The organism is Flintibacter sp. P01028 (genome assembly GCF_041925235.1).
Classification (GTDB): Bacteria; Bacillota; Clostridia; order Oscillospirales; family Oscillospiraceae; genus Lawsonibacter; species Lawsonibacter aceti.
This window is the reverse complement of sequence record NZ_JBHEVC010000002.1, coordinates 453,417-501,186: the sequence shown is the minus strand read 5'-3', so window position 1 is coordinate 501,186 and position 47,770 is coordinate 453,417. Positions and strand designations below refer to the sequence as shown.

The 47,770-nt window shown below is 52.7% G+C and carries 50 protein-coding genes and 6 pseudogenes (1 of these 56 running past the window's edge); 14 read left to right on the top strand and 42 right to left on the bottom strand.

Going from position 1 to position 47,770, the window contains the following annotated elements:
* Positions 1 to 109: 109 nt before the first annotated feature.
* From ACEVJK_RS06750 to mobC, 17 genes and pseudogenes are all read right to left on the bottom strand, one after another.
* Positions 110 to 1,528: pseudogene (locus tag ACEVJK_RS06750) on the bottom strand (DNA topoisomerase); the annotation flags it as partial.
* Entirely contained in the window at positions 1,525 to 2,661 is a 1,137-nt protein-coding gene (locus ACEVJK_RS06745; RefSeq protein WP_374740259.1) for a CD1107 family mobile element protein, read from the bottom strand. The gene ACEVJK_RS06745 and the pseudogene ACEVJK_RS06750, both read right to left, overlap by 4 nt.
* Complete coding sequence (locus ACEVJK_RS06740) at positions 2,651 to 2,932, bottom strand: DUF4315 family protein (RefSeq protein WP_374740258.1); 282 nt, start codon at positions 2,930 to 2,932, stop codon at positions 2,651 to 2,653. The genes ACEVJK_RS06745 and ACEVJK_RS06740 overlap by 11 nt, the downstream gene beginning before the upstream one ends.
* Positions 2,933 to 2,954: 22 nt before the next feature.
* Positions 2,955 to 4,925 (bottom strand): CD1108 family mobile element protein, encoded by a 1,971-nt coding sequence (locus ACEVJK_RS06735; RefSeq protein WP_374740257.1) that lies wholly within the window; start codon positions 4,923 to 4,925, stop codon positions 2,955 to 2,957.
* Complete coding sequence (locus tag ACEVJK_RS06730) at positions 4,922 to 5,947, bottom strand: DNA cytosine methyltransferase (RefSeq protein ID WP_374740266.1); 1,026 nt, start codon at positions 5,945 to 5,947, stop codon at positions 4,922 to 4,924. Before ACEVJK_RS06730 ends, ACEVJK_RS06735 begins: the two co-directional genes overlap by 4 nt.
* Positions 5,948 to 6,023: 76 nt before the next feature.
* Positions 6,024 to 6,581, bottom strand: a complete 558-nt coding sequence (locus ACEVJK_RS06725; RefSeq protein WP_374740256.1) for an NYN domain-containing protein — start codon at positions 6,579 to 6,581, stop codon at positions 6,024 to 6,026.
* 70 nt (positions 6,582 to 6,651) lie between these two features.
* Positions 6,652 to 9,063 (bottom strand): VirB4-like conjugal transfer ATPase, CD1110 family, encoded by a 2,412-nt coding sequence (locus ACEVJK_RS06720; protein ID WP_374740255.1) that lies wholly within the window; start codon positions 9,061 to 9,063, stop codon positions 6,652 to 6,654.
* Positions 8,993 to 9,415, bottom strand: a complete 423-nt coding sequence (locus tag ACEVJK_RS06715; RefSeq protein ID WP_374740254.1) for a PrgI family protein — start codon at positions 9,413 to 9,415, stop codon at positions 8,993 to 8,995. The genes ACEVJK_RS06720 and ACEVJK_RS06715 overlap by 71 nt, the downstream gene beginning before the upstream one ends.
* Positions 9,416 to 9,430: 15 nt before the next feature.
* Complete coding sequence (locus tag ACEVJK_RS06710) at positions 9,431 to 10,300, bottom strand: VirB6/TrbL-like conjugal transfer protein, CD1112 family (RefSeq protein WP_374740253.1); 870 nt, start codon at positions 10,298 to 10,300, stop codon at positions 9,431 to 9,433.
* 21 nt (positions 10,301 to 10,321) lie between these two features.
* A pseudogene (locus ACEVJK_RS06705) lies at positions 10,322 to 10,417 on the bottom strand (Maff2 family mobile element protein); the annotation flags it as partial.
* Positions 10,418 to 10,504: 87 nt separating this feature from the next.
* Positions 10,505 to 12,124 carry a recombinase family protein gene (locus tag ACEVJK_RS06700; RefSeq protein ID WP_074754402.1) on the bottom strand — a complete coding sequence of 540 codons (1,620 nt, stop codon included), beginning with the start codon at positions 12,122 to 12,124 and terminating at the stop codon, positions 10,505 to 10,507.
* A 111-nt stretch (positions 12,125 to 12,235) separates the two neighbouring features.
* Positions 12,236 to 12,424, bottom strand: coding sequence for a transposon-encoded TnpW family protein (locus tag ACEVJK_RS06695; RefSeq protein ID WP_020995296.1), 189 nt, complete (start codon positions 12,422 to 12,424; stop codon positions 12,236 to 12,238).
* A 14-nt stretch (positions 12,425 to 12,438) separates the two neighbouring features.
* Positions 12,439 to 13,281 carry an ATP-binding protein gene (locus tag ACEVJK_RS06690; protein ID WP_374740252.1) on the bottom strand — a complete coding sequence of 281 codons (843 nt, stop codon included), beginning with the start codon at positions 13,279 to 13,281 and terminating at the stop codon, positions 12,439 to 12,441.
* Complete coding sequence (locus ACEVJK_RS06685) at positions 13,278 to 14,030, bottom strand: phage replisome organizer N-terminal domain-containing protein (RefSeq protein WP_074754406.1); 753 nt, start codon at positions 14,028 to 14,030, stop codon at positions 13,278 to 13,280. The genes ACEVJK_RS06690 and ACEVJK_RS06685 overlap by 4 nt, the downstream gene beginning before the upstream one ends.
* Before the next feature lie 112 nt (positions 14,031 to 14,142).
* Positions 14,143 to 14,529 (bottom strand): cysteine-rich VLP domain-containing protein, encoded by a 387-nt coding sequence (locus ACEVJK_RS06680; RefSeq protein ID WP_004452819.1) that lies wholly within the window; start codon positions 14,527 to 14,529, stop codon positions 14,143 to 14,145.
* Positions 14,519 to 16,144 carry a relaxase/mobilization nuclease domain-containing protein gene (locus ACEVJK_RS06675; protein ID WP_075704893.1) on the bottom strand — a complete coding sequence of 542 codons (1,626 nt, stop codon included), beginning with the start codon at positions 16,142 to 16,144 and terminating at the stop codon, positions 14,519 to 14,521. The genes ACEVJK_RS06680 and ACEVJK_RS06675 overlap by 11 nt, the downstream gene beginning before the upstream one ends.
* A complete protein-coding gene (mobC, locus tag ACEVJK_RS06670; protein ID WP_002584975.1) occupies positions 16,116 to 16,514 on the bottom strand; it encodes a plasmid mobilization relaxosome protein MobC in 399 nt (132 codons plus the stop codon). Before mobC ends, ACEVJK_RS06675 begins: the two co-directional genes overlap by 29 nt.
* A gap of 396 nt (positions 16,515 to 16,910) precedes the next feature.
* Here mobC and ACEVJK_RS06665 point away from each other — a divergent pair, with 396 nt between their 5' ends.
* Positions 16,911 to 17,141: a hypothetical protein gene (locus ACEVJK_RS06665; RefSeq protein WP_158024444.1), complete on the top strand. Its 231-nt coding sequence runs from the start codon at positions 16,911 to 16,913 to the stop codon at positions 17,139 to 17,141.
* A gap of 44 nt (positions 17,142 to 17,185) precedes the next feature.
* Here ACEVJK_RS06665 and ACEVJK_RS06660 read toward each other — a convergent pair whose 3' ends face one another.
* From ACEVJK_RS06660 to erm(G), 3 genes are all read right to left on the bottom strand, one after another.
* The gene (locus ACEVJK_RS06660) at positions 17,186 to 17,665 is read right to left on the bottom strand and encodes an MGMT family protein (protein WP_075704894.1); all 480 of its coding nucleotides are present in this window, start codon (positions 17,663 to 17,665) and stop codon (positions 17,186 to 17,188) included.
* Positions 17,666 to 17,769: 104 nt separating this feature from the next.
* On the bottom strand, positions 17,770 to 17,967 hold the full coding sequence (locus ACEVJK_RS06655) for a helix-turn-helix domain-containing protein (protein ID WP_075704895.1): 198 nt from the start codon (positions 17,965 to 17,967) through the stop codon (positions 17,770 to 17,772).
* A 225-nt stretch (positions 17,968 to 18,192) separates the two neighbouring features.
* Positions 18,193 to 18,927 (bottom strand): 23S rRNA (adenine(2058)-N(6))-methyltransferase Erm(G), encoded by a 735-nt coding sequence (erm(G), locus tag ACEVJK_RS06650; RefSeq protein WP_014387027.1) that lies wholly within the window; start codon positions 18,925 to 18,927, stop codon positions 18,193 to 18,195.
* 166 nt (positions 18,928 to 19,093) lie between these two features.
* On the opposite strand from erm(G), the gene ACEVJK_RS06645 reads away from it, so the two are divergent.
* The 3 genes and pseudogenes from ACEVJK_RS06645 to ACEVJK_RS06635 all read left to right on the top strand — a co-directional run.
* The gene (locus ACEVJK_RS06645; protein ID WP_075704896.1) at positions 19,094 to 19,510 is read left to right on the top strand and encodes a hypothetical protein; all 417 of its coding nucleotides are present in this window, start codon (positions 19,094 to 19,096) and stop codon (positions 19,508 to 19,510) included.
* The gene (tnpB, locus tag ACEVJK_RS06640) at positions 19,504 to 19,851 is read left to right on the top strand and encodes an IS66 family insertion sequence element accessory protein TnpB (protein WP_075704897.1); all 348 of its coding nucleotides are present in this window, start codon (positions 19,504 to 19,506) and stop codon (positions 19,849 to 19,851) included. The genes ACEVJK_RS06645 and tnpB overlap by 7 nt, the downstream gene beginning before the upstream one ends.
* A 73-nt stretch (positions 19,852 to 19,924) precedes the next feature.
* Positions 19,925 to 20,242: pseudogene (locus ACEVJK_RS06635) on the top strand (IS66 family transposase); the annotation flags it as partial.
* 135 nt (positions 20,243 to 20,377) lie between these two features.
* On the opposite strand, the pseudogene ACEVJK_RS06630 reads toward ACEVJK_RS06635, so the two are convergent.
* The 15 genes and pseudogenes from ACEVJK_RS06630 to ACEVJK_RS06560 all read right to left on the bottom strand — a co-directional run.
* A pseudogene (locus ACEVJK_RS06630) lies at positions 20,378 to 20,506 on the bottom strand (Maff2 family mobile element protein); the annotation flags it as partial.
* A gap of 30 nt (positions 20,507 to 20,536) precedes the next feature.
* Positions 20,537 to 22,015 (bottom strand): annotated as a pseudogene (locus tag ACEVJK_RS06625) (VirD4-like conjugal transfer protein, CD1115 family); the annotation flags it as partial.
* Between the two features lie 85 nt (positions 22,016 to 22,100).
* Entirely contained in the window at positions 22,101 to 23,999 is a 1,899-nt protein-coding gene (locus ACEVJK_RS06620; RefSeq protein WP_117579762.1) for an AAA family ATPase, read from the bottom strand.
* Positions 24,000 to 24,015: 16 nt separating this feature from the next.
* Positions 24,016 to 25,530 carry a MobQ family relaxase gene (gene mobQ / locus ACEVJK_RS06615; RefSeq protein ID WP_117579807.1) on the bottom strand — a complete coding sequence of 505 codons (1,515 nt, stop codon included), beginning with the start codon at positions 25,528 to 25,530 and terminating at the stop codon, positions 24,016 to 24,018.
* A gap of 233 nt (positions 25,531 to 25,763) precedes the next feature.
* Positions 25,764 to 26,057: a DUF3847 domain-containing protein gene (locus tag ACEVJK_RS06610; protein WP_008982219.1), complete on the bottom strand. Its 294-nt coding sequence runs from the start codon at positions 26,055 to 26,057 to the stop codon at positions 25,764 to 25,766.
* 150 nt (positions 26,058 to 26,207) lie between these two features.
* Entirely contained in the window at positions 26,208 to 27,146 is a 939-nt protein-coding gene (locus tag ACEVJK_RS06605) for a serine hydrolase (protein WP_040219241.1), read from the bottom strand.
* A 79-nt stretch (positions 27,147 to 27,225) separates the two neighbouring features.
* Positions 27,226 to 27,522, bottom strand: a complete 297-nt coding sequence (locus tag ACEVJK_RS06600) for a hypothetical protein (RefSeq protein WP_008982217.1) — start codon at positions 27,520 to 27,522, stop codon at positions 27,226 to 27,228.
* Positions 27,523 to 27,655: 133 nt separating this feature from the next.
* Positions 27,656 to 27,847, bottom strand: a complete 192-nt coding sequence (locus ACEVJK_RS06595) for a transposon-encoded TnpW family protein (RefSeq protein WP_006060444.1) — start codon at positions 27,845 to 27,847, stop codon at positions 27,656 to 27,658.
* Positions 27,848 to 27,926: 79 nt separating this feature from the next.
* Positions 27,927 to 29,801, bottom strand: a complete 1,875-nt coding sequence (locus ACEVJK_RS06590) for a recombinase family protein (RefSeq protein ID WP_008982216.1) — start codon at positions 29,799 to 29,801, stop codon at positions 27,927 to 27,929.
* Positions 29,802 to 29,833: 32 nt separating this feature from the next.
* Positions 29,834 to 30,124 (bottom strand): annotated as a pseudogene (locus ACEVJK_RS06585) (type IV secretory system conjugative DNA transfer family protein); the annotation flags it as partial.
* Positions 30,121 to 30,612 (bottom strand): PcfB family protein, encoded by a 492-nt coding sequence (locus tag ACEVJK_RS06580; protein WP_374740251.1) that lies wholly within the window; start codon positions 30,610 to 30,612, stop codon positions 30,121 to 30,123. The pseudogene ACEVJK_RS06585 and the gene ACEVJK_RS06580, both read right to left, overlap by 4 nt.
* Complete coding sequence (locus ACEVJK_RS06575) at positions 30,613 to 31,515, bottom strand: DUF6017 domain-containing protein (protein ID WP_374740250.1); 903 nt, start codon at positions 31,513 to 31,515, stop codon at positions 30,613 to 30,615.
* Positions 31,516 to 32,035: 520 nt separating this feature from the next.
* Complete coding sequence (locus ACEVJK_RS06570; protein ID WP_374740249.1) at positions 32,036 to 32,422, bottom strand: hypothetical protein; 387 nt, start codon at positions 32,420 to 32,422, stop codon at positions 32,036 to 32,038.
* Positions 32,406 to 32,990: a hypothetical protein gene (locus tag ACEVJK_RS06565; protein ID WP_374740248.1), complete on the bottom strand. Its 585-nt coding sequence runs from the start codon at positions 32,988 to 32,990 to the stop codon at positions 32,406 to 32,408. Before ACEVJK_RS06565 ends, ACEVJK_RS06570 begins: the two co-directional genes overlap by 17 nt.
* Positions 32,990 to 33,403 carry a hypothetical protein gene (locus ACEVJK_RS06560; protein WP_374740247.1) on the bottom strand — a complete coding sequence of 138 codons (414 nt, stop codon included), beginning with the start codon at positions 33,401 to 33,403 and terminating at the stop codon, positions 32,990 to 32,992. Before ACEVJK_RS06560 ends, ACEVJK_RS06565 begins: the two co-directional genes overlap by 1 nt.
* A 780-nt stretch (positions 33,404 to 34,183) precedes the next feature.
* Here ACEVJK_RS06560 and ACEVJK_RS06555 point away from each other — a divergent pair.
* From ACEVJK_RS06555 to ACEVJK_RS06520, 8 genes are all read left to right on the top strand, one after another.
* The gene (locus ACEVJK_RS06555) at positions 34,184 to 34,549 is read left to right on the top strand and encodes a CD3324 family protein (RefSeq protein WP_374740246.1); all 366 of its coding nucleotides are present in this window, start codon (positions 34,184 to 34,186) and stop codon (positions 34,547 to 34,549) included.
* Positions 34,550 to 34,686: 137 nt separating this feature from the next.
* Positions 34,687 to 35,385: a conjugal transfer protein gene (locus ACEVJK_RS06550; protein WP_374740245.1), complete on the top strand. Its 699-nt coding sequence runs from the start codon at positions 34,687 to 34,689 to the stop codon at positions 35,383 to 35,385.
* Between the two features lie 20 nt (positions 35,386 to 35,405).
* Positions 35,406 to 36,062 carry a CatB-related O-acetyltransferase gene (locus tag ACEVJK_RS06545; protein WP_374740244.1) on the top strand — a complete coding sequence of 219 codons (657 nt, stop codon included), beginning with the start codon at positions 35,406 to 35,408 and terminating at the stop codon, positions 36,060 to 36,062.
* Positions 36,049 to 36,468, top strand: a complete 420-nt coding sequence (locus tag ACEVJK_RS06540; protein ID WP_374740243.1) for a sigma factor-like helix-turn-helix DNA-binding protein — start codon at positions 36,049 to 36,051, stop codon at positions 36,466 to 36,468. Before ACEVJK_RS06545 ends, ACEVJK_RS06540 begins: the two co-directional genes overlap by 14 nt.
* On the top strand, positions 36,465 to 36,698 hold the full coding sequence (locus ACEVJK_RS06535) for a helix-turn-helix domain-containing protein (RefSeq protein ID WP_374740242.1): 234 nt from the start codon (positions 36,465 to 36,467) through the stop codon (positions 36,696 to 36,698). The genes ACEVJK_RS06540 and ACEVJK_RS06535 overlap by 4 nt, the downstream gene beginning before the upstream one ends.
* A 264-nt stretch (positions 36,699 to 36,962) precedes the next feature.
* Positions 36,963 to 38,594, top strand: coding sequence for a recombinase family protein (locus ACEVJK_RS06530; RefSeq protein WP_374740241.1), 1,632 nt, complete (start codon positions 36,963 to 36,965; stop codon positions 38,592 to 38,594).
* Positions 38,595 to 38,957: 363 nt separating this feature from the next.
* Positions 38,958 to 39,287 carry a helix-turn-helix domain-containing protein gene (locus tag ACEVJK_RS06525; protein ID WP_147572003.1) on the top strand — a complete coding sequence of 110 codons (330 nt, stop codon included), beginning with the start codon at positions 38,958 to 38,960 and terminating at the stop codon, positions 39,285 to 39,287.
* A gap of 1 nt (position 39,288) precedes the next feature.
* Positions 39,289 to 39,657 carry a sporulation initiation factor Spo0A C-terminal domain-containing protein gene (locus ACEVJK_RS06520; protein WP_374740240.1) on the top strand — a complete coding sequence of 123 codons (369 nt, stop codon included), beginning with the start codon at positions 39,289 to 39,291 and terminating at the stop codon, positions 39,655 to 39,657.
* A 118-nt stretch (positions 39,658 to 39,775) separates the two neighbouring features.
* Here ACEVJK_RS06520 and ACEVJK_RS06515 read toward each other — a convergent pair whose 3' ends face one another.
* Positions 39,776 to 39,943, bottom strand: a complete 168-nt coding sequence (locus ACEVJK_RS06515; protein WP_186853235.1) for a hypothetical protein — start codon at positions 39,941 to 39,943, stop codon at positions 39,776 to 39,778.
* 176 nt (positions 39,944 to 40,119) lie between these two features.
* Between ACEVJK_RS06515 and ACEVJK_RS06510 the strand changes: the two genes are divergently transcribed.
* Entirely contained in the window at positions 40,120 to 40,893 is a 774-nt protein-coding gene (locus tag ACEVJK_RS06510; RefSeq protein WP_374740239.1) for a helix-turn-helix domain-containing protein, read from the top strand.
* A gap of 39 nt (positions 40,894 to 40,932) precedes the next feature.
* Here ACEVJK_RS06510 and ACEVJK_RS06505 read toward each other — a convergent pair whose 3' ends face one another.
* The 6 genes from ACEVJK_RS06505 to ylxM form a co-directional block, all read right to left on the bottom strand.
* Positions 40,933 to 42,081 (bottom strand): AI-2E family transporter, encoded by a 1,149-nt coding sequence (locus ACEVJK_RS06505; protein ID WP_186853236.1) that lies wholly within the window; start codon positions 42,079 to 42,081, stop codon positions 40,933 to 40,935.
* Positions 42,081 to 42,578, bottom strand: coding sequence for a ribosome maturation factor RimM (rimM, locus tag ACEVJK_RS06500; protein ID WP_374740238.1), 498 nt, complete (start codon positions 42,576 to 42,578; stop codon positions 42,081 to 42,083). The genes ACEVJK_RS06505 and rimM overlap by 1 nt, the downstream gene beginning before the upstream one ends.
* A gap of 101 nt (positions 42,579 to 42,679) precedes the next feature.
* On the bottom strand, positions 42,680 to 42,910 hold the full coding sequence (locus tag ACEVJK_RS06495) for a KH domain-containing protein (RefSeq protein ID WP_186853238.1): 231 nt from the start codon (positions 42,908 to 42,910) through the stop codon (positions 42,680 to 42,682).
* A 20-nt stretch (positions 42,911 to 42,930) separates the two neighbouring features.
* Positions 42,931 to 43,170 carry a 30S ribosomal protein S16 gene (gene rpsP / locus ACEVJK_RS06490; protein WP_147571998.1) on the bottom strand — a complete coding sequence of 80 codons (240 nt, stop codon included), beginning with the start codon at positions 43,168 to 43,170 and terminating at the stop codon, positions 42,931 to 42,933.
* 147 nt (positions 43,171 to 43,317) lie between these two features.
* Entirely contained in the window at positions 43,318 to 44,691 is a 1,374-nt protein-coding gene (ffh, locus tag ACEVJK_RS06485) for a signal recognition particle protein (RefSeq protein WP_374740237.1), read from the bottom strand.
* A 3-nt stretch (positions 44,692 to 44,694) separates the two neighbouring features.
* Complete coding sequence (ylxM, locus tag ACEVJK_RS06480) at positions 44,695 to 45,060, bottom strand: YlxM family DNA-binding protein (protein WP_147571996.1); 366 nt, start codon at positions 45,058 to 45,060, stop codon at positions 44,695 to 44,697.
* 225 nt (positions 45,061 to 45,285) lie between these two features.
* On the opposite strand from ylxM, the gene ACEVJK_RS06475 reads away from it, so the two are divergent.
* Positions 45,286 to 47,770, top strand: the 5' portion of a protein-coding gene (locus ACEVJK_RS06475) for a GH36-type glycosyl hydrolase domain-containing protein (RefSeq protein ID WP_374740236.1). The gene runs 4,688 nt beyond the window's last position; the window shows 2,485 of its 7,173 coding nt (coding positions 1-2,485); its start codon is at positions 45,286 to 45,288; the stop codon falls past the right edge of the window.

Here is a 47,770-nt window from a genome sequence, read left to right as displayed (position 1 = left end):
CGGCTCAATCTCTCATAAAGGGCGGTGATTTTACCGTTGCCTAATTTCTTGGGTTTCATGGGAACGCTCCTTTCTATAGGTGATTTCTTATCCCCCTTTCACAGCATATATCTTCCGTAAAGGCTTTGGGCGGGGAAGTGAAATGCTCCGTGATGACAGCCTCCGCACTCTCAAAGGTCTGTCCCTCGGCAAAGTCAGGCAGATCACTGCCGCTGTCCTCGTCCGTCTGCTTTTCCTTCAGGGAGGAACGGAAAACCCGGTCGATCTCCAGCCAGCCTTCGGAAAGGATATGTTTCCCCCTCGCCGTGAAGGAATGGCCGCCGCACTCAAATGTGGCCGTAACCGTTTCATACACATAGGGCTCCGCCGCCGCGCAAAGCAGCTTGCAGCAGACCAGCAAAAGAAGGTTCCTCTCACCCACAGGCAGCCCCTTGATATCCGCCTTTTCCATCTCCATTGTGGGGATGATGGCGTGATGGTCGGATACGTCCTTGTCTGGAATCATGGTCTCTACCAGCGGGAAGAAGGAACTGCACCCGTCAAAGGGCGGCACCTTCGCCGCCAGGTGGATCACACAGGAGGCCGTTTCCGCCATGTCGGAGGTGAGATACCGGCTGTCCGTCCGGGGATAGGTCAGCAGCTTCTTTTCATAGAGGCCCTGGGCATAATCAAGGGTCTGCTTCGCCGTGTAGCCAAACATCCGGTTCGCCTCCCGCTGCAAGGTGGTCAGGTCATAGAGCTTCGGGGGCTGCTCTTTTTTCTGCTCATGGGAAACGGAGGTGCAGATCACAGAAGCGCCGGCACAGGCGGCCTTGACCTGTTCCGCCTCCGCCGGATCAGCGATCTTCTCCGAAACCGCCTCGGCCCCGTCCACCTTCAGCCGCACATGATGGTATTTCTCCTTCTGGAAGCTGCTGATCTTCCAGTCACGGTCCGCCAGCATTGCAAGGGTGGGTGTCTGGACGCGTCCCACGTTCAGGGTGCGGTGGTAGAGGACGGAGAAAAGCCGGGTGGCATTGATCCCCACCAGCCAGTCCGCTTTCTGCCTGCAAAGGGCAGACTGATACAGGGTCTCGTACTCCACGCCGGGCCGGAGGCCGGAAAAGCCCTCCCGGATCGCCGTATCCTCCATAGAGGAAATCCAAAGACGGTAGATGGGCTTATGGCAGCCCGCCATTTCATACACCAGCCGGAGGATCAGCTCCCCTTCACGGCCTGCGTCACAGGCGTTCACCACCGCCTCCACATCCGGGCGGCCCATCAGGGAGCGGAGGTTTTCAAAGGCATCCTCCTTGCCGGGGGCGATCACATACCGGAAGGGCTCCGGCAGGATCGGGAGGTCGTCATAGCGCCATTTCTTAAACGCCTCGTCATAACCCGCCGCATCCAGCGGGGATACCAGGTGGCCTACACACCAGGAAACGATCAAACCGTTTCCCTCATAAAAGCCATCGGCCCTGGATTTCGCACCCAGGGCCGACGCGATACTTTTTGCTACACTCGGTTTTTCCGCGATAATCAGCTTCATTCCGTTTCCTCCGTTTCATCTTCATTCAGATATTCTTCTTCATCCTCCAGGTCGAGATCATCCAAATCAGACGGTACTTTCTTTCCCTGCTTCGGTTTCAGCACCAGGAAATAGGCCGCCGCACCGCCACCAGCCGCCAGGATCAGCAGCACCGCCAGAAGCGCACCGGCCCCGCCCTTCTTTTCGTCCACAGGTTCTTCCGGCACGTCAGGCTCCGGTTCGGTGTCGGTGACAGCCTCTTTCCCGGTACACTCGCTCATATTGTTTTTGCACACCGGGCAGGAGGTATCCACGGCCCCGGTCACACATTTATCCGTGCAGGTGCAGACAATGGGCGTCTCCGCCGCCTGTTCCCCATCCATGAGTGCCAGAAGGTCGGCTTCATCCACCTGGTTCAGGAAGTGGACGGTTTCTTCTCCCTTGTCGTCCCGGTCAATAATCAGATAAAACACATTGCCGCTTTTGGTCTCCACGGTGATAAACTGTTTGCCGCTTCCGGTAGCGCTGCCGATATCGTCAATCAGCGTCAGGTTCCCGTCCGGGGTCAGGGCGGCGCTGCCCCCGCCGCCTGTGAACAGCTCCAGTAGAGAAGCAATTTCATTCTCGCTGATGGAGAGGGAGAAGCTGTCCTCATCGGTATCCTCCGCTTCGGTGACGGTCAGATAGTCGGAGTGGACATAGCCCACACGCTCCGGCAGAAGCACTTTGATCCAGTCGCCATCCTTCCCGATGACCTCCACCGTTGTCCCGTTGGGAAGCTGGGTAAAGGCGGTATGGTCAAGCCCTGCCCCGGTACGGACATTCAGTCTGCCGCCGTTGGTGGTCACGGTGCCGGTCCGGTTCGCTCCCTCCGTGTCGCTGGAAGTGATCTCGATACCGTCCTCAGTCACAGTGATATTCGCCTGGGCGCCGGCCAGAGCGGAAAACAGGGTGGCGATATCATCCTCCGTCAAAGCGGAAAGGTCCGTGTCCTGATTCTCCACTTCGGTGGTCTCTGTATCCGGCTCCAGACCTCCCGTGATCTCATTCTCCGTGTCGCCGCCATAGGCAAAAGCGGTCACGGAAAAGGCACCCACGCACAACATAAGCGCCAGAAAAGCGGCGGTCAGCCGCAGCATGGTTTTATTCCTCATGTTCAAAATCCTCCGTTTCCTCATTCTCAACCTCCGCGTCGCTGTCCGCCGCCATCATATCCTCCGGCAGCGTGATCAGGCCGCTGGCATAGGCTTTCAGGAAAACGGTCAGCTCCCGGTTATCCATCTTCACGGCTTTCACCATGCGGACAATCTCCAGGTTTTCTTCCTCTGCAAGCTGCGCCTCCAATGCCCGCTGCTTTTTCTGCAGCTCTGCTATCTTGTCCTTCTTTTTCGCAATATCATTGCGGATTTTCTCAACAGTTGCCATGTGTGCAAAACTCCTTTCATTTTTAGGGCAGATGCCCAAAACTGTAATAATGGGTCTGCCAATAGGTCGTATTGATATTCGCATAGGAAATCGGCGATCCACAATGGATCATCATTCCACCGCCCACATAGATACCCACATGGGAGACGCCGGGGGTGTCATAGGTCCCTACAAAGAAAATCAGGTCGCCGGGCTTTGCCTGGGAACTGGATACCGGAGTGCAGATGTTGTATAGCCCTTGGGCGCCCAGCCGCCCCACATTCCATCCGCTGTGATTGATGACCCAGGACACGAACCCGGAGCAGTCAAAGGATGTGGAGGGGGACGAACCGCCCCACACATACGGATATCCCAGGTACTTTTCCGCCTCGGCTATCATGGCCGCAAAGGTTTCGTCCTCCAGGGCATCCGGGGGAATATCGTAATAGGTGGGCTCCTGCAAAGTGGAAGCGTTGGGGTACTCCGCTGTACCGAACAGGTCCGACCGGTTCCCCAGAGTAGACATATAGGTGGCGTACAGGGAAAGCTGGTCCTCATTCATCATGTAGACCGGCAGGTGGGACAGGTCGAAATTCTCCAGGGTCATGTTGCAGATGTAATAGTTATAGGGCACCTCCACGTCGTACTCATTGCCCTCGCTGTCCGTTCTGGTTTCCGTCCGATAGCGGACCTCCACTGTCACGGTCTGGGTCAGGGTGTATTGCCGGTCAAAGAGCATCTGAAGCTCTGCCTGTACGTCACCGATAGTAAATTCTCCTTCATGGAAAGCTGACAGAATGGAGATCAGCACATAGGGGTCATGGCCGATCTCGTCCAGATCGAAGCGGTATTCATCATAGCCTGGATGGTAGGACTCATAATTGTCCAGCTCATTTTGAAGTTCTGCCTCCATATCCGCATATGCTGCCTCCGCCGCCAGCATATCCGCGTCCTCCGAAAGATAGGAGGACAGGAACACGCCGCTGACGCCAGAGCCGCCCATCATGGAGCAGGAGGACATCCCGCCAAACAGTAGCCCCACGCAAGCACCGATACCCACTATCAGCAGGACCGCCCGGCTGTGGTTCTTCACATAGAGGAAAGTCTCCTTGAAGGCGTCCTTCGCCTTCTGCGCCGCGCTCTTTGTGGCGGCGGCGGTATTCTTCGCCGTTTTTTCGGCCTGGCGGATCTCCTTTGCGTAGTTCCTCTGGATACGCTTCTTTTGCAGATACCGGGAGACCGGGTTGGAGGCGGCCAGGGCTGGATCGTCATGGAGCGCCTTTTGGTAGAGGAAATCCGCGTTGGCCTTGATGGAGGCCTGCTCCGCCTTAACCGCGTCCCGCCAGGGCTTCATGCGGTGCTTCCGGACAGCGGAGCGGACCTTATTGCCGCCATAAGCTATGCCTTGCTCCGCCAGTTCCTCGCCTTTATGCCCAGCCTCCACACCCACATTTTCATGCTCCACCTTGTGGACCTCGCCGTGGACGGTGGCTTTTAATTCCTGCACCGGCCGGGAAAGAGGATTGTGCCGCAGGTGACCATTGGGCTTTTTCTCCACATCCTCAAAGTGAAGCTTGGTTTTGCCTTTACCCGCTGTCTCGTCAAAGCCCCGCTCGGTTTTCAGAACCTTCTTTGTCGGAATGGCGGCCTTCGCCGCGTCCAGTTGATCCGCCGCCCGCTCAGATCGTCGGATAGCTTTCTGCAAATCCGGGGCCGCCCGTTCTTCATCGGTGAATTGCAGACGGGAGGAAGGGCGTTGTCTTACGTTCGAACCTTCCCGGATGGTTTGGGTATCGGCCTTAACAGCCTTTCTCGCTTTGTGCCGCCCATGCCCAGAAGCAACACGCTCCGCCACGGCCTCCGCCGTAGCGGTTGGTTCTTCGGAAGCGGAGAGATCAACTTCCGCCTCCCGGCCGCTGATATTTGTAATCTCACCCGTAGCAAGGTTTTTTGTCACAGCGCCGTCATGGGTCATTTTCTGCGTGACCTTATCCGGCGCTTTCATTTCCTTCATCGTGGATCACCTGCCTTTCCATAAGGGCAAATCTCGTAACAGTTCCCGGTCTCAATCGCAGCAATATATTGAAAGATCGGGTACGCCTGGGGAGGGCAGACCGCGTTCCCCAGGGTTTTGAGCCGCAATGCCCTCCCATCCATGCGCTCGGTCATGCGGGGGATGCCATCGGGCTCCCGGTCCCAGAGGATACGTCCGTCCATCCCTGGGGGAAGCCCATCAGCCATTCCACCCAATCCGGGTTCAGCGCTGCCGTGTCCGACAACGGTCGCTCCTGACGGATCACCTGTGCTGACAGGTTGGAGGACGGAGATTGGTTCCGAAATGCCGTTGGCTTCAAGGTGGAACGGTAGCCCTCCGACGCTGCCGGAGTCAGATAAAACACCGCTGCTGACAGGGACAGGCTCCAGATGGAACCGTTCTTGTTTCTCTTGCGGAAAATCCCATTGTCGGACAGAAACACATCCAGGTTGGCCGCGTCCCTGCTTGTCCCCTTGTCGGAGGCAAGGGGCGTGGGAAACATCAGCCGCGACGATAAAAGTTCGCTGGCGCTCATGCCATGCGCCGACGCCGCAAGCCGGAAATACGAATGGGAGAACAGCGTAGCCCGCTTTTGCCAAGTCAAAAATCGTTTTGTCGAGCCCCATATTGATGAAGCCAGCAACATTTTCCCCAAGCACCCAACGGGGCCGCAGCTCGGTAATAACTCTGCACATTTCCGGCCACAAGTAGCGGGCATCCGCAAAACCCTTCCGTTTTCCTGCGGTGGAAAAGGGCTGACAGGGAAATCCACCGGAAATGACGGTGACTGTTTCAAGTCCTGTTTTCTCAAAAAACGCCTCCTTCGTGAAAGTCGTGATATCCCGGAACCTGGGGACTTCCGGCCAATGCGTCTCCAAGACGGAGTACGGAAAGTCCGCCCATTCGCATTGACAGACGGTTTGGAACCCGGCGGCCTCCGCCGCCAAGTCCAGGCCGCCTATGCCAGAAAACAGGCTCACATGTGTCAATTTAGCTTCGATATTGTTGTTCACCCCCTGATTTTGGGCATAAGAAAACCCGCTTCAGTTTGTGAAGCGGGTTTTACTCAATATCAACTTATAGTGGTTTTACTACTCGCTCACCTTTTAAGAATGTAATCGAGTAGTAATATTTTTCAAGTGGGACAAATACGCCGTTTTGCTCAGCAAACTCTTTGAGATACCGATTACAGGTAGACTCCCATGCATACACTTCAATATTCCATCCTAATTTATGAATACGCTGCAAGTCTGCCAAAAACCCTTTTCCCAAGGCACCGCCCGAACCGTCTCCTGTCAACAGAACCATAGTGCCGGGAGAGTTATCCAAAGCCACGCGGAACATATTTGTCTGAAGAGACATATCTACGCTGTCTTGCTCTTTACCATCCGCCGTTTTATCCAATAGCGTCATATCAATCCCCAGCTTTTTTAGATAAGCCCATAAATCGTCCGACGGAGGTGGTACACTACCTGCAGCATATGCACCTTCAACAGTGCGTCCATTTCGTGCTAACTCAAATAGATTTTTGAAATATGTTCGATATAGTTCACGCTGTTTGCCTGGCTCAATCATTGGGAAAACCGTATCCAAACCCGAATAGTGAATATTAGAATTATCCCAAAATAGGTACATCAATAAACACCCTTTCTCTTATAGTATAGTCATTATACCATATTTAGCTACTAATGGAAGCTTCAAATTATCAATCATTCATAACTTCGCCGGGTTTGGTGGTCATAATGCTGTAAAGCTCATTGTCCTTGGGGAAGTCATCCACAAAGGGGAGGATCACGTTCCCGAAGAAGATCAGGCCCTCGCCGGGGCCCGCGTTGCTGATATGCGCCGCCTGTTGGTTGGAGATATTCAGGCGTTCACAGAGTATTTTGCGGTCGCCGCTGGCCTGGTTCAGAAGATAGATAAAATCGCTGTTTTCAAAGATATTCTCAATCTCTGGGGAGGCCAGCAGGTCCTTGATGTTCTGGGTGATGCCCGTGGGGATGCCGCCCCATTTGCGGAAGCGTTTCCAAATCTCCACGCTCCAGGAACCGACCTCTCCCCGCAACAGAAGATGGAACTCGTCCACATAGTAGCGGGTGGCTTTGCCCTCGCTCCGGTTGACGGTGACGCGGTTCCACACCTGGTCCTGAATGACCAGCATTCCCAAGTTTTTGAGCTGCTTTCCCAGTTCCTTGATATCAAAGCACACAAGACGATTATTGATATCTACGTTGGTACGGTGGTTAAAGACATTCAGACTGCCATGCACATACAGCTCCAGGGCGGCGGCGATCCGCTGTGCCTCCGGCTCCGGCTGCTGCTTGATTTCGTCGTAGAGGTCGCCCAGGATGGGGACATTCTCCGGCTTCGGGTCAGCCAGATATGGACGGTAGACAGTACGCACCGCCCGGTCGATCACCGTCTTTTCCACCGGCTCCAGACCGTTGCGGCCACCTGCCGCCAGCTCACAGAAGGACAGGATAAAATCGGATTTCAGAGCCAGCGGGTTGTCGTCCTCGGAGTAGTTGAGGTTCAAATCCATCGGGTTCACATACTGGCTGCTGGTTGGGGATATCTTGATGACCTGCCCGCCCAAGCGGTGGACCAGGGGGAAATACTCTGCCTCCGGGTCGCAGATGATAATGTCGTCCTTCGTCACCAGGAACACGTTGAGGATTTCCCGCTTTGCGGAAAAGCTCTTGCCGCTGCCCGGCGTACCCAGGATCAGGCCGTTGGGCGTCTTTAGCTGCTTTCTGTCCGCCAGAATCATGTTTCCGGAGGTGGCGTTTAAGCCGTAATACAGCGCCTCGCCGCCCTGGAAAAGCTCCTGGGAGATGAAGGGAACAAAGATCGCCACGGAGGAAGTGGTAAGCCCCCGCTGGATGTTGATCTGATTGATCCCCAAGGGGAGAGCCGACACAAGGCCCTGCTCCTGCTGGAAGTCCAGCCGCACCAGATGGCAGTTGTGCTTCTGCGCCACGGAGGAAGCCCGGAAGATATCATTCTCTAATCTTTGCTTCGTGTCCGCCACGTTCACCACCAGAAAGGTCATCAGGAACATCCTTTCATTCCTGGTCTGCAAATCCCGGAGGATGTTCTTTGCCTCGCCCGCGTAGGTGGCGATATCGGAGGGGATGATATCCAGATCGAACCCTTCCCGCGCCGCCCGCTTCTGGGCGTCGATCTTCATACTGTCCAGGTCGGTGATCTTGCGCTTGACCGTCTTGATTGCCTCATTCTGGTCCATGCTCCGGATATGGACGCTTACAAAAATGGTGCTGTCCGTATCCAGGAGGTCAGCCAGCACCCGGTCATTGAGCTCCGGTGCCGTGATCTGCAAAAAGCTCACCGCCCCGAATTTCCCGCCCATCCGGAACCGCCTGGCCTCCCCGAACCGGAAGGAAGAAGGCACGATGAAGTCCTTGACCGACAGGCCGGAGGGCGCCAGCCACTCCCATGCAAAGGAGAACCGTTCCCCGTCCGGGTGGAGGACGCCATGCAGCACCGCCAGCCATTCCTTCCCGTCCAGGGCCTCCGCCAGCGCGCCCATTGCCTTAAAGTAATTCAGCGCGTCCAGGGTGATCCGGGAGAACCGCGCCCTGGCCTCCTTGATGTTCTTTGCTTCAATGGTCAGCACCAGGAACTTTGTCTTGACCATGCCGTTGTTGCCGTGTTCCAACTGCCTCCGGAGCATATCCGTATAAAGGGCGCGCACCCCATCGAAGCGGTCCCCCTGGGCGGCGATCTCAATTCTTTTGCGGAAATCCGCCTTGTTCACCTTCCGGCACACAAGGGACAGCTCCATGCCGATGGAAGCGTCATGGGCGTTATACATATCGCACAGGGCTTCAAAGATGGCGGTCTGGTCGTCCTTCTGGGCGAGCTGGTAATTCACATCCTCAAACTCAATGCACCGGCTCCATGTGGTATCATCCAGCCGGCACAGCCCGTCCGGGTACATCTGCCGGAAGGGTAAGGTGTCCTGGGCCGAATGGGGCTTACCGTCACCCCTGGCCGTTTCGATGATCCTTCGGATTTCCCGCTTTTCAGCGGCGGTCAGCTTTACCTTCCCGGCTGCCGGTTTTGCCTGCGGTTCTTGCTTTTGCTTTCTGAACAATGGCCTTCACCTCCTTTTCCGTCTGAATCTGCCGCTCCACGGCGGCATAGAAGTTGTTTGTCATATAAGGCCGCTCCTTCGGACGGAGAAAGACCGTCTGGATGATCTGGCCTGCGATCACCTCCAGCGGCTGCCCGTTCTTCTCATACATGGCGAGCAGGAACAGGGGCAGCATAACCACGATCATGCAGACCGTGGCGGTGCTGGAATTGACCGTCCTTCGGAGCAGAAAGAAAAGCGGTACTCCAATGAGCGCCGCCGTTCCAAAACACACAAGCTGCCGCCTGGTCAGCCCAAACAGCACCTTGCTTTTTACTTTTGTCAGGTCCTTCGGGACCGTTACATATGCCAAGCTATCAAGCCTCCTTTAATGCGCCCCGAACAGACTCTTTGAGAGGCTGCCGGTCTTGAATAATGCGAAGCACAGAAGCACTGTGTACCCCATGCAAGCCCAAATCGCCCCGGAGAGGTGCCCGGAGGTGGAGATGGTCTGAACCAGCACCGAGTAGATACCCACGCACACCATGATTAGAAACGCCTGGAAAGCCAGGGCGAACAGGGACTTCAAATAGTTCTGTCCGGTATGGCTCCAGTCACGGTTGGTCATCGTGGCAAGGGGGATCGGTCCAATGGAGGTGGTCAAATATACCTCGATCATCCGGCCGTAGATGACCAGCATGATGCAGATGGAAAGGGCGTTCATGGTCAGACCCACAAAAAGGGACTGGAACCACAGCCCGAACAGTTCTCCTGTCCCCATGGCTCCAAGCTGCGCCTCCATATCCGTAATAACGGAATTGACATCAATGGAGGTTTCCCCGATGATGACCCCGGCGCTTTGGTTGACCACATGCTGCCCAATATCGAAAATTCCCATGACGATGTTCCAGGTATTCGTTACGATCAGCACCGCACAGAAGGTTTTGAATATCCACTTGAAGAACATCCAGGTATCCACGTCGTGCATGTTGTTTTTCTCTGTCACAAGCTGGATCAGCTCATAACACATAACAAACGTCAGGATAACCCCGGCAATCGGGACGATCACCGTTTCGGAGAGGTTGCGGATCATGGAAAAGACGCCGCTGTTCCATGCCAGCGGCGTCTGTCCCACTTCTCCGGCGATCTCGCCTACTTTGGTATTCACCGTATCGAACATGCCCGACAGGTTCCCCGTGATTCCCTCGATGAGCAGCCCACGCAGCCATTCATCGAGCTTGTCGAGTATGCCGCCCATAAGCGATCACGCCCCGGTCACTTAACCGAACAAACCAGTGAGCAGAGGCACTAGGGTAATACCGATGAGCGCAACACCGCCGCCCGCCATGAGCTGCTTCATGCCCTGGCTCTTTGCTGATGTGCGATAAAGAAGTAATAGAAGTGTAAAAAAATTTTGCCGTTCCTATCCGGCACTTGGCCATTGTGTCGGATAGGTCGGGCGTTAGGCTTCGGGCAAGTCAATTTTGCCGACAAAGCTGTAATAAATCTCAATGTCCTGCCTGCGGGTGCCGTTCTCGTCATAGCTGCACTCATGCACGACGATTTTCTCAATCATTTCCCGCAAGAGGGTGGGTGTCAATTCCTCAAAGGCAAGGTGCTTGCGGACAATCCCCATGAATTTCTCGGCGTTAACGGTGGCCGCCTGCGACTTGTCCAGTTCCGCCTGCAATGCGGCGGTGCGGTCTTTCAGTTCCCGCTGCTCCTGCTCATAGTCTGCCGACAGTTCCATGAAACGCTCGTCGCTGATTTTGCCGTTCACATTGTCCTCATACAGCCGCTTGATAATGCGGCTCACTTCGGCAATCCGCTCCTGCGCCTGTTCAAGCTGCTTGGTGGCTGCGGCGGTCTTTCTCTTGCCGCCGATTTCGTTCTGCTGGATCAGCAGCTTTACAAAACGGCTCTCGTGCCTGGCAGCATACTCCGTCACTTGCCGGAGATTGGAGAGGACACCGGCGGTCAGCAGGTCGGTGCGGATAAAGTGCGCCGTACAGTCGCGGGTGCGCTTCTTGTAGCTGCCGCAGATGTAACAGTCCTGCTTGCGGTTCTTGTTCTGATACCGCTGCTGGTACATCACATGGCCGCAGTCGGCGCAGAACAGCATACCAGAGAACAGCCCCACTTCGTCATAGCGGTTCGGGCGTTTGCGCTGCTTGCGTAACTCCTGCACACGCTCCCATGTTTCCGTGTCAATAATCGGCTCATGGTGGTTCTCAAAAATGGCCTGCTTCTCAATGGGATTTTCTACGCTGTGCTTGGTCTTGTAAGAGGGCTTTTCCGTCTTGAAGTTTACCAGACAGCCGGTGTACTCCCGGTTTTCGAGGATATGAACGACGGTGTTCGTCGCCCATTTACACTCATAGCCGGGGTGGTAGCGGCGTGTGCTGCCTGTCCTGCGGTATTCCAGCGTCCCCGGCGTGGGGATTTGCTGTTCCGTCAGCATACGGGCAATCTTGGTCGGGCCGTTCCCCGCAAGGCAAAGCTGGTAAATCTGCTGGACAACCGGCGCGGTTTCCTCGTCAACGATATAGTTCTCGTCCTCGTCCATGAGGTAGCCATACACCGGCTTGCTGGTAACGGGCTTGCCGCTCATGCCTTTTGCTCTTTTAACTGCCTTGATTTTCTTGCTCGTATCTCTCACCAGCCATTCGTTGAACAGATTTCGCAGAGGGGTAAAATCATTGTCCATGCCGCCGTTTGCGCTGTCCACATTGTCGTTGACAGCGATAAAACGCACGCCCTTTTGAGGGAACAGCATTTCCGTGTAAAACCCTACCTGCAAGTAGTTTCGCCCTAACCGGCTCATGTCCTTGACAATGACCGTACCAACTTTCCCGGCTTCAATGTCCGCAAGCATGGCTTGAAATCCGGGCCGCTGGAAGTTCGCGCCGGAATAACCGTCGTCGGTGTACCAGCGCAGATTGGTAAAGCCGTTCTGTTTTGCGTAGGTTTCGAGTATCCTTTTTTGGTTCGATATGGAATTACTCTCGCCTTGCAGCTCGTCCTCATGGGACAATCTCGGATAAAGGGCGGTAATGAGGTTTTGGGTGGCTTGTCTTAACATAAAATCCTCCGTTTCCGACAGCCAGCCCCACTATTCCGTGGTTTCATTGTACCACGGAACAGCGGGGGCTGTACAGCGGCAAAAGCGTTAAATTTGCTTCTTTACAGTCGGTCAAATTGCCGGTTTTTGCGTAGCAGCGGCTTCCGCTTCCAGTACCCGCGCCATTTTGTCGGCGGCGGTGGTCGTGGTATCTTTCTTGAAATAGCCGGACACGACAAGGACGGAATTGCCCATGCGGATTTCCGTCACGCAGTCGGGGCGGCGGGCGGTGCGGGTGTCGTGCTGCTTGTTATCTGCCATAGGCAATACTCCTTTCAGTCGGTAATCAGTTTCTTCATGCTCTCCATTTTCCGCTTGGCGGTTTCCTGCCGGAAGTTGTCGCCGGTAAAGCGTACCGGGACGCACATGGAAAGCAGCCGGTCATAAATCCGGGAATGGGCGGTGTCCTCCGGGTTTCGCAGGTCGTCCAGCGTGAGGTTGGTCGTGACGATCAGCGGCTTGCCGCTGCGGTAACGGCTGTCAATCACATTGAAAACCTGTTCCAGCCCGTAGTCGGTGCCGCGTTCCATGCCAAAGTCGTCAAGGATCAGCAGCGGATAGCGGCAAAGGCGGGAAATGTACTCGTTGCGCCCCTCAAAGCGGGCGGCAAGGTCATTGAGGATCAGGGCAAAGTTCGTCATGTGGACGGGGATTTCTTTCTCCATGAGGGCGTTTGCGATACAGCCCGCAAGGTAGCTTTTCCCGGTTCCTACGCCGCCCCAGAACAGGCAGCCGATATTGTCTGTCCGCATATCCTCCCAATGCTCCACATACCGGCGGGCAAGCCCGGCCTGCGGGTTCCTGCCGTTGTCATTCTCGAAAGTCCAGTCCCGCATGGCGGGGTCGGTAAAGCCCCGGCGTTTCAGTTCTTCCACGGTGTCAAGGTGCCTGCGCCGCTTTTCGGCGGCTTCCCGTTCCTCGCGGGCGGTTTTCTGGCAGTCGCACTCTGCCGGGTGGCGGTCGCGCCCGAAGATAGCGGCCTTATCCGGCGCAAAATAGGCTTCTTTCGGCTTGCGGCACTTGCCGCAGTACAGCAAACCGTCCTCGCCGGTGTAGTCCTCCGGCTCCGGGGTGGTGGCCGTCATATTCTCCAAAACAGCGTTGATTTCGTTCTTCATAAACTCTCGCCCTCCTTGCATGAGTAGTCTGGTATGCCCTTTTTCGGGGCTTTCTTAGTTGCGTCCTCCTGCGCCCATTTGTAGATGGTGGCGGCATGGCTCTTGTATCGCTTGCCGCTGGACGCGATATGGCAGGATAGCCGGTCAATGTAATAGTCCCATTTGCCGGGCAGGTCTGCTTTCAGCCCGTCCAGTTCCGATTGCGAAAGAAAAACATTTTCATACCGGCCATAGGCGGCGCGGGCGGGTTGTCCCGTATCTAACTCTCGCTCTCTCTCTTTTTCTATCTCTTTCTCTATCTCTATCTCTGGTGGACAAATGTCCGCTTGATATGGTGGACATTTGTCCGCCCCGGCCTTTGGCAAGGCTTTCTGCTCCTGCAAAGCCAGCCTTGCCCGCCGTTTTCGCTCCCCCTCGGTAGAGGATTGGCCGATCAGTAGTTCAATGTTGCTCATATACAGTGCGCCGTTCTGTAACGGCTCCACAAGCCCCAGCTTCATAAAAATCTGCAAGGCCCGTTCTACGGTGCCGACTTGCTGACGGGTAATGGTGGCAATCATCTGCGCGGTGTAGGGGATATTTTCATCAAGCTGCAACTTCCCGCCGTTTTTCAGCGATTTCAGGTACAGTTTCAAGAGGATGTTGGAATAGAGGATACCGTCCTGCATACTTTCCAGCAGCACAATGGCGTCCTCGTCAAAGTAATTCTCTTTCAGCTTGAGGTAGTAGTATTTTCGGTTGTCTGACATGGTTCCTCCTTTGGGTGGATTTGGGGTGTTTGTACGCATTTAGAACGCCGTTTCCGGGGGAAAAGGATAAATGTATCGCGTACCCTTTGACACCCACGAAAAAAGCCTTGATTTATGCGGGTTTGAAAGGCTCTAAAGCGTGACATCTCTGCCTTTGTTTCCGCTTTCTCTCGGCGGCGCGGATTTTCTTCATGCGCCCGGCGCAGTCGGGGCAGTATTTCCCCCGGTTGGATTTGGGGACAAAGGCCGCTCCGCAGACGGCACACCGTTTCCGGCTCCCCCGGTATAAGAGGGCTGCGGACAGCTCCCCGTCAAGGGGCAGGACAGCCACACGGAACCAGCGGCACATGAGGGAAAGGGAAATGCTCTGGACGCACACGCAAGGCTCCCCGTCGTCTAACAGCAGGCAGTTCCCCTCGTCGTAGTTACAGCACTCATGTACCAGCCGCCGCGCCCGCCGGTGCTGGCGGTAGTCCATGCGGGGCAGGTTATCGCTCATGGCTCTGCTCCTTTCTGCGGTGCGGCTCGTCCCGGCGCAAAATCTGGTTGATATTCCGCTTGACGGTCTGCAACTCCTTGAACCGCTGCTTCTGTTCGTGATAGGTGTTATACAGGCCGTCTTTCTCGGAGATAAGCTGCTCGATCTCGGCCTGCAACGCTTTCCGGGCGGGCAGCTTGGTAATGCCATGCGCCTTGAAATACCGGGGGGCTGCGTCGGCTATGATAAAATCGCTCTCATGGGCCTGCCGGTATGCGGCGCGGGCTTTCTCGGATTTCTGCGCTTTCAACCCGTCGCGGGCGGGCTTGGTCTGGGCGTAGGCCAACACCTGCCGCTGCAACTCCTTTTTCCCTTGCAGCTTGGTTTCCAGTGCTTTCAGTTCGCCGCTGGTCTGGCGCATTTCCGCATAGGCGGTATCAACGGCGGCTTCTAACTGCTCCGGGGAAGTAAAGCCGTACTGCTGGTAGACGGACAGCGTTTTGGCGGCCTGCTTCAGATTGTGTATCTTCGCCCAGCGTTCATAGCCCCGGCCTTTGCCCTCGGCCATTTTCTGCTCAATGTCCACAAGCCGCTGCACTCCGTCCTGTTTGGGGGCGGTTTGAGGGGCTTTTGCGGGCTGTATGCCGCGTTTCTCCTGCCAGGGGTATTCAGGTATGGCTGCGGCCTTTTCTATGGCTCTGGCGGCATTCTGCTCCAAAACGGCAAGGACGGCGGTGCGGTCAAAATCGTCGCCCAGCTTCCGGGCGGTGATGGGCTTTGTCCTGTCCGGCGTGAGATAGGACAGCCGCCCCCGGCTCTCCTTGACGGTCACACCCTCCCGCAGCAGCAGAGAGGAAAACTCGTCAAAGCTGGCGGCGGTGGCAAGGGCTTTCCGTATGGTCTGCCGCAGCTTTTCCTTGTTCGTTTCAAACTTGGTCTGCCGGGGCGTGATACCATCGGCAATCATGGGGGCGTTCTGCTTGTCCAGCGCGGCTTGTCCCTTTTTCTGCGCCCAATACTCCCGGTCGGTGATGCGGTTCTTGCTGCCGTTCAAGAGGTCGATTTGGTAAAGCCCCTCCCGGTGGCACATCTCCATGACTTCGGATTTGAAGTAGCGCAGGGCAGCGTCGGTACATCGGTGCTTGCAGCCGGCTTTCGTGTCGGCTGGCCTGTCCATGTAGGGCAGGAACGGCACTTCCTCAATCCGCAGGCTGTTTATGACGATATGCACATGAATGTTGCCGCTGTGGTTATGCCCGTCCGGGTGGGTGCAGACAAGGGCTTGGTGGCCGGGGAAATGTTCTTTACAGAATTGCTCCCCCAACGCCTGCGCCCGGTCTACGGTCAGGCCGTTGTCCGGCCCGTCCCGCGGGTCAAAGCTGATGATGTAGTGGTGGCTTTTCACATCTTCCCGCCGCTGGTTTTTCTCATAGCGGAGATTGGCCCGCATACACGCAACGGCAAAATCCTCCCCGCCGCAGTTCAGCGTAGACAGCCGGTAGTCCTCGCGGGGGATAAGCCTGCCGGTTTCATCAAGGACGGGCTTCATGGTAAATTCGTCATGCTCAAAGAGCAGGTATTGTTCGGCGGCTCCGTAGTCGGCGTTTTTAGAGTTGATATGTTTGAGTGTTGCCAACCGCGTCACCTACTTTCTTTAAGACTTCATACTTGAGGGCGGCAAGGTCGGCTATGGCGGCGCGTACCTCGCCGGACAACGCATGATAGGGCGCGCCGTACTCGTTCAGATACCGGGCAATCTGGTTGAGGTTGCCGCCGATCCTGCCGTACTCGGCTGCGAGCTTCCCGACAGCGGAGAGCAGTTCGTCATTGACCGACGACACATGGAGTACGGGGCGTATGGTGGTACGCCGGATCGCCTGCCGGAGAAATTCCGACTGGCTGATACCATAGGGCGCAAGCCGCGCTGTGAAGTCGGCGTATTCATCTTCGGTCAGCCGGGTTTTCACAACGCGGCTGCGGTGGGGTGTGTTGTATTTTTTTCGCATGGTCGTGACCTCCTTTCTTGCCGCATGAGCGCGGCGGGGATAAGCGGCGCAAGCCGCATAGCAGGGTTTGGGGAAGGCACTCCCCAACAAGTTTCCCGCGAGGGGCAAAACCGCAGAATTGCGGATTTTGGCACCGTGGTAGAAACTTGCTCTAAGTAAGCCGCAGACTGGCCCTGTCCGGGCTTTTCCGTACATAGAGCGAACAGGGCGGGGCTTTCAGCCCGCTGTTCGCTGCCTTTTTTCTTTCGCCAATATTACTCCGCAGAGGGGCTTTGCTACCCGCTGGCTGCGCTATTTTTCTTTTCCGCTAAAGATACATTTGAAAAGCCGTCAGCTACCCGCTGGACAGAGATTTTTCAAAATTTCTTTTGCCTTAGTAATCCGGGAACGGGGATTTTGGCAACCGGCGGGACAGAAAAATTTTGCTTTCACTTCCTACAACGGAGAGATTTTGAAAATGCCAAATATCCGGGCGGGAAAATTTCTCCCCTCATTTACTACTACAACCGGCAGGGGGCAAAATGGCCGGGAGCCAGAACGGGCAACAAAAAAAGCAGCAAATCTTTTTCAGACTTACTGCTTTCGCTGGTCGCCGGTGGCGGCTGGTATTCAGTTTTGAAAGTTTAGGGCTGGCTGGTATGACGATAACGCGTTTAGCAAATAAAAACTTCTCATCTCAAATCAAAAAGAATACTTTCATAGTCCTTTACAAAATACTTTATATTTGTGCGTCCTTTCTGAATAATTGTGTGGCCTTCCGCTTCCAACTTTTCCTTTTGTGCCTCTACACCGCCGGGATATTTTGCGTTCAATTCCCCGTTTGCCTTTAAGGTTCGCCAATACGGGGTTTCATCTTCAGAACGCTGGTAACTCGCCCATGCTGCAATAGATACAAAAATCCCGGCTGTAATAGGCTCTGTGAAATCCGCTCCATTCAGTTTAGCAAAATATTCACGGATTTTTCCGACAGTGATTACTTTGCCATAAGGAATTAGTTTCATCACTTTATCATATTCGATTGGTGGGGCAAAATACATTCTGCTTCCGCCATATTTCTCAATGCTTTTCTGGTCGGTAATAATCTGAAATTTAGGCATATCCTTGCTATCATGTAGCATGGCATTAAAATCTTTTTTATCTTCATTCGCCATCTCTCAACACCTCCTGCCTTAATTATAGTGGAGCAGATTATTCCATGCAATGAGACGGTTTGAAAATCAGCTTGATTTTTTTCTTGTCTGACATTGGATATAACTCAACGGTCAAAGCGAAATTTGAACAGCGCGGCAATGAGCCGCTGCTTCACATAGTCCTCCACCTCGGAGTTGACCTGTCCGTTTATTTTGGAGAAGTAGCGGATATATCCGGCGTAGTGGGAAAGAACCGTGTCGATTGCGTCCGGGTCGCCCTCATGGGCTTTAACGATTGTTTCATAGGGGAGAAGTTTACTCATGGTCGTTTCCCTCCATGAGCTGGCTGGAGAGGACAGAATGAATGTCATTTGAGTACGTCCGTTCTCGGAAACATATCCACTTCGCTTTTGGCACTATCGGTATACGGGAACATATCCAATCTCTCTCTGGAATGTATACCATACTTTTAAAAGGCAGAATAGCATTTTAACTTATGCTACCCTACCTATAACTAAACATTTACAGTTGCATGTGGCCTATTGTTTTTAGCCGTTAAATATTTTATAACTATTAAATAGCGATACAAATTGTTCGAAACTAATATTGTTTATATCATATATTCTCGCATGTTTTAAAGCTTTATTAAATTGATTTTTTGTAAACAGTTTTTCATACTCTTTGTTAACCCATTTCATTACAAAAGTTTCATATTTTTTTCTCTCTTTAAATGCCATTTTTGCTGGCTTTCTTTTTAATACAATTAATGCGCTATCCACTTTAGGTTTTGGATGGAAATAATACCTAGGAATTTTTGCTAATATAGAAATATCTACCTCTGCCATTAACAGCAATGCTAGTGATCTGTTTGTATCTAATAACCTTTTAGCAAAACCATATTCCACTATTAAATAACTTATTGTGGCTGAACTTTCAAAAACAATTTTTCGAATTATATTTGTGCTTATGTTGTAAGGTATGCTGCCAAATATTTTATATGGATTGTGGCTAGGAAATGTAAATTTCAGTATATCATCATTTACTATTTGATAGTTAGGATAATTTAAGAGCTTATTACGAGTTACCTCACATAATTTAGAATCAATTTCTATCGCCGTAACAAAATTACATCTCTTTACCAATTCAGCAGTAAAATGACCTTTCCCTGCACCTATTTCAAAGATGTTATCTTTTTCATCTAAACTTATGCAATTCATTATTTTTTCTATGTGATATTTTGAAGTAATAAAATTTTGACTATCTTTTATATTTACTTTGTTCATTATAACCTCTCCTTAAAGGTAAGCGCCTAATATAAGGGTATCTGTTCGCTTGGTCATATATTTGCCATAATAGTAGTAATCACATATGCCAGCATTTTACTCTATGATCCGGCGCTAGGATCTAGCAGTAAGCAAGCATTTTACTACAATTATGGAGGTTACATTTATGCAGACAGAAAGACGAACTGCCGATGAGCAATACCGGCTCATCATGGAATGTCGCAGCAGCGGACTAAGCGATTTTCAGTGGTGCAACGAGCACGGGATCAAACCCGGTACATTCTACAACTGGGTCAAGCGGCTTCGCAAAAAATCCTGCTATGATATTCCGCCGGCAACAGGCCGGGGAGGCTATAAGCCTTCGGAACAACAGGATGTTGTCAAACTTGAAATCGTTGACCAGCCTGTTCTGCACGAAGAGACACCACAGCTTTTAAGCGTGCTTCCGGATCATACGGATACAAACTGTATGGAAGCAACTGCTGAGATCAAACTCGGCTCCGCCCTGATCAGGATTTCAAATGATATAGATCCGGCACTTTTAGCACAGATCATCCGGTCTGTGGGAGGTGCATCATGCTAGGCGACATTACAGCTGCAACAGATATTTATATCATTTGTGGCTACACCGATATGAGAAAATCAATCGATGGTCTGTGCGCCATCATCAGAGACCAGCTTCACTTTGAACCGGAGCATACCACCGCGCTCTACCTTTTCTGCGGCAGACGCAATGACAGGATAAAGGCACTCCTTCATGAGAATGACGGTTTTGTGCTTTTATATAAACGCCTCGATCATAACACCGGAAAATACCGGTGGCCACGTAACCGTGACGAGGTGAAAACCATTACATGGAGGCAGTTTGACTGGCTCATGTCCGGTCTTGAGATCGAGCAGCCAAAGGCAATAAAAAGTGCCTGAAACGCTTGATTTTTCTAGGCTTTTGCACCTGTTTATGGTACAATAGAAGTATCAAAAAACGGAGCAGAAGACCATGCCTTCAGGAGTAAAAGATATCCAGCTCTTAGAGCTTAAGGATACAATCTCACAACTGAATAAAACAATCAGCACTCAGAACGAACTCATAAGTTCATTGCAGAAGATGCTGGAAGAACGCAATGCGAAGGACAGTGAAAAAGACCTTCTGATCGCGAATCTCCAGTCTCAGCTTGCGTATCTTAAGAACAAGGTCTTTGGCTCAACCAGTGAAATACGCCATGACCAGCTGGACGGACAGCTGAATCTGTTCGGTACACCCGTCGGTGATGAAAAGCCTGCGGAAGTGATCGAACCGGAAGTGATCAGCGTCAAGGGGTATACCAAAGAGCGGAAACCCAAGGCAACCTATGATGACAAGTATAACTCTGTGCGCTCCATTTGTAAACATTTTTTTACGGATATAGTAGGACTGTCTATCAAATTTTTCTGTGTTTCTTTACGACACATGAGCATTGGACGCGGGGTTGTCCTGGCCGTAACCTTCCAGAAGGTTGATCGCGCCCCAGATACCCAGACCGGCGCCCAGGGCCACCACGAGAGTCTGCAAAACACCAACTGCGCTGTTGAAAAAATCCATAGATAAAATCCTCCTAAAAATGTGTTTGATTTATTCGTTTACGTCGATCTCGTACACATCGAAGCGGTCCGTGGGTTTTACAACCGCACGCTGCTTCTTCATGTACCGTTCCATGTCAAAGACATTTTTAGGGTCGGCGTCGGCTGTGTACTTGTAGTTGGGATGCTTCGTCAGGTCGTACTTGTCCGAAAGAAATGGACGCACGCCCCGCAGCATGAAAATACACTTGCCGCCGTCCATAACTGCCAATTCGTCCTGGGTCATCAACTCCTTTCCCAATTTCTGATAATTAAGGCCATGGGAAATCTGGCTGCCCCGGTTTTCGGACTGGTTATAGAGATCAATGGTCTCTTTCCCCAGCAGCTCCGAAATTTCTTTGAGCGTGGACTTCTCCTTGCCTCCCAAAAACAAGGTGCTGTCGCAGTTACCGACGATGGTATCCGCCGCGTCCTTGTAGATGGTCTTTAACTGGCTCTGCGACTGCAAAATAATAGAAGCCGATATCTCACGGCTTCGGATGGTAGCGATTAGCTTGTCAAAATTGGGTATCTGGCCGATGTTGGCAAACTCGTCCAGGATCAGGCGGACATGGACAGGCAACCGCCCGCCGTAGAAGTCATCCGCCTTGTCGCAGAGCAGATTGAAAAGCTGACTATACATGAGGGCGGCCACGAAATTGAAAGTGCTGTCCGTATCCGACAGGATCACAAACAGCGCCGTCTTTTGGTCGCCCAGGGTATCCAGTTCCAGTTCGTCATATTCCATCAGGTCCCGGAGCTCTTTGATATCGAAAGGGGCGAGGCGGGCGCCGCAGCTAATTAAAATGCTTTTGAGTGTCTTACCCGCCGCCATTTTGAACTTGCGGTATTGTTTCACCGCGAAATGGTCTGGCTCCTTTTCCTCCAACTGCTGAAAGAGGATATCGACGGGGCTTTGGTATTCCTCGTCGTCCTCCCTGGCTTCGCTGGCGTTGATTAGGTCCAGAAGGGTGATGAAGTTGCGTTCTTCCTCCGGGGCCTCGTACCAGATGTAGCCGATCAGGGCCGAATAGTACAGGCGCTCGGCCTTGACCCAGAAATCCTCGGAACTCTTTTCGCCTTCGCCCTTTGTATTCATAATCAGGGCATTGACCAGCTTTAAGATATCCTTCTCGGAGCGGATGTACGCCAGCGGGTTATATCTCATGGATTTCTTGAAGTTAATGAGGTTCAGGCACTTGATCCGGTATTTCTTCCGCTCCAGGAAGGAACCGATCTCCGGCAGGAGGGTCCCTTTCGGATCGGTGCAGACATACGAGGAATGGGCTTGCAGCAGCGAGGGCTTGCAGAAAAACCGCGTCTTGCCGCTGCCAGAACCGCCGATCACCAGGATATTTTTATTCCTGGCGTACTTCGGCTGCTTCGGGCGGCTCGCTATCGTGATCCGCTCCGTCTGGGTCATGGGGATGTTGTTGAAAAAATCCTTATCCATGTAGGGGGCGATATCCGCCGCCGTACCCCATGAAGCGTTTTGTCAAGTGCTTTTTTGAGTTATTGACGCAAATTATCGTGAAAGTGCGAAAGTGCAAAGTGCAAAGGGTCTGCGTTTTGCACTTTCAGCTTGCGGGTTCGGGTGGCTGCTTCTTCTTGATGAAGTTGTACCATTGACCGCCGACACGCCTTGCGCCTAAAATGCCGCCCATGTTGCGCTTGGCATTCTGTACCGTCCTTTCGGATATTCCGGCTTCGGCTGCGGCTTTTACAATGTCCTCACTGGCAAGCTCTTTCCCGTCTGCAAGCAGGTCAAGTATCAGCCTTTCGGCTTGCTCGGTCTTGGTGGCGGTGTTCCCGCCCGCGCCGGACAGCAGCTCGTCAGCGGTGATGTCGTATTCGCCTATCCACGAAAAGCCCGTTTCCGGGTCAAGGCAAAAGGCAACGGGCTTGCCCTCCGGCGCAAGGGAAGATTTGTCATGGACGATAACGCGCACATTCGGTTCTCGCTTCACGCGCCCGATCAGCAGGACGCTCCTTGCTGCGGCGCGGAAGTCGATAGAACCTAAGCCCCGGTATGCGCTCTGCCCTCCAGCAGCTTTGTTGAGATGTCCGATAAGGATAACGGCGCACCCGGTACGCTCGGCAACATCGGCAAGGCGGCGGAACATGGGGCGCACTTCGTTTGCCCGGTTCATGTCGGTTTTTTCGCCCATGTACGCCTGTATGGGGTCAAGGATAATCAGCCGCGCTCCGTTCTGCGTGATTGCCTTTTCTATGCGCTCGTCGGAGAAGGTAAGCTCCCGCTTGGCTTCATCAATCACAAGTACGCGGTCAAGGTCGGCTTCTGCTTCCATCAAGCGGGGCTTGACGGTATCGCCCAGCCCGTCCTCGGCGGTCTGGTAAATTACTTGGAACGGCGGCAAGGGCTTCATTCCCGGCAGCGTTCCCCCGGTGGTGCAGGCGGCGGCAAGGCGTAGGGCAAAAGTGGTCTTGCCCTCGCCGGGATTGCCCTGCACAATGGTTACTTTCCCAAAGGGAATATACGGCTCCCATAGCCATTCAACGGTCTGTGTGTCAACCTCGCTCATGCGGATAATCTCAACGGTTTCTTCCTGCGGCGGCTCTTTCAAGCCGTAGATTGCTTCCCGCAAATACTTCCCGTCTGTGATTTCTGCCCGGTGCTGCAATACCTCGTTCCAGTCCTTGAAAAGAGGGATAAGCCGGTGGACGGTCAACCCCTCCGGCACAAGCTCTGCAAGGCGGCTGCAAGCGTCGTTTCCGGCTTCGTCGCTATCAAGGCAGAGAAAAACGGTCTTGATGTTCGGACGGTCAGAGAGGAAACGCAGCAGGGCTTTTTCTCCCACGCCGCCCAGTGCAAGGTAGCTTTGTTTCTGCCATTCCTTTTTGAACAGGCAGAGGAAAGATAACAGGTCAATCGGGGCTTCAAAGACAAATAACCGCTCGCCCGCGCCCCGATAGGAGAAATTAAAGGTTTTGTCGCTGCCTTTCACATCAAGCCGGAAGTTCCCGGCTGTGCCGCGCTGGTGGGCGTATCTCGGTATGCCGCTTTCATCTCTGCCGACGAATACGGCGTTGTGGTGGGCGGCTTCCTCGTAAATATCGCCGCTGGCAAAGAAAAAGCCCATCACATCTTCATCAATGCGGCGGGCTTCGGTAAGGTAGCTTTTCACTTGTCCGGCGGTATCGCTGCGGGGCGGCAATCGAAAATCAGAGAGGGGCGCGGGGCTTGGTCTGTCCGGCGCGGCTGCTCCCTGTTCCCCTGTGAGAAGTTCAACGGCTTCGGTGAAGCTCTTGCCGAAAAACTCCATGACAAAATCAACGGGGCCGCCGCCTTTGCTCTGGCTGTGGCGATACCATTTGTTTCCCCGGACGGTCAAGCTGTCGTGCCGTTTCCAGCGGTATTCCTGTCCGGCGTGGGTAAGCTGCTCGCCCTGTGATTGCAGGAAAGAAACAATGTCGGCTTGGTTGGCGCGGTCTATCTGTTCTTGGGTGTAATACATAAAAGTTCAACTCCTTTCAGCGGTCTATATCATGCCGCTTGGTGCGGCTCTGCGTCTGCTCCGGTTGGTCGGCGCGGAGTGCAATATCCACGCATTTGCGGATTTTTTGAAGCTCTGAAACATTGGTGCGGGTATCTTTCAGTTTGGTATAATCGCTGTCCCTCTGTGTTTTGAGGTCAGCATATTCCTGTTCCCATTCCGCAATAGGCAAGGTCTTTGTTCCTTTCGGCAGATTTGCATGGAGATAGCGGTTTGCTGCGTCCCATAGGGCAAGCTCGGCGCGGTGGGCTTCCTCGTACTTGTCGCGCTTGTTTGTCCAGCCGTTTTGCAGCTTTTTCAGCTCATCGTGAATGGGCTTGTACTCTGTATAGTTCTTCCCGTATTCAATTAGCTTTTGCAGCTTCTTCATGCGTTCCTCGGCGGTTTTCATTCCCTCCCGGATTGAATAGGCTCTATCGCTGACAGAGGAAAGGGAAGCGTCCAGTTCATCAAGATTAGAGATACCATGCTCGGAAAGATAGTTGACCGCTGCCGCTATGGTTTTCAGTTCATCGGCTGTGTGCTGTTGTTGCCAACGCTGCGAATACTTCCGGCTCTTTTCTCTCTGAACGCTCAAATACTTCATCAGCAGATTTGCAAGGTTGGGAGATTGCGACGGCTGCTTCGGGGCGGTTTCCCGCGCTTTGAACAGGTCGGCAATCCATTCTTTGAGCTTCCCAATCTGCGCCCGGATTTCCTGGATAAGGCGGTTTGTCTTTTGGATATTTCGGTTCAGTTCGCCTTTCTCGGTGGCGATACCTTTCTTCTCCATCTGGCAAGCCGCCACGCCCATGTGGACGGTGGGCAGCTCGTCAATTCCTCTCTCGGCGTTGCTGCGGTGGTCGATACGCTCCGGGCTTCCGTTCCTCTCCAAAAAGTCGTTGGTAAAGTCAGCCCATGCCTTGCGCCACAAGAGGGTGTTGTCCTTGTCGTTCCAGCCTGTAAGGTCAACTTTGTGGGTTTTGTATCTGCCACTTGGCAAGCGGATACGCTCGCCGTTCTCGTCAATGTCATATTCCTTTTTGGATTTCGCTGCCCATGCGCCGCGCTCGTCAAGGGGGCGCATGGTAAGCATAATATGACAATGGGGGTTGCCGCTGTCGGTGTCGTGAATGGCATAATCAACGCACATTCCTCTGGAAACAAATTGAGAGGAACAGTATTCCCGGACAAGCCGGATCTGTTCCTCTCTGGATAATTCTATGGGGAGCGCCGCGTCAATCTCTCTGGCAAGCTGGGCGTTCCCGGCTTTCTCGTAAAGCTCCACGCTGTTCCACAAGGTTGAACGGTCAGAGAAAGAGGGCGGGGCATGGGGCGGCAGCATGATTTCTGTATGGACAACACCGCCTTTGCGGGTGTAGTCGTGGGTCATTCCGTCCCACTCGTTTGTCAGCTTTTCGCCGCTTCGGTAGGCGGCTGCGGCAACGGCTGATTTGCCTTTTCCTCGGCTCACAATGCCGATGTTCCAATGGTAAATGGCTATGGGTATCACCTCCCGGATAGGATAATAAAACCCGCAAAAATGGTACAGACGCCAACGGCGGGTGTACTGTTTTTGTGGGTGTGCAGGGATAGCCGCGAAGCGGCGCAAGGGGTGCAGCCCCTTGTTGCGGCAAAGCCGCCATATCGGAGCGCGGGATAAAATCCCTGTGCGGAGACAAGCCCTCGGCAGAGCGCATACGCCCGTAAGGGTGTATAAGTGCGCCCTTAGTTCCTAAGGGATTTTCAGCTTGTCGCTCCCTCTGCTCGTTTTTTCAGATATTCCCGCGCTGGTTCACTCGTCAAGGCAAGCCGGAGAAGCGCGGCGGCTTCCTCGTCAGTCATGTTCTTTGCTTCCGGCACAATGCTTTCAAAGACTGCGCCCCGGACGATAAGGCGGTGGCTGCGCGTTCTGCGTTCTTCTTTGGATAGCTTCTGACGCAACATCTTTTCCCGGTTCTCAAACTGCCGGATTTTCTTCTTTCCGTCCTCAATCTCGGCTTGCAGCTCCTCACGGGTTTTCTCTCTCGGTTTTGTCATAGTTGGTCGCTCCTTTCTGCCTGTCGGCGTAGAAAAAGGACAGTCGATTTCTCGGCTGCCCTTTTGGATGGGTATTAAGTTTTATTGTGTGCTGTTTTATCTTACCCTTATTGTTTTGACACTTTACTTAAACGGGATATTTCATCATCATTATTCAATAATCGTGTTGATAGCAGACTGTACCGCTTTATATCTCCCCTCATTTGAGTGTGCCGCTAAACAGGTAATTAAATATGCTTTTCCATCTTTTTCATACAGAACAACAATGTTATAGGAAGATGCCATTGTTCCTGTTTTCATTCCTTTAACATTTGCATTATAGTACGGTGAATTTTCATCTAAAAATTCATTTGTATTTTTCCATGTAAATTCACCTTGCGGAGTTTGAATTGAAAATTCGCTTTTTCCAATACATTCTTTAACAAAATCGTAGTTAAGGAGCTTCAACGCTACGCGGTTAATGTCATCTAAATGAGAGTCAGCTTGCATAGACGCGCCACTTGGGTCATTATATAAATTTGTTTTGGAATAGCCTGCTTCGATTAAATACTCACTAAGTTCTGTCATGAAATAATCTATATATTCCGTTGCTGTATAACCTTCGCCTAATTCGTTTTTAGCGATATGATATGCCAACGCATAGGCTGCGTCATTTCCGGAAGGAACAAGCATAGCCTCCATGATTTGTTTAACTGTGTATTCCCCAGCATACAGATTTGCTAAAGATGAACCCGCCGGAACAAGTTCTAATACCTCTTGATTTACTTCAACAATATCTTCCAAATCTACTTTTCCCAAAGCATAATCAATGGCAAATAGTTTTGCCAAACTTGCTACTGTGGGAAGTTGGCTATCGCCCTCGTAAAATAAATATTCCTCCTGTTCAATATCATAAACAGAAAATGAAAGAGCGTCCTGCGGAATGTTAAGCTCGTTCGTACTTAGTTGAAAATCAATTTTTTTATAGATGTCCTTTAAGAAATCAAAACGATAAATCCCTGTTTTGTGTAGCCCAATTACTGCAACAAATGCTATAAACAACACTGTTACAAAAGCTATTATCTTTTTACATTTTCTATGCTTCTTCATATTTTTTCTCCCACGAATTTATATCTGCCATTCTGTGCCTTTGAGAAAAGTATAGCACAAGAATATGAACAAATCCACATTATTTCAACAAGTTTGTAGTGCTGTTTTCTCTGGCATATCGCCGCGTTGCTTCCCGTCGTTCCTCGCTGTATGGGGCGGTCAGACGGAAAGAGAAGCGCCCCTTGCGGATTTCAAACTCCATGCAGCCCGTTTCGGGGTCTGCGTCGGTCTGGCGGCACTGGTCGGGGTGCTGTCTGGCGTAGGCGGCAAGCCGTTTCTTCAAGTCGGTGTTGTGGGTGCGGATATGGATTAGCGGGTCTTTCTCGTCAAACCAAATATCGGTGGTCTTTTCCTGCTTCGTAAGCCCTGTTCTCATAAACTCTCCTTTCTGCGCCCCTGTTACGCAGTAGGGGCATTTTTCGGGTGTTTTTCCCGGCTCTTGACTTGGGGAAAATGAGGATTTTCAAATAGAAATCGCCCGGACAGGGAATGGTTCGTCGGGGCGGCTGTTATCGCAAGATTTCTGTTTTTTCCGGCTCTTGACCGTCAGACGCGGATAAACGCGAACTGTCGGCAAGCACCAGTTTGAGCAGCTTGTCGCGGAATGTTTCTGTGCTGCTGTGATTGAAAAATAACTCCGCAACAATGGTCTGCCCGTTCCTCTGGGTCGTGATGATACTGTCGGGGGTCTGTTCTGCCATAGGCGGCTCCTTTCTTTGGGCGTAAAAGAGGGATTTCCCATAACTCGGAAAATCCCTCTTGGTTGACGGTTATTCTGTTTTACTGTGTGGGCTGTGCGGCGGCTGCCTGCGCCTTTCTCCTTGCCCGGTATTCCCGCGCTTTCATGCGGTCATACTCCCGCTGCTTTTCAAGGTTTCGCGCCCGGTACTCCCTTGAATACTGCCGGTGGTATGCGCGGCTCTTTTCCTTTTTGGCTTCTTCGATTTCCTCCCGCATTTGCCGGATTTCCTGCTCGGTCGGTTCCGCAAGCTGTGTCACTTCATTCTCAAACTTGCCGATATAATTGAAATATATGCTGATGTGCTGGATTGCGTATCTCGCCCTTTTCTGGTCGCGCTCATGCACTTCAATCCGGCTGATAAACTCGTTGAGAATGGCGGGGGTAAGTTCGGTAAAGGCAGCATGGCGTTCCGTCAGCTTCAAAAACTTCTGCGCCCGTCCTCCCGCGTTCTCATAAGCGGACAGCTGCTCTTGGAGCGTGGCAAGCTCCGCTTTCAGCGCATAGTATTCTTCCGAATACTTCTGCGACATCTGCTCATAACGGTCTTGTGGGATCGTGCCGAGGGCGTTGTCCTCATAGAGCTTATTCAGCACCTTGTCAATCTGTTCAAGGCGCGTCGTGATTTGCGGAATACGCTTCTGCTGTTTCTTGGTCTGGTCGGTCTGCTGCATGACAAGGTTCTTTTTCACTAAGGCTTCAAACTCCGCCCGGTTGCTGATAGAATAGTCCTCGATTTTCTTCAGCACTTCCGCGATGGTCTGCATGAGCAAGTCCGCGTCCATGATGTGCGGGGAATGGCATTTGGGGTTCTTGGCTTTCCCCTTGTGGTACTCGCTGCAATAGGCAACGTGCCGCTTGCCGCCGTTTCGGTAATCTATGCGAATGTGCATTTTTGAACCGCAGTCTTTACAGAAAAGCAAGCCGGACAGAGGGTGGATTTCCCCGTCCCCGTTGGGGCGTTTGACAGGCGCGTTTTCCAAAATCCGCTGTACGGTTTCAAAATCGCTGCGGCTGATAATCGGCTCATGCACATTTTCTGTGATGTGCCATTGGCTTCTGTCTACATAGTGGTTGTGCTTGTCCCGGAAATGCTTTGTGGTCTTGAAATTGACAACATCGCCGCAATACTCCTGCCGTGTGAGGATATTGGTCAAGGTGGCTTTGTTCCACTTGCAGCGGCTATCCTCGTTGAGCGTCTTATTTTTACAGGTTCCCCGCCCCCGGTCTTTCATATAGAAAGTGGGGGTAGGGATTTGCTCGTTTTTCAGATGCACGGCGATTTGGTTGCGGTTCTTCCCGCCGATAAACAGACGGAAAATCAAACGGACAACCGCGGCGGCTTCCTCGTCGATTATCCAAAAATCCTTGTTGTCCGGGTCTTTGACATAGCCGTAAGGGGCTTCGGTGACAATCGGCTTTCCACTCATGCCTTTGGTCTTAATGCCCGTTTTCACTTTCTTGCTGATGTCCTTTGCGTACCACTCCGACATGATATTGATAAAGGGCGCAAACTCCAGCGTGTCGGGCTTCTCGCTGTCTATGCCGTTGTTGACCGCGATAAAGCGCACGTTGTTCCGTCTGAATATCTCCATCGCGTTGCCAACTTGGAGATAGTCGCGCCCCCAACGGGTAAGGTCTTTCATAATGCAGACACCGATTTTCCCGTTTTCCACATCGTCCATCATGCGGGAGTAGGCGGAACGGTCAAAAAACCTGCCGCTTTCGTCATCGTCGATGTAGTGCCGGATATTGGTTAGGTGCTGCCCTCTGGCATAGTTCTCCAAAAATATTTTTTGGTTCTGTATGCTGTTGCTCTCGCCGCCGTCCCTGTCCTCGTCGCCCACGGAAAGGCGGGAGTAAAGGGCTGTAATTTTGCTATAATCAGTCATGTGCATAACCTCCTGTGCGTCCATGTATGTGTCATTTACACTTAAAATTATGCACTCCAGCGGGCAGAACCGTATTCCATACCGTGACGGTATTTCTTCCCATTCTTGCCCTTCATGTAAACCACCAGCCGCAGGATCACCGCCCCGGCGAGACCGATCAAAAGGTCAGTCGGGTTAACGCTCAGTCCAAAAGAGGCAAACGCCAACCTGAAGCCATCCCCGATGGAAAGCAGCTTGCCGGACAGGTCCACGCCGGGTGCAAGCCGGAACGCCTGGGATACCTTGTCAAAGGAATACACGAACAGCAGATATGGGAGATTGGTCAAAAGTAATTTCTTCACGTTCATCTCTGCACGCTCCGATCTTTGACCTTTACCTTCTCCCGGTCAACGGTACGATGCTCCGGCTTCTTCTCCGCCCGTTCCTTCGCCTGGGCCAGACGCTCCCGGATGGAGGATTGTTCTTCCCGGCCCATCCGTCTGCTTGCGAACTCCTGGAAGGCCGCCGTGATCGCGTCCGCGTCCCGGCTCTTGAAGAATACCAGGTAGCGGGGCTGTTCGGCGGCGGTGTCCTTCTTCAAGGCAAAATCCACATGGTATTTCTTCGCCACATGGGTAAAGGCCCGAATGTTCTTGTCGCTGATCTCAACATTGGCAAGCCCCACGTTCTGGGAGGCAAGCTGTTTGAGGGTCTGCTTGCCCCGGTATATTTTCGGCTGTCTGCTTTTCTTGATTTCCTCCAGAAACTTCTTGACCGCCTTTTCAAACACCTGCTCGCTCATTTTGGCTCCGTCAACGATCAATGCGACGGTCTTGCCGGTCACTTCTTCCTGCATTTAACCCCTCCCTCGTTTGCCATCCCCGTACATATCGTGCTGTACCAGGGAGGAATAGTAATTGCTGATGGTACCAGGAGCGTTATACAGGGCCGCCAGCAAGTATTTCTTGATATTGCGGACATAGGTGGTGTTCTCCCTCATACAGTCCATGACATACTGCACATGGGAGCTGTCCAGCTTCATAAACCGGGATTTCACCACCTCCGCCGGGTAATCATCCCCGGCTATGCGGATCGTCTTTCTGGCAGAGCATACGGTGTCCACGATCAACTCCGCGATTTCGTCAAGCTGCTCCCGGTCGATATGGCTGTCCTGGATCAGATACTCATACCCGATGTTATCCAAAACGATCTCACGGTATATTTCTCTTGCTCCCATCCCATCCGTTCCTATCCTTGCCTCTGCGGGGGCAGGGGGATTTGATTGGATAGGATTTGATGGTTCCGTAATTGATAAATCAGTTTTTGATGTTTCTTTACTTGATTTCTTAGTATTTAATTGTGTGGGGTTTTCCTGTTCAGGTTCTTCCAAGACAGGAGAACCCAAGACTGGATTTGCCTGAACTGGATTTTCCCGTTCAGGCTTTTCCTGTTTAGGTTCGGGTGGTCGGGACTGTTCCAGGATCGTGTACTCGATGGCTCCAAGCTGCCCGTTTGGATTGCGGACGCGCTCCCGGATCACATAGCCCTGTTCCTCCAGTTCCCGCACCCCGGCGCAAATGCTGTCTACGCCATCCTTGCAGATACGGGCGAGGCCCTTTGTGGTGTAGTCCCAATTCTCCGGCAGCGAGAGCATAAGGGAGAGAAGGCCCTTTGCTTTCAGGGAAAGGTTCGTGTTCCGCAGATGGTGGTTTGACATGACCGTGTAATCACGGGTCTTTTCGATACGGAAAACTGCCATGCCGATGTCCTCCTTTCTTGTGGTTTGAAAAGTGTTGATTTTCGGTGGTTGTCCGCCTGTATCCCTTCGATATCCTCCGCATGGGAAAACATCCCTGCCACTTTTGCTTTGTGGCTCACAGGAGAAAGAACAGCGGATTTTCCACCCTTTTTGATACAGTTTGAAAATGGGCATAGAAAAAGGGCGACCGTCTGAACAGTCGCCCAAAATGAAAGGTATTTTTTATGAAGCTATGCAAGAAAAGAAGTTGTCCGAAAGCCCAAAACCGTTGATATTACTGGGTTTTTCAAAAAGTTCTGTATCGCCACTCGCACCAAACCAATATAATCCGAACTTGTTTCCGATAGGAGATGGGTTCGGATTATTTGTTTTCTTTGAGCGTTATGGGAACACCCATTTTTGCAACGGAGTGCAGCGCAAGCCCACTTCCAAACCACGAGGGCCACGGAAAAAGAAGAAATCTGTATAAACGCAAAAAAGGCGGGGTGTCACCATTTTCGGATGACACCCCATTTTTAAGTTATACGGAATATTCCAGATTCGGGACAAATTGAATAGTTGCACTACGTGCCAATAGAAGCGCTTGTGTATCGCTCAATTCGACTTGGGCCGGGCTCCCGTGGATCTCACTGTGGTATGGACTATTTTGTGATGGACAATATTTGATATATGCTTGAACAGCATTACAAGCCCGAACAGTGATGGAAACGACAAGCCCTTGAAAGCGCTGCGACATCGATAAGGTAGCATCTTTTACTGTTCTATCATAAGTCCGTTCTACGGATAATCCTCTTTTGTCTTTTAATGCAGCACTTGAAAGCCTACCGTTATTCCAAAAATCAGGCCTACGCGTTGCAGGATATACTGCTCTGAGAAGTGATTCTTGTTCACTAAATGTTTCGTCCATAGAACTTACTTACCACCTTGTTGATGCTATCGTAGTTAATCTCTTCGGTCAAAGATTTCCCTGTGTGATCAAAAGAAAACATTTTGATCCGCTCGTTTTCAAAAAGTTCCAGTTCCAGATAGTCACCCAAGTCGTTTTCATACTCAAGTTGAATACTATCTCGTGCAGTTGGAAAAATTGCAGGTTGTATAAGCAAATTCATTACAATTTTCCTTGCAAAAGATAAGATACTTTCTGAAAAGCAGTTTGCACCATTGCCGTTCCAATTATCTTGAAGTTGTTCGATTTCAAGAAGTCTCGCCAGACTTTGCGCTTTGTCAACCGACATAACGGAATCACCTTCTAACCACAAACTGATGTTTCCGTTATTATAACTATTTCTATTTGCAGTATCAGTCGAGAAAAAGGTGTTCTGACTTGTTGCAAAAGTTTGCATAGGGACAGAAACTGTACCAGTAGTTGAAGCCGCAAGTACCAGCACGGCTGCCATAGCGCAAAAGGTTTTTGCATTTGGTAAAGCAGGGATTTGAATATTGGAACTTTCTGTTGTAGAGATTGCTGTAACCATTACTCCACCCTCTTAAAGATAGGCACCGATTGCTTTGCTACACATTCTCCGTTCAAATAGAATGTGAAGATATATTCACCCTCACAAGGAATTACCAGATTGCGAATATCAACGCACATCATAAAGCCTTGATACTTTTGAGGAAGGGTATCGCCTTTAGATATAATGGGAAGATCAGTTTCTCCCGAATCATGAATCACATTTCCGTCTGGACTTTGGATAACAAGTTTCAGTTTATTAGAAATATGTAAATCAATTTCTGACATCCCAATAGCCAACCCAAAAGAGAAATTCCCAGGAACAAATTGGGGCCGCAGAGCAATTTGAGGTGCAATTAACATGGGCACTGTACCACCAGAAGTCGGCAGATTATTAATAGAGTCACATATAGTAAACGAAAATAACTTTGCCATAATTATCTATCCCTTTCAATATAACAATATTGAGCTATGCAAACATACAGAATAAACCTAATCGCATTCTAATACAATTTCACATTTTAATAGTACCACATCCGCGCTATTTTGCATAGGTATTTTGTAAATTTTTAGGTAGACATGGATGAAAAGTCAGCGTTTCGGGATAATCCAACGTCCTTTATATGCCCTTATTCTATTTTAGACTCCGGTTTCTCCGCTACCCTTTGCTCCTTCCACTTAGCGAACTCCTGCTGTCCTTCTTCGCTCTCATAGAAAGTCAGAATGTCAGGCAAAATGCAACGGGCAATGGCCTCGATCTGATGTTGTGGTATGGTGGTGTTATTGATTAGCTTTTTCCTTCGCCCCAAATAATCCCTCCATCCGGTCTGTCAGCTTCAAGTTACTGGTCACATTGCTGCTGTCAATCCGTCGGAGGCTTTGCGCCTTCCACCATACTCCTTCAAATTCCGTTACAAAATCCCACATTCCCTTCCTTTCCATTCCGGGTGAACTAAAAGAGAGCAAGCATAGGGAGTGTGGCCACACTCCCGTAAAATCTCCGTTTTCGGCCTGCTGCCGGAGCGGAGATTTTTCTTGTTGGGAGTATCCCAAACCCTCTCTTGATTGCTTCGCTAATAATACGCTCAAACTAGACGTTTCTACCCGCTATTTACAAAAAATTGTTGAGCGATTTCAAGTCGCGTGGTATGATAAAGATGCTATGAAACAGAAAGAAGTGGTGTCGAATGACAAAACTCAACGAAGTGCGGCTCCATGCAAAGCCAGTGGATTGCGACGTTTGCATGGAGTAAAAATCGTCGCATAATTAATATGCTGGCTTTGCTGCTTGACGATCATCTCAAGGAGGAAGCCTGCATGAAATACATCAATGCAAAAAATCTTCTTCCCGATGCGCTGGTCAAGGAATTACAAAGCTATATTCAAGGGGGCTATCTTTATGTTCCCGCCGATCAAGCGCAGCAAAAACGATGGGGAGAAGCTTCGGGCTACCGACAGGAATTGCAGCAACGAAACCGCCAAATCGTAGAGGAGTTTCAGAACGGAACCTCTATGGAGGTGTTAGCGGAAAAATATTTCCTGTCCGTATCAGCTATTCGTAAAATCATTTATCAGAAATGAACCGGCAGGGGTTGCAGAAATGCAGCCCCTGCTTTTTATTTGATACAGATTGATTCGGTATTGTCTGGTGGATGGAAAAATGTTCGTATCGGCAGTACGATAAAAATAACAAATAAATCACAAGAGAGGAAAAAACCATGTGTACTCGATTTGTTTACCGAGGTGACGATACTATCACCGGCTTTAATTTTGAGATTGACCTTACCGTATGGGATCACAAAATCATAGCAGAAAAAGACCGCTTTTATATCGGCATCCTACGGCCCGATGGGGTGCGTCATTCCTATCATGGCGTGAACCGCAACGGAAATGTCGGAACCTTGTTGTATGTTCACGGAAACCCGGAGGGGGCCTATCAGGATTCCAAAAACTGCATGACAATCGCAGACCTGACAGAACAGTTTGTGCAGGCAAAAATCAGTTTTGACGATGCACTGCAAATCGTGCAGGAACGGAAGATTGTCTATGCCCCGGATGCTACCATGCAGGCCATACTGTCCGACAGGCAGGGCCGCACCCTGATCGTTGAACCGGGTATTGGCTGGCGGGAAGATGATGGACGCTACTCGCTGATTACCAATTACTCTGTCCTTGCACCCGAAAGCACAATGCCCTTTCTTGTGCCGGGAGATGACCGATACGAAAGAGCCGCTCAACTTCTGAACACTTACGGAAAGCAGTTTACTGTCACCGATGCGTTTTCTGTACTTCAAGCCGTCCGGCAGGAAGGGATCTGGGCCACCAGAGTTTCTTTCGTTTATTCGGCAAAGGAACACGCTGTTTACTATGTGGAGAACAACCATTTTTCACGGATTGGGAGATACGAGTTCTCATAACTTCGAGAGGAGGGAACGTCATGAATCCAGAGAACATTTATCCTCGCACCAACGACCACGCAACCGTATATCTGAAAAATGTCATCAAAAATCCCAACATCCTTGTCGGAGACTTTACCATGTATAACGACTTCGTCTATGACCCGCAGCAGTTTGAGAAGAACAATGTACTGTACCACTATCCGATCAACCATGACAAACTTATCATCGGAAAATTTTGTTCCATCGCCTGCGGGGCAAAGTTTTTGTTCACCAGCGCCAACCATACACAAGCATCCTTGTCCACCTATCCGTTCCCGATCTTTTTTGAAGAATGGGGATTGGATGTCCAGAATATAACGAGTGCATGGGACAATAAAGGCGATATTATCATCGGTAACGATGTGTGGATTGGATATGAGGCTGTGATTCTGTCTGGTGTTACCATTGGAGATGGCGCAATCATCGGCACTCGCGCCGTCGTAACAAAAGATGTGCCGCCTTATACGATTGTCGGCGGCGTTCCCGCCAAAACAATCCGCAAACGCTTCTCGGATGATACCATCGCGGCCTTACTGCAAATTAACTGGTGGGACTGGCCTGAAGAAAAAATAAAGCAGCATATTTCAGATATTCAGGCCGGGAAAATTGACCGTTTGCAGCCGTTATGCCAAGGAGAGCCACATGATGGTCTATGAAGATACTGCGGAGCGCCACCGCTTTGATTCCTTCTGCAAAGTTGTCCTGCGCCATGCAATGCTGGACTGTTTTCGGGAATTTTCATATCAAAACAAATGGCTGGTATCTCTGAATTATTTGCCGCAGCCGATTATGGACGGAATCTGTACGACAGATCAGTACCCTAGCGATTACATAACCTTTTCAGCGGATGGTTATACCCTGCAAATCAGTAATGAGCAGTTGGCTAATATCATTGAGGAGCTACCGCAGCCAGAGCGACGACTTTTGATTTTGTGCTTTGTGCTGGAACTGAACGACCGGGAAATCGGCAGGAGAATGTGCTGTTCCAGAAGTGCCATTCAGCGCCGCCGTACAAGTATTTTGCGGAATATGCGGGAACAACTGATGGGAAAACTGCCATGAAAAAATCAAGCAGCAAATACAAGCCCCCACCGCTTCTATCCGTTATTGAGGCAGCCCGTGCAGGAGAGGCCGATGCGATGGAACAGATTTTGCAGCACTATGATGCTTATATCAACAAGCTGTGTTTGCGGACAATAGTCGATGAGAGCGGGCAGACTCATAAGCAGGTAGACCCATATATGAAAGGCCGTTTGCAAAGTAAGTTGATGCAGGCCATTACGAAGAAATAGCAAAGCCGGGGAATGCCGTGCAAGGGTCAAGATGAACGCTTCGCGCCCTTGACGTCATTCCCCGGTTTTGCTATGCAGTAACCAAGTGTGTGCAAGCAGAAAGCTGCTTGCGCCCACCAATCAGTATCATATCTACGCATTTCAGACGCAAAAGGCGAAGTATTATGCGGCTTCTGGCGGTGTGTCAGCACTGCGGTAATATAATTCCTTATGCTGATTGCTAGAACGGCTTTAAAATGCGTAGAAACAAGGAGGCTGAAGAAAATGAAAGCAGTTATTTATGCCCGTTATTCCTCCGATAATCAGCGAGAAGAAAGTATTGAAGGCCAAATCCGGGAGTGTACTGCCTTTGCCGAGAAGAACCGTATCACCATTCTGCGTCACTACATAGATCGTGCCTTTTCCGCTAAGACCGACAACCGCCCGGAATTTCAGAACATGATTAAAGACAGCGGCAAGCGCCTGTTCGATATGATTATCGTTTGGAAGCTGGACAGGTTTGCCCGCAACCGCTACGACAGCGCCCGCTACAAAACTGCTCTGAAAAAGAACGGGGTTAAGGTGGTGTCTGCCACCGAGGTCATTTCCGACGGGGCCGAGGGTATCATTTTGGAAAGCGTCTTGGAAGGATATGCTGAATACTACTCCGCCGATCTGTCCGAAAAGGTAGTCCGGGGCATGACGGAGAATGCCCTGAAATCCAAGTATAACGGCGGAACCCTGCCCATCGGCTATCAGATCGACAGCGACCAGTGTTTCCAGCTTGACCCGCTTACCGCGCCCTTTGTCCGTGAAGCGTTCCAGCGTTATGACGAGGGGGCCACCATGACGCAGATACGGGACTGGCTCAACGAGCAGGGCGTGAAGAACACACGGGGCCAGAAGATGACCTACAACAGCGTACAGCACCTTTTGAACAACCGCCGCTATATTGGCGAGTACACCTACCGGGACATTGTGGTGCCGGACGGTATTCCCGCCATTGTCCCCCAAGACTTCTTTGACCGGGTGCAGGAGAAGCTGGCGAAGAACAAAAAAGCCCCGGCCCGTCACAAGGCCGAGGACGATTATCTGCTGACCACCAAGCTGTTCTGCGGCTACTGTGGAGCCTACCTATGCGGTGAGAGCGGCACCAGCCACACGGGGAATGTCCACCACTACTACAAGTGCGTGTCGGTGAAAAAGAAACGCACCGAGTGCCATAAGAAGTCCGTCAGGAAAGAATGGATTGAGGATTTGGTAGTCAGCGAAACCATGAAGATGGTGATGGACGATACCGCCATTGAAGCCATCGTGTCCATGCTCATGGACTTGCAGGACAGGGAAAATGTCAACCTTCCCCTCTATGAACAGCAGTTGCGGGAGGCTGACACGGCCATTCAAAATCTCTTGAACGCCATCCAGCAGGGTATCTTGACCAAGTCCACAAAAGGCCGTCTGGAAGAACTGGAAGCCACAAAAGAGGAACTGGAAACCAAGATTGCCTGCGAGAAGCTGGCAAAGCCTAAGGTCAGCGCCGAGTTTATGACCTTTTGGCTCCACCGCTTCCGCAAGCTGGATGTACGGCAAAAGTCCCATCGTAAGATGCTGATTGACACTTTTATCAACGCTATTTTCCTGTACGATGACAAAATGGTGATAACATTCAACTACAATGAAGGAACAACGACCATCACTTTTGATGACCTCAAAACCGCATTGGCCGATCATAAAACAGGTTCGGATTTGGATTGCTCAACTGCACCACGTCGGAGCAAGCTTTGTATCGCTTGCTCCGACTTTTTTTGCAAAAGTCAGAGCGCGCTCACGCCGCTGCTCCTCCTTTCCAAATCGAACCCGCTGCGCTGGATTACGATTTGGTATCGCAGCTTCGCTGCGCTTTTATTGCGTGCATGAAAATATGGATTTTAGTCGCTCTTTGCCTGCCCGCAATCCTTTTGCTTTTTGCGGATTGCGGGCTTTTTATGTTATTTTATCTTCTTCTTGATATGAATTTTTTGAGTTCTTTTCCGCATCTCAGGACTACTTTTGGAGCGGCATTGGGAGTTTATTCCGGCGGCATCAAAACATCGACAAGCTGGCAAAGGGATTATAGACAAATAAAGGTGGAGAAACGGCGTATAAGACAGAAAAAAAGGAGGTATCGCTGGCGGCAGATCACTTTGACCGAAAATTGACGAAAAAAACCGAAATCCCGGTCACCCAAACTGCATATTTTCCCTTATTCTTATATTGAGAAATAAAAAGGAGGGGAATTGTGTGGAACGAACCAATCACCTATCAGACAACTTAAAAGCATACAAGGAGGGAATGGGAAAAAGTCTTTCAGATTTTGCCAGGGAACTCAGCATTCCAAAGTCGACAATTCAGGCGGCGATGGCCGACGGAAATACGACATTGGATACCCTGATCCGCATCGCCAATGCACTAGGAGTTTCGCTGGATGAACTGGTATTCGGAACGGTGTCTATAGAGGCGGCAGGAAAAGCGAGATGCCTTCTGCGCCAGGTCGAGTGGTATCATTTTTTGCCAGCGGACAAGCAAGAGGCTTTTCAATATCATTTTGGGGAGATACTAAAGCTGTTGTAATATGAAAAACATGATTTTTGACACATCCGCGGAGATGACTGATATTTATGACCTGTTGCTCCGCTTGGGAGTTACCGCGAACTACATAGGCTTTTTCCATACAGCCTTTGCGGTGCATCTCGCGATCCAGGAGCCGGAGCGGCTTCTGCTGGTAACCAAATGCCTATACCCTGAGGTGGCGGGGCAATACCAGACCAACTGGAGCTGCGTTGAGCGCAACATCCGGATGATAGCAGAAATTGCGTGGAACCGCGGCCGTCCATTCCTAGAAGAGCTGGCCCGCCATCCACTGATGAACAGACCAAAAGCCTCTGAATTTTTGGCGATTTTGGCTGCCTATCTTTTGCCCCGCCAGTATGGTGATACATGAAATTGGGAAAAGGAGGGGGAGGCATCCGTTTTAGCGGATGCCTCCCCCTCCTTTTTTGGCGGGTTTGTCGTCTGCCCTATGAAGGGCTGCGAAGCAGCTGCCCACGGGCGGCAGGGGTTTACATGATGTGCTCCTCGGCGCAGTTGTCCAGGACGCGGAAACCCATATCCTCTCGAGTGGCCACATGGAAGTGGGCGATGCTGGTCGGGTCGAACTTGGGACACAGACGAAGCTCCGGACTCAGACGCAGGTCCTCCACAGAATTTCTAAATTCCTGCTTTTTCACAGAGATCACCCCCGGAAACAGTATTTCCAATCCCAGCCGCCGCTATGAGCAGATGAGCGCAAAATAGCTTCCGCAACCGGCGGTTGTCAAATTGAATACAGCTTTTGGTTGCGCTGTTCACTGAAATTTGCTATGCTGAACACCGACTCAGGAACAAAACAAAAGAGGGGGACAGTATGGAATTTCAAAATCGGCTTTATGACCTGCGCAAGCGGTCTGGGCTTTCTCAGGAGGAACTAGCCAATCTGGTGGGGGTGACCCGCCAGGCGGTGCAGAAGTGGGAGGCAGGCACAAGCCGGCCTGATATGGATAACCTGACCGCCCTGGCCCGGTATTTTAACGTGACGCTGGACTGGCTCATCACTGGTCATGAGATGGAATCATGTGCCGCCGCCCAGAACGGCCCAGTGGTGGTGGAGAACCACTACCATTATAACAGCTGGCACTATGAGTATAAAAGCAAGTGTACCGTCTTTGGGCTGCCGCTGGCCCATATTAACCTGGCACAGCGGGGCTTCTGTGTCGCCAGAGGTGTTGTTGCCATCGGCAATGTTTCGGTGGGTGCGCTATCCATCGGGGTCTTTGCGCTGGGGGGAATCACAGTAGGGGCCTTTGGAATGGGGCTGTTGGCCCTGGCCGGAATGGCCCTCGGCCTGCTCGCGATGGGCGGGATCGCTCTGGGGTATGTGGCGGTAGGAGGCTGTGCCTTCGGCTATCTGGCCATTGGAGGAAGCTCTGTCGGGATATACGCCGCCGGTGGCGCGGCGATGGCCCGGGATGTGGCGGTAGGCAGTGCGGCTACCGCGGACCTTCTGGCCATAGGACAGGATGCCCGTGCGGCGATGACGATGGGGCTGTCTGACACACGGGAAGCCATTTTCCAGGCCATTGGGCAGACCGGAGCGCCCGACTGGATCAGGAGCGTTCTGATGTTTTGTATTGGCCGGTAACAGAAAACGCGGAGGACGCATAACGTCCTCCGCGTTTTGTCATTCCTCTGTTGATTCCTGCGCTGAGGGTGGGGAGGGGGGGGCGTTGCGCCGGGCCACATCTACCCGCAGCATCTGGTAGAGGGCAGCGGCCAAGGGGACAGCCAGCAGCATCCCGCCAATGCCGAGGACGCCGCCGCCAATGGTGACAGCAGCCAGCACCCAGATACCGGGCAGGCCGATGGAGGAGCCCACTACCTTAGGGTAGATTAAATTGCCTTCAAGCTGCTGCAGGATCGCGATAAAAATCAGGAAGAACAGCGATTGGAAGGGTGATACAGTAAAGATCATAAAGGCTCCCACACCGGCGCCGATGTAAGCGCCGGCCACAGGGATCAGGGCAGTAAAGCCAATGAGAGCTCCCACCATGGAGGCGTAAGGGAACCGCAACAGCATCATGCCGCCCATACACAGCAGGCCCAGGATGACGGCTTCTGTACACTGGCCCACCACGAAGCGGCGGAAACAGGAGTGGAGAGTTTCAAGAAAGTAAACCAGATGGCTGTACCAGGCTGGCTTCAGATAGGTCTTCATAACTAGGGAGATCTGGCGGCCCAGCTTCTCCTTGCCCAAGAGTAGATAGATGGAGAAAATGATGCTCACGACCGCGGTAAAGGCGGTGGAAACCGTGGCGGAAACCAGGGACAGTACCGAGCCCATGACGCCACCTACTCCCTTGACCAGCCACTGAGTAATGGAGGTGATGACCTCCTTCCAGTTAATGGAGCCATCTGCCAGCGCGGTGCTGGAGATGGAGAAGAACTGGGACAGGTCCAGATTTTCACTCAGCTTCTCCAGCATAGGCACTACCTCCTGGATGAGAACCAGGGTACACTCTAACAGCTCAGGAAGAATCATGCGGATGAGGAGGAAAACGATGGCGATCAGACTGGCAAAAGCCAAAAGCAGGCAGACCGGCCGGCGGCTTTTGATGACAAAGGGACTCTTGGTATCGGGGAAGTACCAGCCCTCATACAGGCTCATGAGGATATTGACCGCGTAAGCGATAACGGCGCCCAGAACCAGGGGGAAGGCGGCCCCCAGCCCCAAGAGGAGCAGGGAGGACAGGGCTCCCCAGTAGTGGATAGCCAGATAAAGGAGAAACAGGACCACACCCAGCCGGGCAGCCCCCATCCATTCCCGTTTCATTACAGACCCTCCATCATATGGATCTTCAGGTAGCCGTCCTCCACATTGGTCTCCTCGATGAACTGGGGGACGGCGGGGATCATCAGCTCCCGCTCCCCGCCCCGGATGACATAGACATTGTTGGCGGGCAAAGTAAGAATGTCCTCTACCTTGCCTAGGACTTGTCCAGACTGGGCGTCACGGGCCTCTAGCCCATAGATATCGGCCAGGAAAAAGGCTCCCTGAGGGAGATGGGCATCCTTACGGTCGATATACAAGATGGCGTTGCGCATGGCCAAGGCAGAAGGAACGTCACAGATCCCCTGAAACTTGATGATAACCATGTTTTTATGGACGCGGGCCCGCTCCACCTGGATAGGCCAATGGGACTGATCTACATAGAGGGTTTTGAACTTGCACAAAAATTCCGGAGAGTCAGCCCAGGGCTGGACCCGCACCTCTCCCATGACGCCGTGGACGTTGGTGATCTTGCCCACTTCCAAATATTGTGCCGGCATGGCATAGCCTCCGTTGCAGAAAATTTTATATCACAGGCGGCGGAAAGCCGCCAGGAAAATGGAAAGAAAACAAAAGCGCAGGAAAAGCCTGCGCCTTTGTTTTAGTCGACGATCTCTACGGAAACACGTTTTCCAGACCGTTGAGCAAGCGAGCGGACCAGGACACGGATTTCCTTGGCAATGCGGCCCTGGCGGCCAATCACCTTACCCATATCCTCGGGAGCCACCCGCAGCTCCAGGACGGTTTCGCCGTCGCCCTCGGCCTCGGTGACGGACACCTGCTCCGGGTGCTCCACCAGGTTTTGGGCGACATAGGTCAGAAGCTCTTTCATTGTGTGCAAAACCTCCAGCCTTACAGAGCACCGGCTTTTTTCAGCAGATCACGGACGGTCTCAGTGGGCTGAGCGCCGGTCTTGATCCAGGCCTGAGCGCGCTCCACATCCACATTCAGCTCGGCGGGGTTGGCGACAGGGTTGTAAATGCCGATCTCCTCGATGAAACGGCCGTCCCGAGGATAGCGGGAGTCAGCCACCACGATACGATAGAAGGGAGCCTTCTTGGCGCCCATGCGGCGCAGTCTGATCTTAACCATTTATATTCACCTCCAAATGAATTGATAGATTTATATGGAAAGCGCGCGCGGCGCTTTGCCAACCTCATCAGCGCGGAGTCCGCTCTGCTTCAGATACCCTTTGGGCATCTGGCGCTCCGCTCCCTGGGGCCTATACTGGCGGCTGTCTCAGAAAGGGAATCCCCGTCCCATTCCAGGCATCATCCCGCCCTTTTTTCCCATCATCTTACGCAGGCTTCTGGGCATCTTGCCGCCGGAAAACTGCTTTGTCATGGCCTGAAGCATCTCAAACTGCTTGAGTAGTCGATTTACATCCACCACCTGAGTGCCAGATCCGGCGGCGATGCGTTTTTTTCGACTGGAATTGAGAATACTAGGATTTTCCCGCTCATAGGGGGTCATGGAAGTGATGATGGCCTCCATTCGCTGGAGAGCCTTCCCATCCAGCGCGGCCCCTTCCAAATCAGAGGCCTTGACGCCGGGAAGCATACCGGCGATATCAGACAGGGAGCCCATGCCCTTTAGCTGGACCATCTGATCATAGAAGTCGGACAGGGTAAACTTGTTTTTCCGTAACTTCTCCTGAAGCTCCAGAGCCTTCTTCTGATCGAAGTTTTGCTCCGCCTTCTCAATAAGGGAGAGAACGTCGCCCATGCCGAGGATGCGGCTGGCCATCCGGTCGGGGTGAAAGACCTCGATTTGGTCCAGCTTTTCCCCCATGCCCACAAACTTGATGGGTTTTCCAGTCACTGCCCGGATGGAGAGGGCAGCGCCGCCCCGGGCGTCGCCGTCCAGCTTGGTGAGCACTACACCGTCGATATCCAAGGCGTCATCAAAGGCTTTGGCGGCGTTGACCGCGTCCTGGCCGATCATGGCGTCCACTACCAACAGGATCTCAGTGGGAGAAACAGCGGCCTTGATTCTGCGCAGTTCATCCATCAGTGCTTCATCCACATGGAGCCGTCCGGCAGTGTCCAGGAACACCATGTCATTGCCATGTTTGATTGCGTGCTCCACCGCGGCCTTGGCGATATGCACTGGATCTGTCTGCCCCATCTGAAAGACGGGGATGCCCAACTGCTCGCCCACTACCTCCAGCTGCTTGATGGCGGCGGGGCGGTAGATATCACAGGCGGCCAGCAGGGGCCGCTTGCCGTTCTGCCTCTTCATCAAACTGGCCAGCTTGGCGCCGTTGGTAGTCTTACCGGCGCCCTGAAGGCCAACCATCATGACCACCGTAGGGGGCTTGGAGGCGATGGTCAGCTTGGCGCTGGCCCCGCCCATCAGCTCGGTAAGCTCCTGGTTGACGATCTTAATGATCTGCTGGGCCGGGGACAGGGCCTCCAGCACGTCGGCCCCAACAGCCTTCTCCGTGACCTGGGCCACGAACTGCTTGACCACCTTATAGCTGACATCGGCCTCCAGAAGGGCCAGGCGGATTTCACGCATGGCCTCCTTCACATCGGCTTCGGACAGGCGGCCCTTGCCCCTCAGCTTTTTAAAGGCGGCGGACAGCTTTTCAGAAAGTCCTTCAAATGCCATGGATTACTCCTTTAACAGCTGGTCAGCGGTATCCCGCACCCGGAGGGCCAGCAGCTCCATGTCGGCCTGGTCCCGCTGTGCGGCCAATTCCACCAACTGCTGGGCGTCCTGGCGGAGCTGCTCCAACTGGCTGTGCATGGTGTGGAACCGCTTGATCAGGCCGGTCTTGTCCTCCAACTCGGTGAGGATGGCCTCGGCCCGGACGATAACATCCCGGACTCCCTGGCGGGTGATGCCATAGTTCTCAGCGATCTCGCCCAGGGACAGGTCCTCGTTGTAATAGAGGTCATAAAATTCCTTCTGGCGGTCAGTGAGCACATCGCCATAAAAATCATAGAGCATGGCCATGCGATAAGCCTGACTTTTCATAGGTACTGACCTCCTCAAACAAAAAATGTAAAGGCAATTAACTTTACAAACGGAATCATACCATATTTTTCTCCTGTTGTCAAGTCAAATTCCTTGCGGGCAGAGGGCTCTGCTTTGGTATATTCACCCAGAAGGAGGGGGAAACTGAAGAAATAGCGGAGCGAAGAACCGGAAGTGGTCCGGCCGCGCGCCGCGGTGACTTACACTGACAGGAGGTACATCGCCATGTCCCATACCCCCAATGTCCCCATGGACGACGCCCATCTGACCAAATACGCCGTCAACGCCGCCCGGGAGCTGAAGCCGCGGGGGAAGGTGCCGGTCCGACGGCTGGTCCGACGGTTGAAAAGGGATCTGTCCATCCTGAACCGGATTCAGGAGGAGCTGAGTGAATGGAGCCAGGGGAAAGCGGTCCTGCCGCCCAGTGTGGAGTGGCTGCTGGACAACCACTACCTGGCGGTGCGGGAGGGGGAGGAGGCCCTTCGGGCACTGAAGAAGGCCGGTCCGCTTCGTGGGGACGGACAGGGAGGGGCCCTGCTCCAACGCTGTGTCAGGGGAGGAGTGTGGGCGGTCCCTCACCTGGAGCGGGAGCGTTTGACCTGGTATTTGAAAGCCTTTCAGACTGTTCAGCCGCTGACGGAACGGGAGCTATCCCTGCTGGTCCCGGTCCTGGCGATAGAATTGATCCAGGAGCTGGCCCAGGAGGCCGGACAGTTGGAGGAGCTCCGGCAGGGGCGGACTGACCCTGGACGGCTGGAGCATCTCTTTTCTGCCCTGCGTGCGCTGGAGGGGGAGAATTGGGGCCCTCTACTGGAGGAGATCAGCCGAGTGGAAGAGATTTTGACCCAGGACCCCTCAGGCCACTATCCCCACATGGACGACGACACCAGGCGGCGCTACCGCCAGCAGGTGTGCCGCCTGGCCAAAAAATTCCGCCTGGAGGAGAGCCAGACCGCCCGTAAGGCCCTGGAACTGGCCAAACGGGGGACTGGGGCTGCCAGACATATCGGCTGGTACCTGTACCGGCAGCCTCTGGGCCGGGAGAAGCGCCTTCCCTCCGGGCTGGGCTATGGGGGGGCGGTGGTTGGGCTGTCTCTGGCTTTGGCGGCGGGCCTGTGGGTGGCCGCTGGGAGCCTGTGGCTGTCCCTGCTCCTACTGCTTCCCCTGTCCGATATCGTGAAGAACGTCCTGGACTTTGACCTGGTTCGGATAGTGCCTCCCCGGCCCGTCCCCAGGATGGAGTTGGAGGGAGGTATCCCAAGGGAGAATCGCACCCTTTGCGTGGTCGTGTCCCTGCTCACCGGGGAGGACAGCGGCCCCAAGCTGGCCGCCCTGCTGGAGCGATACCGGCTGGCCAACCGGGACAGCGGTCCAGAGCTGCGCTTCGGCATTCTGGCCGACCTGCCTGACGGCGCTGCCCCCATGGGAGAGGAGGGAGCTGCCTGGGTGACCAGCGCCCATAGAGCTATCCAAGCTCTCAATGAGAAATACGGCGGCGGTTTCTATCTCTTTTTCCGCCGGCCGGCCTTCAGTGCCCAGGACGAGAAGTATATGGGCTGGGAGAGAAAAAGGGGGGCCCTCACCGAACTGGTCCGTCTGCTGAAAAGGAAGCCGACCGGCCTGCGGACAGAGGTGGGGGAGGAGGACTGGCTGCGTGAGGTGACATATGTCATTACACTGGACGGCGACACCAGCCTGAACGTAGGCACCGCCCGTGAGATGGTGGGGGCTATGGCCCATCCCCTGAATCAGCCGGTGGTGGACGGACAGCGGCGGGTCGTCACTTCTGGACACGCCCTCTTCCAGCCGCGAGTGGCCGTGGAACTGGAGGCGGCCAACCGGTCCTTTTTCTCCCGTGTCTATGGTGGCCTGGGGGGCGTGGACCCCTATGGCTCCACAGCCAGCGACGTGTACCACGATCTCTTTGACCAGGGCACCTATACCGGAAAGGGAATTTTCCAGGTGGAGGCCTTCTTCACCTGCCTCGATGGCCGTTTTCCGGAGAACGCCATCCTGTCCCACGACCTGCTGGAGGGCAGCTACCTCCGGGCGGGCCTGCTGGGGGAGGTGGAGCTGACCGACGGCTGCCCCTATAAAGTGTACGGCTATTTTGCCCGGCTCCACCGATGGATCCGGGGGGACTGGCAGCTGCTGCCCTGGCTGAAAAACCAGGTCCCTGATGGCCAGGGTGGGACCGAGGACAATCCGCTGTCCCTTCTGGCCCGGTGGAAAATCTTTGACAATCTTCGCCGCTCTCTGTCTCCGGTGGGCACCCTGGCAGCCCTGGTGCTTGGCATCTGCTTTTCGGGCCGGGCTTTCGCCTGGGCGGGGGGCGTGGCGGTGTTGGCCGCCGCCTCCAACCTGCTGCTCTCCGGAGCGGAGCTGGCTGCCAGGCGGCGGAACGGTAAACACCGCCGCTACCATTCCACGGTCATCGCCGGGCTGGCGGGAGTCATCCTGCAGACCGCCCTCCAGCTGGTCCTTCTGCCATATCAGGCATATACCGCCGCCACCGCCGCCGCAACGGCCCTGTGGCGGATGGGCGTCACCAAGAGGGGCCTGCTGGCCTGGGTCACTGCCGCTCAGGCGGAAAAGGGGAGAGACGGCCTATGGTTCTACGGGAAAAAATGCTGGTTTTCCGTGGTCATAGGGGGTGCCGTGCTTCTTCTGGCCCAACTGCGCATCGGACGGCTGGTGGGCGTGGTGTGGC

Bases quoted from the DNA above. Each gene is read 5' to 3' on its own strand.
- ACEVJK_RS06745 (WP_374740259.1), bottom strand. From the start codon at position 2,661: ATGAGGAATAAAACCATGCTGCGGCTGACCGCCGCTTTTCTGGCGCTT.
- ACEVJK_RS06740 (WP_374740258.1), bottom strand. From the start codon at position 2,932: ATGGCAACTGTTGAGAAAATCCGCAATGATATTGCGAAAAAGAAGGAC.
- ACEVJK_RS06735 (WP_374740257.1), bottom strand. From the start codon at position 4,925: ATGAAGGAAATGAAAGCGCCGGATAAGGTCACGCAGAAAATGACCCAT.
- ACEVJK_RS06725 (WP_374740256.1), bottom strand. From the start codon at position 6,581: ATGTACCTATTTTGGGATAATTCTAATATTCACTATTCGGGTTTGGAT.
- ACEVJK_RS06710 (WP_374740253.1), bottom strand. From the start codon at position 10,300: ATGGGCGGCATACTCGACAAGCTCGATGAATGGCTGCGTGGGCTGCTC.
- ACEVJK_RS06700 (WP_074754402.1), bottom strand. From the start codon at position 12,124: ATGTTAAGACAAGCCACCCAAAACCTCATTACCGCCCTTTATCCGAGA.
- ACEVJK_RS06695 (WP_020995296.1), bottom strand. From the start codon at position 12,424: ATGGCAGATAACAAGCAGCACGACACCCGCACCGCCCGCCGCCCCGAC.
- ACEVJK_RS06690 (WP_374740252.1), bottom strand. From the start codon at position 13,281: ATGAAGAACGAAATCAACGCTGTTTTGGAGAATATGACGGCCACCACC.
- ACEVJK_RS06685 (WP_074754406.1), bottom strand. From the start codon at position 14,030: ATGTCAGACAACCGAAAATACTACTACCTCAAGCTGAAAGAGAATTAC.
- ACEVJK_RS06680 (WP_004452819.1), bottom strand. From the start codon at position 14,529: ATGAGCGATAACCTGCCCCGCATGGACTACCGCCAGCACCGGCGGGCG.
- mobC (WP_002584975.1), bottom strand. From the start codon at position 16,514: ATGCGAAAAAAATACAACACACCCCACCGCAGCCGCGTTGTGAAAACC.
- ACEVJK_RS06660 (WP_075704894.1), bottom strand. From the start codon at position 17,665: ATGGCGAATGAAGATAAAAAAGATTTTAATGCCATGCTACATGATAGC.
- ACEVJK_RS06655 (WP_075704895.1), bottom strand. From the start codon at position 17,967: ATGAGTAAACTTCTCCCCTATGAAACAATCGTTAAAGCCCATGAGGGC.
- ACEVJK_RS06645 (WP_075704896.1), top strand. From the start codon at position 19,094: ATGCAGACAGAAAGACGAACTGCCGATGAGCAATACCGGCTCATCATG.
- tnpB (WP_075704897.1), top strand. From the start codon at position 19,504: ATGCTAGGCGACATTACAGCTGCAACAGATATTTATATCATTTGTGGC.
- ACEVJK_RS06620 (WP_117579762.1), bottom strand. From the start codon at position 23,999: ATGTATTACACCCAAGAACAGATAGACCGCGCCAACCAAGCCGACATT.
- ACEVJK_RS06610 (WP_008982219.1), bottom strand. From the start codon at position 26,057: ATGACAAAACCGAGAGAGAAAACCCGTGAGGAGCTGCAAGCCGAGATT.
- ACEVJK_RS06605 (WP_040219241.1), bottom strand. From the start codon at position 27,146: ATGAAGAAGCATAGAAAATGTAAAAAGATAATAGCTTTTGTAACAGTG.
- ACEVJK_RS06600 (WP_008982217.1), bottom strand. From the start codon at position 27,522: ATGAGAACAGGGCTTACGAAGCAGGAAAAGACCACCGATATTTGGTTT.
- ACEVJK_RS06595 (WP_006060444.1), bottom strand. From the start codon at position 27,847: ATGGCAGAACAGACCCCCGACAGTATCATCACGACCCAGAGGAACGGG.
- ACEVJK_RS06590 (WP_008982216.1), bottom strand. From the start codon at position 29,801: ATGGACGCACAGGAGGTTATGCACATGACTGATTATAGCAAAATTACA.
- ACEVJK_RS06580 (WP_374740251.1), bottom strand. From the start codon at position 30,612: ATGCAGGAAGAAGTGACCGGCAAGACCGTCGCATTGATCGTTGACGGA.
- ACEVJK_RS06575 (WP_374740250.1), bottom strand. From the start codon at position 31,515: ATGGCAGTTTTCCGTATCGAAAAGACCCGTGATTACACGGTCATGTCA.
- ACEVJK_RS06570 (WP_374740249.1), bottom strand. From the start codon at position 32,422: ATGGACGAAACATTTAGTGAACAAGAATCACTTCTCAGAGCAGTATAT.
- ACEVJK_RS06565 (WP_374740248.1), bottom strand. From the start codon at position 32,990: ATGGTTACAGCAATCTCTACAACAGAAAGTTCCAATATTCAAATCCCT.
- ACEVJK_RS06560 (WP_374740247.1), bottom strand. From the start codon at position 33,403: ATGGCAAAGTTATTTTCGTTTACTATATGTGACTCTATTAATAATCTG.
- ACEVJK_RS06555 (WP_374740246.1), top strand. From the start codon at position 34,184: ATGCAAAGCCAGTGGATTGCGACGTTTGCATGGAGTAAAAATCGTCGC.
- ACEVJK_RS06550 (WP_374740245.1), top strand. From the start codon at position 34,687: ATGTGTACTCGATTTGTTTACCGAGGTGACGATACTATCACCGGCTTT.
- ACEVJK_RS06545 (WP_374740244.1), top strand. From the start codon at position 35,406: ATGAATCCAGAGAACATTTATCCTCGCACCAACGACCACGCAACCGTA.
- ACEVJK_RS06540 (WP_374740243.1), top strand. From the start codon at position 36,049: ATGATGGTCTATGAAGATACTGCGGAGCGCCACCGCTTTGATTCCTTC.
- ACEVJK_RS06535 (WP_374740242.1), top strand. From the start codon at position 36,465: ATGAAAAAATCAAGCAGCAAATACAAGCCCCCACCGCTTCTATCCGTT.
- ACEVJK_RS06530 (WP_374740241.1), top strand. From the start codon at position 36,963: ATGAAAGCAGTTATTTATGCCCGTTATTCCTCCGATAATCAGCGAGAA.
- ACEVJK_RS06520 (WP_374740240.1), top strand. From the start codon at position 39,289: ATGAAAAACATGATTTTTGACACATCCGCGGAGATGACTGATATTTAT.
- ACEVJK_RS06510 (WP_374740239.1), top strand. From the start codon at position 40,120: ATGGAATTTCAAAATCGGCTTTATGACCTGCGCAAGCGGTCTGGGCTT.
- ACEVJK_RS06505 (WP_186853236.1), bottom strand. From the start codon at position 42,081: ATGAAACGGGAATGGATGGGGGCTGCCCGGCTGGGTGTGGTCCTGTTT.
- rimM (WP_374740238.1), bottom strand. From the start codon at position 42,578: ATGCCGGCACAATATTTGGAAGTGGGCAAGATCACCAACGTCCACGGC.
- ACEVJK_RS06495 (WP_186853238.1), bottom strand. From the start codon at position 42,910: ATGAAAGAGCTTCTGACCTATGTCGCCCAAAACCTGGTGGAGCACCCG.
- rpsP (WP_147571998.1), bottom strand. From the start codon at position 43,170: ATGGTTAAGATCAGACTGCGCCGCATGGGCGCCAAGAAGGCTCCCTTC.
- ffh (WP_374740237.1), bottom strand. From the start codon at position 44,691: ATGGCATTTGAAGGACTTTCTGAAAAGCTGTCCGCCGCCTTTAAAAAG.
- ylxM (WP_147571996.1), bottom strand. From the start codon at position 45,060: ATGAAAAGTCAGGCTTATCGCATGGCCATGCTCTATGATTTTTATGGC.